The sequence below is a fragment of the Micrococcus lacusdianchii genome (assembly GCF_023155805.1).
Taxonomy (GTDB): Bacteria; Actinomycetota; Actinomycetes; order Actinomycetales; family Micrococcaceae; genus Micrococcus; species Micrococcus lacusdianchii.
This window is the reverse complement of sequence record NZ_JAKNUW010000003.1, coordinates 115344-172021: the sequence shown is the minus strand read 5'-3', so window position 1 is coordinate 172021 and position 56678 is coordinate 115344. Positions and strand designations below refer to the sequence as shown.

The following is a 56678-nucleotide window of genomic DNA, read 5'->3' as shown; positions in this document are numbered from 1 at the left end:
GCCTCGGCGCGCTGCAGATCAACGCCGGCATGAACTACGTGTTCGGCACCCCCGTGGCCGGGTGGATCCAGGCGCTGATCATGGCCGTCATCACGGCTGCCGCGATCACCTCGGTGCTCGCCGGCATGGACAAGGGCGTCAAACGCCTCTCCTACATCAACATCCTCATGGCGATCGCCCTGATGGTGTACTGCCTCATGTGGGCCGCCTCGTCGATGGACGTCGTCCGCGGCACCGTGGAGTCCGCCGGCCGCTATGTCTCCTCGCTTCCCCTGTTGAGCACCTTCAACGACACCTTCCATTCGGGTGAGTGGTCCGGTGCCTGGACCGTCTTCTACTGGGCGTGGACCGTGACGTGGGCGCCGTTCGTGGGCATGTTCGTCGCGAAGATCTCGCGGGGCCGCACCATCCGTGAGTTCGTGAGCGCCTCGATCGGGCTGCCCACCCTCTTCGTCATCATCTGGATCGGCATCTACGGCAACTCCGCGTTCGCCATGGACCGCGCCTCCGCGGGGGCCCCGCTCACCGGCGGCGCCCTGACCCGGACGATCGTGGAGGAGGGCAACGTCCAGGCGGCCCTGTTTCAGTACCTGCAGGAGCTTCCGCTCTACCTGCCGATCGCCACGCTCGCGCTGATCATCATCGTGATCTTCTTCATCACCTCGATCGACTCCGGCGCCCTGGTGATGGACGCCATGGCCAACGGCCAGGAGGACGTCGTCTCCCGTCGTCAGCGCGTGTTCTGGGCGCTGAGCGTCGGCGCGGTGTGCACCGCGATCCTGATCACGTCCGGCGACGGCGGCCTGGACGCGCTCCAGGAGGTCATCATCGTGATCGGCTTCCCGGTCATGATCCTCACCGTCCTGCAGGCGGCTCTGCTCGTGCAGGCGCTGCGCGAGGACGCCGGCGCCGCCCGCCCGATCCGCACCCGCCAGTGGAAGCGCGTGCTCCCGGCGGAGGAGTACCACCGCCGCGCCCAGGAGGAGGGCGACGTCTCGGCGTACGTCATCCGGCCCGAGTTCGAGCCGGGCACCGAGCCGGAGTTCGACACGCACACCCCCAACACGTGGCACCAGCAGAAGGCCGTGGCCCAACGGGCCCGCGTCACCGTCGGTCTCACCGGCGGCGTCGCCACCGGACGCACCGTGGTCGGCGAGGAGTTCGAGCGCCTCGGCGCCGTCGTCGTGGAGTTCGACGACGTCGCGGAGGACCTGCTCGTCCCGGGCTCGCCCCTGCTCGAGGAGCTGCGGGACGTCTTCGGCGGCGAGATCATCCGGTGGGACGGCACGGTGGACCGGCGGGCGCTCGACCGGCTGACGAACCGCTCCGAGGCGGCGCGTCAGCGCTACCTCGAGGTCGTCACCCCCGCGGTCCGGAGCGAGGCGGACCGACGGGCGAAGGCGGTCGGCGAGGACGCGGTCCTCGTGGTCGACCTGGCGGTGCTCGCCGAGACCGGCAGCCATAAGGACTTCGACCAGGTGGTCACTGTCACCGCTCCCGCGGAGCAGCGTGTGGACCGGCTCATGGGCGAACGCGGTCTGACCCGCGAACAGGCGTGGGCCGTGATCGACGACGGCGCCGCGGACGGGGCACGGACCGAGATCGCCGACACGGTGATCGCCAACGACGGCACCCGCGAGGACCTCGCGGCCGCCGTACAGGCGTACTGGGACGAGCGCATCGTCCCCGTCCTGGACCCGGACGCCGCGGGCAAGGTCGGCTGACCTCCCCGGCACCCCACGGGCGCCCCTCCTCTGCTCGAGGACGGGCGCCCGTCGCCGTCCGGACGCGCCGCTGGGGCGGGACCCGCCGGGCCGGGCATACTGGGACCCGAGAAGGTCCAGCCGGAGCTGGACGCGGCCCCGGCGGACCCCGCTGTGCGGGCCCGAACCGAGGAGGACGCCCGATGACCGTGACCGACCCGACCCTGCGCCCGCGTCTGCACGTCGGCCTCACCGGCGGCATCGCCGCCGGCAAGTCCGCCGTGGCGGCCGAGCTGGAGCGGTGCGGCGCCCTGCTCGTGGACTCCGACGCCCTCGCCCGGCTCGTCCTGGAGCCCGGCACGGAGGGGCTGGCGGCCGTCCGTGAGGCCTTCGGCGATCGGGTCATCGCCGCCGACGGCTCGCTGGACCGCGCAGCGCTGGCCTCGATCGTGTTCGCCGATGCCGGCCAGCGCGAGCGTCTCAACAGGATCGTGCACCCGCGCGTGCGGCGCATGGCCCGGGAGATCGTGGCGCAGGCGGGCCCCGACGTCGTCGTGGTGCAGGACGTCCCCCTGCTCGTGGAGACGGGCCAGGCGGAGGCGTTCGACCTGGTCCTCGTGGTCCAGGCACCCCGGGAGGAGCGCATCCGCCGCATGGTCGAGGGCCGCGGCATGAGCGTCGAGGACGCCGAGGCCCGCATCGCCGCCCAGGCCACGGACGAGCAGCGGGCGGCGGTGGCCGACGTCGTGATCGTCAACGACGGCGACCTCGAGCGCCTGCGCGAGCTCACCCGCGCCGTGTGGCGGGGGATGGCCGCATGAGCCTGGCCAAGCAGATCAACCGCGTCGTCGCCCCCTTCGAGGTCGTCTCCCCGTACCAGCCCTCCGGCGACCAGCCCAAGGCCATCGCGGAGATCACCGAACGCGTCCAGGCCGGCGAGAAGGACGTGGTCCTGCTGGGCGCCACCGGCACCGGCAAGTCCGCCACCACGGCCTGGGTGATCGAGCAGCTGCAGCGGCCCACCCTCGTGATGGTCCAGAACAAGACCCTCGCCGCGCAGCTCGCCAACGAGTTCCGCGAGCTGCTGCCGAACAACGCGGTCGAGTACTTCGTCTCCTACTACGACTACTACCAGCCCGAGGCGTACGTCCCGCAGACGGACACGTTCATCGAGAAGGACTCCTCCATCAACGAGGAGGTCGAGCGCCTCCGCCACTCCGCCACCAACGCCCTGCTCACCCGCCGGGACGTGATCGTGGTCGCCACCGTCTCCTGCATCTACGGCCTCGGCACCCCGGAGGAGTACATCGAGCAGATGGTCACCCTCCGACGCGGCCAGCAGCTCGACCGCGACGTGCTGCTGCGCCGGTTCGTGCAGATGCAGTACGTCCGCAACGACGTCGACTTCCACCGCGGCACCTTCCGCGTGCGCGGGGACACCGTGGAGATCATCCCCATGTACGAGGAGCTCGCCGTGCGCATCGAGTTCTTCGGCGACGAGGTCGACTCCATCCAGACCCTGCACCCCCTCACCGGTCAGGTGGTGCGTGAGGAGGAGGAGATGTACATCTTCCCCGCCTCCCACTACGTCGCCGGCGACACCCGCATGGGCAAGGCCATCACCACCATCGAGGACGAGCTGCGCGCCCGCCTCCAGGAGCTCGAGTCCCAGGACAAGCTCCTCGAGGCCCAGCGCCTGCGCATGCGCACCACCTACGACCTCGAGATGATGCAGGAGATGGGCTACTGCAACGGCATCGAGAACTACTCCCGCCACATCGACGGGCGCCCCGCCGGCTCCGCCCCCCACTGCCTCCTCGACTACTTCCCCGACGACTTCCTCCTCGTCGTCGACGAGTCCCACGTGACCATCCCCCAGATCGGGGCCATGTACGAGGGGGACATGTCCCGCAAGCGCACGCTCGTGGAGCACGGCTTCCGCCTGCCCTCCGCCATGGACAACCGCCCCCTCAAGTGGGACGAGTTCCTCGAGCGCATCGGCCAGACCGTGTACCTCTCCGCGACCCCGGGCGCCTACGAGCTCTCCCAGGCCGACGGGTTCGTCGAGCAGATCATCCGCCCCACCGGCCTCGTCGACCCCCAGGTCGTGGTCAAGCCCACCGAGGGCCAGATCGACGACCTCCTCGAGCAGATCCGCGTCCGCACCGCCCGCGACGAGCGCGTGCTCGTCACCACCCTCACCAAGCGCATGGCCGAGGACCTCACCGAGTACCTCCTCGACGCCGGCGTCAAGGTCGAGTACCTCCACTCCGACGTCGACACCCTCCGCCGCGTCGAACTGCTCCGCGAACTCCGCCTCGGCACCTTCGACGTCCTCGTCGGCATCAACCTCCTCCGCGAGGGCCTCGACCTGCCCGAAGTGTCCCTCGTGGCCATCCTCGACGCGGACAAGGAGGGCTTCCTGCGCTCCACCACCTCCCTCATCCAGACCATCGGCCGCGCCGCCCGCAACGTCTCCGGCGAGGTCCACATGTACGCCGACAACATCACCGACTCCATGCGCCGCGCCATCGACGAGACCGAACGTCGCCGTGCCGTGCAGATCGCCTACAACGAGGAGCACGGGATCGACCCGACACCCCTGCGCAAGAAGATCGCCGACATCACCGACCAGCTCGCCCGCGAGGACGCCGACTCCGCCGACTTCCTCAAGGGCATGGGCGGCGTGAAGGCGGGCTTCACCTACGGCATGGGCCACCGCGGACTGTCCTCCCTCGACACGCAGACGCCACACGCCGACGGCGGCCCCGGCGGCTCCGCCCTCGACCCCGCCACCCTCCCCGCCAAGGACCTCGCCGACCTCATCGGCCAGATGTCCGCCCAGATGCACCAGGCCGCCACCGACCTCCAGTTCGAGCTCGCCGCCCGCCTCCGCGACGAGATCGGCGAGCTCAAGAAGGAGCTCCGGCAGATGAACCGCGAACAGTGACCCCCACCGGCCCCACCCCCGCCGGGCTCCTCGACAGCACCCCCCGCCGCTCCGCCCAACGCCGCACCGTCCGCACCCTCGCCGCCAGCCAGGTCTTCTCCGGCCTCGGCAACGGCTCCGCGCTCGCGGTGGGCTCCGTCATGGCCGTCGAGCTCAGCGGCCACGCCGGCTGGGGTGGGACCGCCACCATGGCCATGTCCCTGGCCGGGGCGCTGAGCGCCCTGCCCCTGGCCCGCCTCGCCCTCACCCACGGCCGGCGCACGGCCCTCACCGCCGCTTACGGCCTGGCCGCCCTCGGCACCGTCGGCATGGTCTTCGCCCCGGTGCTCGGCAGCTACCCGCTCCTGCTGGCCGCGGCGCTGCTCGTCGGCCTCGGCGCCGCCGGCAACCTCCAGGCCCGCTTCGCCGCCACCGACCTCGCCGACGACGCCACCCGCGGGCGGGACCTCGGTCTCGTGGTCTGGTCCATCACCCTCGGCGCCGTCGCCGGACCCAACCTCATCGGCCCGGGCGCGGCCCTGGCCCGGCCCTGGGGGCTGCCGGACACCTCCGGCCCGTTCCTGCTGTCCCTGACGGGCATGGTCCTCGCCGTCGTCATCCTGCAGATCGGGCTCCGTCCCGACCCGCTGACCACGGCCCTGCGCCTCGGCGGCGGATCCGCGGCTCCCCGCCCCCGACTCGCCGACGGCGTCGCCGTCCTGCGTCGGGAGCCCGCGGTGGCGCTGACCGTGACGGCCGTCATCACGGCGCACGCGGTCATGGTGGCCGTCATGTCCATGACCCCGGTGCACCTGGCCCGCCTGGCCCAGGGCTCTCACTTCGCGCACGCAGGGCACGCCTCCGACCTCCACACGGGCCCGGGCACGTTCGTGGTGATCGGGCTGGTCATCTCCCTGCACATCGCGGGCATGTACGCGCTCTCGCCCGCCATGGGGCACCTGGCCGACCGGTAGGGGCGGGTGCGGCTGACGGTGGCAGGCTCGGCCCGTGTCTCCGAGCCCGTCACGGGTCCGGACCAGGTGCTGGTCCAGGGGCTCGCCGATGCCGGCATGGGCCTGGTCGGGGCCCTGGGGGCCGGGCTCGCCGGTCTCGTGCTCGGGGTCGCCGGGTACGGGGGACTTGCGGCGGCGGCCGCCGTCCGCGCGCTCGGGGTGGCCGTGGCCGTCCTGCGCGGCGTCCCCGACCTGGTCACGCGCATCAGGACCGCTGATAATCGCTGATTATCAGCATTCGTGTAACATCAGTGGTATGAGCAGACCGGACAGCAGCGCCGCCGGCCCCGAGACCCCGATCCCCGCCGTCGCGGTCATCGCCGACATCGTCGGCTCGCGGGACCTGCCGGACCGCGCGGCGGCCCAGGCGGACATCCTGGCGGCGTTCGCGGCCGCGGACCGGCAGGTCGAGCCGCTGCTGGGGGCGTGGGCCACGGTGGGAGACGAGTTCCAGGCCCTGCACCGCCACTGGGCGTCGGCCGTGCGCAGCGTCCTGCGGGTCGCGCTCGCCCTGCCGGAGGGCGTGGAGCTGCGGTTCGGCCTCGGCGCCGGCGACCACGTCGAGGTGAGGGGCGCCGTCGCGGGGGAGGGCGGGCCCATCCTGGACGGCTCGGCCTGGCATCGGGCCCGGGCCGCGCTGGAGACGGCCGAGGCCCGCGCCACCGGGGCCGCCACCGCGTTCGTCGGGGAGGACGAGGCCCTGACCCTGGCCGTCGACGGCCAGCTGCTGCTGCGCGACCATCTCCTCCGGCGTCTCCGCAGCCGCGAGCGCCGGCTGGCCGGCGCCCTCCTGACCGGGCGGACGCAGGCGGAGGCGGCCACGGCCGAGCGCATCACCCAGTCCGCGGTGTCCCAGGCGGTGTCCCGCTCGGGCGTCCGCGAGCTGCTGGCCCTGGACGCCGAGCTCGCGTCCCTCCCGTCCTCCCTCGCCGCGGGGGAGGAGGCCCAATGACGGCCCTGGTCCTCCTCGCGCTCGGCGTCCATGACCTCGCCGCCGTCACGCCGGGGCGCGCCGCGCGCCGGCCCTGGCTCCGGCTCGTGGCGGCTGTCGTCGCGGTGCTCGCGGGGATCGTCGCGCTCACCCTGTCCGCCGGGGCAGGGCCGGGGACGCTGGCCTCCGCGTCCGTGGCCCTGGGCGCCGCCTGCGGGTGGCACGGACTCGCGGCGGCAGGGCGGCCCGTCTGGCGGACGGCAGCCCTGGGAGCGGTGGTGGTCCTGGCGGTCGCCGAGCACACCGGCGGCCTGGACGTGAGCCGCGCGCCGGTGGGCCTGACCCTGCTGGCCGCCGGCCTCGTGCTCGTCGAGACCGCCAACGTCGCGACCCGTGACGTGCTCGCCCTGGCGGGGCGGCCGTCGGGCGAAGCCGACCCCGCCCCTCAGGGCGAGGACGACGCGACCGGCCTGCGCGGCGGCCGCTTCATCGGTCCGATGGAGCGACTGCTCATGGTCGTGCTGGGCCTCATGGCGGCATGGCAGGTGGTCGCGGCGATCATGGCGGCCAAGGGCATCGTCCGCTTCCCGGAGATCTCCCGGGACGCGCGCTCACACGAGCCGAAGGGCGGGCCCCCCGGCGCCAGCGCGGAGGAGTTCCTCATCGGCTCGCTCGCCAGCTGGACCCTCGCCGCGGGAGCCGGGCTGCTCGTCCACCTCGCGCTGACAGCCCGCTGAGCCTGCGCGCGGGATACGATGACGCGTCCCCCTGCGAAAGGTCCCGCCCCGATGGATGTCCTGAGTCCCGCCTTCCAGACCACCACCCTCGTGGTCCTCGGCCTGATCCTGCTCTTCGACCTGCTGTACGTGGTCAAGCGCCCGCACGAGCCCTCCATGAAGGAGGCCGGACTCTGGATCGGCTTCTACGTCACCCTGGCGCTGATCTTCGCGGGCCTGCTGTTCGTCCTGGGAGACGTCCAGCACGGCACCGAGTTCCTGGCGGGCTGGGTCACGGAGTACAGCCTCTCGGTGGACAACCTGTTCGTGTTCCTCATCATCATGGCCAAGTTCCAGGTGCCGCGCCGGTATCAGCAGGAGGTCTTGATGGTGGGCATCATCATCGCCCTCATCGCGCGGGCAGTCTTCATCGCCATCGGTGCCGTGGCCATCGAGCACCTGAGCTGGATCTTCTACATCTTCGGCGCGTTCCTCCTGTTCACCGCCTGGCATCAGCTCAAGGACGACGACGACGGCGAAGAGGCCGAGCCCGGCCTGGTCGCCAAGCTGACCCGCCGCCTCAACGTGGCGGAGGGCTACGACGGCAACAAGCTGCGCACCACGGTGAACGGCAAGCGCATGTTCACCCCCATGGTGGTCGTGTTCATCACGATCGGACTGACGGACGTCATGTTCGCCGTCGACTCCATCCCGGCGATCTTCGGCCTCACGCAGAACTGGTTCATCGTCCTGACGGCCAACATCTTCGCCCTCATGGGCCTGCGCCAGCTCTACTTCCTGCTCGGCGGGCTCATGGACCGCCTCGTGTACCTCAAGCACGGCCTCGCGTTCATCCTGGCGTTCATCGGTGTCAAGCTCATCCTGCACGCGCTGCATGAGAACGAGCTGCCGTTCATCAACGGCGGCCAGCCCGTGCCCGTGCCCGAGATCTCCACCTTCCTCTCCCTCGGCGTCATCGTCGGCACGCTCGTGGTGGCCACGGTGGCCTCCCTGCTCTGGGGCAAGGCCGCCCACGAGGGCGACGTGCCGCGCGCCGAGTCCGCGGAGCGCATGCGCCAGGTGTCCGGCGCCGCGCGCCGCGACGACCGCTGAGCGTCCGCCGACCCGACGGCTATGGGGCCGGCCGCCCGCGGGCGACCGGCCCCGATGCTGTAGAGTGATCCTGTCGTAGGGGAGTATCCAGAACACTGCGGACGTCACCACGTGGACGGCGCGGCCGGTCGCCGGCCCCGTCCGCCGGACGCAGCGGCCCGCGCCGCCGGCCATGCCGGGGCGGGGTGGAGAGACTTGCGAGCCCTGACCGAGTCCCCCTCCCGAAAGGTGCTCCCGCGTGGAGATCAACGGATTGACCTGGGGCCTGACGATCGCGCTGATCGTCGGCCTCCTCGCCTTCGACTACGTCGCCCACGTGCGCAAGGCGCACACCCCCACGATCCGCGAGGCGGCGGTCTGGTCGGGGATCTACATCGCGCTGGCCCTGGCGTTCGGCCTGGTGTTCCTGCTCTTCGGGGACAGCCAGCACGCCGTCGAGTACTACACCGGATACATCCTCGAGAAGGCGCTCAGCGTCGACAACCTCTTCGTGTTCCTGGTGATCATGGCCAGCTTCGGCGTGCCGCGCGACTACCAGCAGAAGGTGCTGCTGTTCGGCATCACCTTCGCTATCGTCTCCCGCACGGTGTTCATCCTGATCGGCGCGGCGGCCATCGCGGCGTTCTCCTGGGTCTTCTACCTCTTCGGCCTGGCGCTGATCGTGATCGCGGGCCTGCAGCTCAAGAGCGAGATGGGCGATGCGGACGAGGCGGAGGAGGAGGCGGACAACGTCATGGTCCGCCTCGTGAAGCGGTTCCTTCCCGCGTCCGAGCACTACGACGGGGACCGGCTGTTCACCACGGAGGGCGGCAAGAGGCTGATGACGCCGATGCTGCTCGTGATGATCGCGATCGGCTTGACGGACATCCTCTTCGCGTTCGACTCCATCCCGGCGATCTACGGCGTCACCCAGGAGCCGTACATCGTGTTCGCCGCCACCGCGTTCTCCCTCATGGGCCTGCGCCAGTTGTTCTTCCTGATCGACGGCCTGCTGGACCGGCTCGTGTACCTCTCCCACGGCCTCGCCGCCATCCTCGCGTTCATCGGCGTCAAGCTGGTACTGCACGCGCTGCACGAGAACACGCTCGACTTCATCAACGACGGGCAGCCCGTCCCCGTCACGGAGATCCCCACCACCCTGTCGCTGCTCGTGGTGGTCGGCATCCTGGTCCTCACCGTGATGGCCTCGCTCGCCTCGCCCAAGGGCCAGGCGCTGCGCGCCCTGCAGAACGCGGAGAAGTACTCCCACCGCTACTTCGAGCTGGACGACTCGGCCACCCCCGCGGAGCGCGAGAAGGCCGCCACCCTGATGGACGAGTGGACCCGCCGCGCCGAGCGCGTGGACGGCAAGTGGCATGACCAGCTGATCGATCACAAGGACCGGTGGTCGGCGATCATCCGCCAGGCCCACGAGGCGCGCCTGGCGGACCCGCGCGACGCGGACGCCGCCGGTGTCTCGCAGAAGATCGTGGCCCAGGACGGGCCGACGGTCTGACCCGTCTCCCGACCCCGGGACCGGACACGACGACGAGGCCCCCTCCCGCCCGGGAGGGGGCCTCGTCGTCGGCCCAGGGCGGCGGGTCGGGGCGCCCCTCAGTCCTCGCCGCGGGCGAGGCTCAGCAGGCGGCGGACGATCGTGGCGCCGTCGTCGGCGAGCCCGTCGTGGTGGAAGGCGTCCGTCTCCCACACGCGCAGGCCCCGGACCCGGTCGGCGGTCTCGAGGGAGAGGTCGCGGTCCACGTAGACGTCGTGGGCGTAGACGGCGGCGGCGACGGGGACGTCGTTCGCGGCGAGGGCGTCCAGGTCGTACAGCGGGCCCCAGTCCTCTTTCTCGGCCAGCAGGCGGGCGGTCCCGGCGAGGGGACTCAGCGCGGCCTCCGTCTCGAAGGACCACGGCATCACGTGCTCGCCGGTGGGCAGTGGCGCGGGGGAGCGGGCCGGGTCGAACTCCGGGTGCTCGGCGAGCACCCGCGCCGCCGACCAGGCGGTGGCGGCGCGGCCGTCGGCCAGCGCGGCGGGCTGGGCGTAGATCGCCTCGTGCAGCACGGCGTAGAGCGGGTTCGTGCCGCGTTCCGCCTGGGCTGCGACGGCGGCGAGGAACGGCTCGGACAGCCGCGGTGCGGCGCCGGTGCGGTCCACCGCGTCCGCGAGGGTCCAGTGGAGCTGGTCCACCCGCGTGCTCCCGCCCAGCAGCATGCCCAGCTGCTGGACCCGGCCGACCGTCAGCGCGGACCCGTCCGGGAGCCGGACCGGCGCCCCGGCGGCCTCCGCGGCGCGCACCAGGGCCGTCGCCTCGTCCCACGCGGCCCGGTCCTCGGGATGGCGGGCGAAGAACTCCTCCGCGCGCTCGCGCATCCGGGCGTACGTGGCCCGGTAGACCCGGTCCGCGTGCCCCGTGAGCGGGGCCAGCCCGCCGGTGACCAGGCACCGCTCCAGGCCCTCCGGGTGCCAGGAGAGGTAGCTCAGCGTGCAGAAGCCGCCGAAGCTCTGGCCCAGCGTGGTCCACGGGCCCGCGCCGAGCGCGAGACGGACCATCTCCGCGTCCTGCACGATCGAGGGGGCGCGCAGGTGCGTCAGGTGCGCCGCCCGCGCCTCGTCCGTGGGGTGCGCGGCCAGCGTGGCCGCGGTGGCCGGCGTCGACCCCCCGGTGCCGCGCTGGTCCAGCAGGAGCAGGCGGAAGTCCGTGGTCAGCTCCCGCTGCCAGCCGTTGAGGCGTGCCGGCCGGGGCGCTCCGGAGCCGGGGCCGCCCTGCAGGTAGAGCAGCCACGGACGCTCGCCGTCCGGGTCGTCGGCGGCACGTACCTCGCGGGCCAGGACCTCGAGGGTGCCCCGGCCGCCCGGGCCCACGCCGGTCCCGTCCGCGTCCTGCGCACGGGCCTGCTCGAGCGTCAGGGAGTGGTCGATCGGCACGCGGAAACGGTGCTCGAGCACGGGCGTGCCGTCGAAGAGCACGGTGGCCGGGCCCGGCCGGTGCTCGGCCGCGCCGACGGCGGCGAACCCGCGGGGGTCGCCGGGGACGCGTCCCGCCGTCACAGGTCCCACCCGGGCACGGGCGCCCCCACGGAGAGCACGCGCACCACGGGGTGGCCGGCCTCGTCGGAGGCGTCCAGGTCCACCACTGCGTTGATGCCGTGGTCGTGGTCGCCGTCGTGGTCCTTGAGCACCTGGCGCACCGCCCACCACCGCGCGCCCGTCAGCTCCACCGGGCAGCGGCCCTGTGGGCGCTCTGCCACACGGAAGAACTCGGGGCCGCGTGCGGCGGGCCCGTCGTCGATGTCCTCGTGGTCGTCGAAGTAGGCGTCCAGGGCGTCCGCCCAGTCGTCCGCGGAGAGGTCGCCCGAGAGCTCGGCGAGCCGGGCGTCCTGCTCGTCGCCGAACAGCCGTACGCGCTGGAACAGCGCGTTGCGGACCATCACGCGGAACACGGCGGCGTTGTCGGTCAGCCGCGGCGGCGGGGTGGGCTCGAGGGACTCCATGTCCCGGCGCAGCTCGGCGATGTCCCCGGCCACCAGGTCCTCCCACTCCTCGAGGAGGGAGGAGTCGGTCTGCTTGACCATCTCGCCCAGCCAGTCCAGGAGCACCTGCAGGTCCTCGGTGCGGTCCTCCTGCGGCACGGTCTGGCGCAGGGCCTTGACCGCGTCCGTGAGGTAGCGCAGCAGCACGCCCTCGGAGCGGGCCAGGCCGTAGAACTGCACGTAGTCGCCGAAGCCCATGGCCCGCTCGAACATGTCCCGGACCACGGATTTGGGGGAGAGCTCGAACTCGGCCAGCCACGGGGCGTCCTGGCGGTACGTCTCGAACTGCTGCTCGAGCAGCTCGGCCAGCGGCTGCGGGTGGGTGACCTCGTCCAGGGCGCGCATGCGGTCCTGGTAGTCCATGCCCTCGGCCTTCATGGCGGCGACGGCCTCGCCCTTGGCCTTCTTGACCTGGGCCGAGAGGACCTGCCGGGGTGCGTCGAGCGTCGCCTCGATCACGGAGACCACATCCAGGTGGTGGTCCGGCTCGGCCGGGTCCAGCAGGTCCAGCGCCGCGAGGGCGAACGGGGAGAGCGGCTGGTTCAGGGCGAAGTCGGGCTGCAGGTCCACCGTCAGGTCCACGGTGCGCCCCTCGGCGTCGGGCTCGGGCAGCACCTCGACGACGCCGGTGGCCAGCAGCTCGCGGAAGATGCCCAGGGCGCGGCGCATGAGCTGGGCCTGCCGGGCCGGAGTCTCGTGGGTGGCGCGCAGCAGCCGGCGCACGGCGAGGACGGGGTCTCCGGGCCGGTCCAGGATGTTCAGCAGCATCGAGTGGGTGATCTTCATCCGGGAGACCAGCGGCTCCGGCTCGGAGGCCACGAGCTTCTCGAACGTGGCCGGGCCCCAGGAGACGAACCCCTGCGGCGGGGTCTTCTTCTTGGTCCCCTTCACGGACTGCTTCATGCGCTTGGCCCGCTCGGCCTCGTCCTTGACGGAGGCGAACTTCGCCGCGGCCCTGCGCTCGGCCGCCTTGTTCTCGATCACGTGCTCGGGGGCCTGGACCACCACGGTGCCCGTGGTGTCGAACCCGGCGCGCCCGGCGCGGCCGGCGATCTGGTGGAACTCGCGGGACTGCAGGATCCGCGTCCTCTCCCCGTCGAACTTGGACAGGGCGGTGATCAGCACGGTGCGGATGGGCACGTTGATCCCCACGCCGAGGGTGTCCGTGCCGGAGATCACCTTCAGGAGGCCCTCCTGGGCGAGCTTCTCCACGAGCCGGCGGTACTTGGGGAGCATGCCCGCGTGGTGCACGCCGATCCCCGCCCGGACCAGCCGGTTGAGGGTCTTGCCGAAACCGGCGGAGAACCGGAAGCCGGCGATGCGCTCCGCGATCGCCTCCTTCTCCTCCTTCGTCGTCACCGAGACGGAGGCCAGGCCCACCGCCGTCTCCACGGCGTCCAGCTGGGAGAAGTGCACGATGTACACCGGCGCCTGGTGGGTGGAGACGAGCTCCTCCACCTTCTCCTGCAGCGGCATGTCGGACCACTCGAAGGTCAGGGGGATGGGCCGCTCGGCATGGGCGACGACGGCGACCTCGCGCCCGGTGCGCCCGGCCAGGTCCGCCTCGAGGCGGGTCGTGTCGCCGAGGGTGGCCGACATCAGCAGGAACCGGGCCTGCGGCAGCTCGAGGAGGGGGACCTGCCAGGCCCAGCCACGGGAGGGGTCCGCGTAGTAGTGGAACTCGTCCATCACCACGGTGCCGATCCGCATGCCCGAGCCCTCGCGAAGGGCCCGGTTGGCCAGGATCTCCGCGGTGCAGCAGATGATGGGCGCGTCCGCGTTCACGGACGAGTCGCCGGTGACCATGCCGACGTTCTCCGCCCCGAACACGTCCACGAGGGCGAAGAACTTCTCCGAGACGAGTGCCTTGATGGGCGCCGTGTAGTAGGACACCGTCCCGTGCGCCAGCGCGTCGGCGTGGGCGCCGAGGGCCACGAGCGACTTCCCGGAGCCGGTCGGCGTCGCGAGGATCACGTGGTTGCCGGCCACCAGCTCGAGGACGGCCTCCTCCTGCGCGGGGTAGAGGCGGATCCCGCGGACGTCCGTCCAGGCGGTGAAGGCCTCGTAGACGGCGTCGCCGTCGGGGGAGCGTCCGAGGTCGGCGAGACGCTCGGTCAGGGAGGGCGCGGCGGGCGTGGGCACGGAGGCGGGGGCGTCGGAGGTCATCGTCCCCAGCGTATCCGCGGGGCGGGTCAGGAGCGGGCCGCGAGGCCGTCCAGGAGCAGGTCGATGCCGGTGAGGAAGCGCGCCGTCGGCTCGGGGGCCACCAGCCGGCGGGCGCGGGTGCGCAGGTGCGGGAAGCGGTCCTCGGGAAGCTCGGCCACGTGCGCGGTGAAGCTCACGAGCCAGGCCGTCACCTCGGCGTCGTCCACCCGGTGGCGGCGCTGCCACTGCTCGTGGACGTCCGCCACGGTGCACAGCATCATGCGGTCGTAGGCGGTGAGCGCGAGGTCGGGGTCCACCCCCTCGCCGGCCAGCCGGGCCAGCAGCTGCTCGAGGGCCTCCAGGTCGTCCGCGGTGCTCGGCGCGACTGCGGCGAAGAAGGCGTGCTGCGCCAGGTCGGCGTGCGCCGAGAGGCGCTCGTGCACCTCGAGGACGTGCCCGCGCAGGTCGGCGCGCCAGTCGCCGGAGTCGGGGAGCGGTCCCACGCCGCGGAGCACCTCGCGCACGGCCAGGTCGATCAGCCGTTCGCGGCTGCCGACGTGCGGGTAGAGGCTCGAGGCCGCGACGCCGAGATCCTCGGCCACCCGGCGCATGGTGACGGCGGCCACCCCCTGCGCGGCCGTGATGCGCAGGGCGGCATCGACGATCGCCTTCTCTGTGAGCCGACGACGGCGCTCCCGCCGGTGGAGGTCGCGGACGGCGCCGGGCGGGGCGGGGACGTCCACGTCGCGGGGGCCGAGGGGGTCGATCGGGGCGGGCATGAAGTCACCTTAGCGGGGCTGCCGACGCGGAGGGTGTGGGAGGTGAAGCGTGTTCGTTTCTGCCGAACGCTGTTCGGACAGCGGATGTGGTCGTTGCCATCGCCCCCCGACACCCAGCCTAGACGGGAGAGGCTCACCAGCCCCGCTCGCGCCACTCCTGCAGGCGGGGACGCTCGACGCCCAGCGTGGTGAAGGCGCCGTGGCCGGGGTGGACCACGACGTCGTCGTCGAAGGCGGCGAAGAGGCGCTGCTCGACGTCGTCGAGCAGGGTGGCGAAGCGCGCGGCGTCACCCCCGGTGTTGCCCACGCCGCCGGGGAAGAGGGAGTCGCCGGTGAAGAGGACGGCCGGCTCGTCCGCCTCGGGGCGGTAGGCCAGGGCGACCGAGCCCGGGGTGTGCCCGCGCAGGGCGATGACCTCGAGGGTGATCCCGTCGACCGTGACCGTCTCCCCGTGGTGGAGGACCACGTCCGGGGCGACGCCCGTGTCCGCGGCGATCGCCTCGGCGTCGTCCGCCCCGGCGGCCGTGCGGGCGCGGGTCACCGAGGCGAGCGCGGGCAGGGCGCGGACGTGGTCCCAGTGGCGGTGGGTGGTCACGATGAGGGCCAGGTGCGGCTCGCAGGGGGTGTCCGCCGACGCCGACGCCAGGAGCTCCCGCAGCGTCTCCGGTGCGTCCGCCGCGTCGATCAGGACCTGCGCTCCCGTGGTCTTGGACGTGATCGCATACGCGTTGTTGTCCATGTCGGAGACGGAGACGGCGCGCACGGTCACGGCGGGCAGGTCGTGGAGGAGACGGATCTCGGCGGAGGCGGACATGCGGGACAGTCTACGGACGGGGCCCGGCTCCGCCAGTGGCGGATCCGGGGCCGTCCGGCCCGTACCGCGTCCGGGCGCGCGCCTAGACTGGTCCGGTGCCGAAGAACACCGCCTCCACCCTCCCCGCCGCTCACGACGACGCCGCCCAGCCCCGCCCCGACGGCCTCGCCTCGGGCCCGGGACGCGGAGCCCGTGGCGCGGCCCAGCACGAGCGGATCGTGGTCAAGGGTGCCCGCGAGCACAACCTGAAGGACGTGGACGTCTCCCTCCCACGCGACGCCATGGTGGTGTTCACCGGACTGTCCGGATCGGGCAAGTCCTCCCTGGCGTTCGACACGATCTTCGCGGAGGGCCAGCGCCGCTACGTGGAGTCCCTCTCCTCGTACGCGCGCATGTTCCTCGGGCGCGTGGACAAGCCGGACGTGGACTTCATCGAGGGCCTGTCCCCGGCGGTCTCGATCGACCAGAAGTCCACCAACCGCAACCCGCGCTCCACGGTCGGCACCATCACGGAGATCTACGACTACATGCGCCTGCTCTGGGCCCGCGTCGGCGTGGCGCACTGCCCGGAGTGCGGCGAGGTGGTCAGCCGGCAGACGCCGCAGCAGATCGTGGACCAGCTCGAGGGCCTGCCCGAGCGCACCCGCTTCCAGGTCCTGGCCCCCGTCGTGCGCGGTCGCAAGGGCGAGTTCGTGGACCTGTTCTCCTCCCTGTCCACGCAGGGCTACGCGCGCGCCCTCGTCGACGGGGAGACCGTGCAGCTCTCGGACCCGCCGGCGCTGAAGAAGCAGAACAAGCACACGATCGCCGTCGTGGTCGACCGCCTGGCCATGAAGGAGGGCATCCGCCAGCGCCTCACGGACTCCGTGGAGACCGCCCTCAAGCTCGCCGACGGCCTCGTGGCGGTCGAGTTCGTGGACGTCCAGGTGGAGGACGAGCCCGGCAAGAAGAACACCGGGGAGTTCGCCGGCCGGGACGCGGAGGGCAACCCCCGGTTCCGCACGTTCTCCGAGAAGCTGTCCTGCCCCAACGGGCACGCGCAGACCGTGGACGAGATCGAGCCGCGCTCCTTCTCCTTCAACAACCCCTTCGGCGCATGCCCGGAGTGCACCGGCATCGGCTCGCGTCTGCAGGTGGACCCGGACCTCGTGGTGCCCAACGACGAGCTCTCGATCGAGGACGGCGCGATCGTCCCCTGGTCCCTCGGCAAGTCCACCTCGGACTACTGGATGCGCGTGCTCGGCGGCCTCGCCAAGGAGGCCGGATTCTCACTGAAGACCCCGTGGAAGGACCTGGCCAAGAAGCATCGGGAGGCCGTGCTGCACGGCAAGGACTTCAAGGTGGAGGTGGAGTTCCGCAACCGCTTCGGACGCACCCGCCGCTACACCACGGGCTTCGAGGGCGTGATCCCCTACGTGGTGCGCAAGCACGAGGAGACCGAGTCGGACTCGGCGCGCGAGCGCTACGAGTCCTTCATGCGGGAGATCCCGTGCCCGGTGTGCCACGGGGCGCGCCTGAACCCCACCGTGCTCAACGTGCGTGTGGGAGGCCTGTCCATCGCCGAGGCCACCGCGCTGCCCATGCGGGACGCCCTCGCCTTCGTGGACGGGCTCGACCTCACCGCACGGGAGCGCGCGATCGCGGACCAGGTGGTCAAGGAGATCCGTGCCCGCCTGGCGTTCCTGCTGGATGTGGGGCTGGAGTACCTGAACCTCGAGCGCAACGCCGGCACGCTCTCCGGCGGTGAGGCCCAGCGCATCCGCCTGGCCACGCAGATCGGCGCCGGCCTCGTCGGTGTCCTCTACGTCCTGGACGAGCCGTCGATCGGGCTGCACCAGCGGGACAACCGCCGCCTGATCGAGACGCTGCTGCGCCTCCGGGACCTGGGCAACACCCTGATCGTGGTCGAGCACGACGAGGACACGATCGGGGAGGCCGACTGGATCGTGGACATCGGGCCCCAGGCCGGCGAGCACGGCGGCGAGGTGGTCCACTCCGGCTCGCTCGAGGAGCTCAAGGCCAACACCCGCTCCATCACGGGTGACTACCTGGCCGGTCGGCGCAGCATCGAGGTGCCCGCGCAGCGGCGCACGCTCGAGAAGGGACGGAAGCTGACCGTCCGGGGCGCCACGGAGAACAACTTGAAGAACGTGACCGTGGACATCCCGCTCGGGGTGTTCACGGCGGTCACGGGCGTGTCCGGCTCGGGCAAGTCCACGCTGATCAACGAGATCCTCTACAAGGTGCTCGCGGACCGGCTCAACGGCGCCAAGCTCGTCCCGGGACGGCACCGCACCGTGCAGGGCCTGGAGCACCTGGACAAGGTCGTGCACGTGGACCAGAGCCCCATCGGCCGCACCCCGCGCTCCAACCCGGCCACCTACACGGGCGTGTTCGACTCCATCCGCAAGCTGTTCGCTGAGACGCCCGAGGCCAAGGTCCGCGGCTACCAGCAGGGGCGGTTCTCCTTCAACATCAAGGGCGGCCGCTGCGAGGCCTGCTCGGGGGACGGCACGCTCAAGATCGAGATGAACTTCCTGCCGGACGTGTACGTCCCGTGCGAGGTCTGCCACGGGGCCCGGTACAACCGCGAGACGCTCGAGGTGACGTACAAGGGCAAGAACATCGCTGAGGTCCTCGACATGCCGATCGAGGAGGCCGCCGAGTTCTTCAGCTCCTACACGAAGATCTCCCGATACCTGCGCACGCTGGTGGACGTCGGCCTCGGCTACGTGCGCCTCGGTCAGCCGGCCACCACCCTCTCCGGCGGCGAGGCCCAGCGGGTGAAGCTGGCGGCGGAGCTGCAGAAGCGCTCCAACGGGCGCACGGTGTACGTGCTGGACGAGCCCACCACGGGGCTGCACTTCGAGGACATCCGCAAGCTGCTGCAGGTGCTGCAGTCGCTCGTGGACAAGGGCAACAGTGTGATCACCATCGAGCACAACCTGGACGTGGTGAAGTGCGCCGACCACGTGATCGACCTCGGCCCCGAGGGCGGCTCGGGAGGTGGCACGATCGTGGCCACAGGCACGCCCGAGCAGGTCGCGCGGGTGGCGGAGAGCCACACCGGCCGCTTCCTCGCCGAGCTGCTCGGCTGACCGACCGACTCCCGGCCGGCGTCGCCCCGCCGGGCGACACCGGCCCCCGACCACGAGAGGCAGGCGAGGGAACCATGGCGACCTCCGAGCCCGTCCGCCGCGCGTTCGCCGGGATGTTCCGGCTCTCGTGCCGACCCCGCATCACCGGCCTGGAAAACGTGCCAGCGTCGGGTCCGTTCATCCTGGCCTCGAACCACCTGTCCTTCCTCGACTCGGTCCTGCTGCAGGCGCTGTGCCCGCGGCCCGTGCACTTCTCCGCCAAGGCGGAGTACTTCACCGCCCCCGGCCTCACCGGTCGGCTGCAGCGCCGGTTCTTCGAGTCCGTGGGGTCCATCCCCATCCAGCGGGGGGACCAGTCGGCCTCGGTGGCGGCGCTCGAATCGCTCGTGGCCCTGCTCGAGGACGGCCAGGGCGTGGGGATCTATCCCGAGGGCACGCGCAGCCGGGACGGTCGGCTCTACCGCGGGCGCACCGGCGTGGGCTGGCTGGCCCTCACCACGGGCGCCCCGGTGGTCCCCGTGGGCCTGCGGGGCACCGAGCGGCTGCAGCCGCCAGGCGGGCGCGGCTTCCGCCCGCACCGGTTCACCCTCGCGGCGGGAGAGCCCCTGTGGTTCGGCCATCCCGGGCGCCGACACGGCCTGCCCCAGCGGCGGCAGGCCACTGCTGACGTGATGGACGCGATCGCCGCACTCTCCGGCCAGGAGCGGGTGGACGAGTACAACGCGGCTCCGGGCGCCCGTGGCTGACCCGCGCACGTACCGCCCCGCGCCCGGGGAGATCTCCACGTCCCCCGGCGTGTACCGGTTCCGTGACCCGGACGGCCGGGTCGTCTACGTGGGCAAGGCCAAGAACCTTCGGGCGCGCCTGAGCTCCTACTTCCAGGACCCGGCGCGCCTGGCCACCAAGACCCGCACCATGGTGTTCACGGCATCGGCCGTGGAGTGGACCGTGGTGGGCTCCGAGCTCGAGGCTCTCCAGCTGGAGTACACGTGGATCAAGGAGTACCGGCCCCGGTTCAACATCATGTACCGGGACGACAAGTCCTACCCGTACCTGGCCGTGACCATGAACGAGCAGTTCCCGCGCGTGCTCGTGATGCGGGGGGACCGCAAGCCCGGGGTGACGTACTTCGGCCCGTTCCATCCCGCCAAGGCCATCCGCGAGACGGTGGACCTCATGCTCCGGGTGTTCCCCGTGCGCACGTGCTCGGCGGGCGTGTTCAAGCGCGCCCGCGCCCAGGACCGCCCGTGCCTGCTCGGCTACATCGGCAAGTGCTCCGCCCCGTGCGTCGGCCGGATCTCCCCGGCGGAGCACCGCGCGCTGGCCCAGGACTTCTGCGACTTCATGGCCGGGGACGCCGAACGGTTCGTGCGCGAGCTCGAGAAGGCGATGGCGGCCGCCGTCGAGGACCTGCGCTTCGAGGACGCCGCACGTCTGCGGGACGACATCGCCGCCCTGCGCCGCGTGTTCGAGCGCAACGCCGTGGTGCTGCCCGAGAACACCGAGGCGGACGTCTTCGCCCTGCACATGGACGAGCTCGAGGTCGCGGTGCAGGTGTTCCACGTCCGTCAGGGCCGCGTCCGCGGACAGCGCGGCTGGGTCATGGAGCGCGTGGAGGACGTCGGACAGGACGTCATGGTGGAGGAGCTCCTCAAGCAGGTGTACGGCGACCTCGGCGGCACCGAGCGCATCCCGCACGAAGTGCTGGTCCCGGTGGAACCGTCGGAGGCGGAGCAGCTCACCGCGTGGCTCTCCGGCCTGCGGGGCGCCCGCGTGCAGGTGAGGGTCCCGCAGCGGGGTGCGAAGGCCGACCTCATGGAGACCGTCCGGGAGAACGCCGAGATGGCACTCAAGCTCCACAAGACCCGCCGCTCGGGGGACCTCACGACCCGCTCGGCGGCGCTGCGGGATCTGCAGGACGCCCTCGGAATCGACGACCCGCTGCTGCGGATCGAGTGCTACGACATCTCGCACTCCCAGGGCACCAACGTCGTCGGCTCCATGGTGGTCGTCGAGGACGGCCTGCCCAAGAAGAAGGACTACCGGCGGTTCAACGTGACGGGGGAGGCTGCCCGGGACGACACGGCCTCGATGCGGGACGTGCTGCGCCGGCGCTTCGCACGCATGGCGAAGGAGCGTCAGGAAGGCGTCGTGGTGAGCGGGCAGCTGGAGGCCGACGAGGCCGACGCCGGCGACCGCCGGTTCGCGTACCCGCCCTCCCTCGTGGTCGTCGACGGCGGCCCGCCCCAGGTCGCCGCGGCCGCCTCCGTGCTCGAGGAGCTCGGCCTGGACGACCTGCCCGTGGTGGGGTTGGCGAAGCGCCTCGAGGAGGTGTGGGTGCCCGGGGACGAGTTCCCGGTGGTGCTGCCCCGCGCCTCGGAGGGCCTCTATCTTCTCCAGCGCATCCGCGACGAGTCCCACCGGTTCGCGATCGCGGGCCACCGCGGGCGCAGGACCAAGGCGATGACCGCCTCGGCCCTGGACGCCGTGCCCGGCCTGGGGCCCGCGCGGCGCCAGGCGCTGCTGAACCACTTCGGGTCCGTGGAGCAGATCCGCGCCGCCGGACCGGAGCGGCTCACCGAGGTGGCGGGCATCGGCCCGACCCTCGCGGAGACCGTGCACGCGGCCCTGACGGCGTCCGGGGACGGGGATACAGTGAGCGCATGAGCCTGGACCCCCAGCTGCAGCCCGAGAAGCCCCCGTCCTCCGAAGTCCTCGTCATCACCGGCATGTCCGGGGCGGGCCGGACGACGGCAGCCCACGCCCTGCAGGACCACGGGTGGTACGTGGTGGAGAACATGCCGCCGCAGCTGTTCATCACGCTGGCGGACCTGGTGGCCCGCTCACCCGAGGCGTTCCCGCGCCTGGCGATCGTGGTGGACGTGCGCTCCCGCACCTACCTCCATGAGCTGCGCGCGGCCCTGCAGCAGCTCGAGAGCGAGGGCGTGGAGTACCGCACCCTGTTCCTCGAGGCCGCGGACGACGTCCTCGTCCGCCGGTTCGAGGCCGGCCGGCGGCCCCACCCGCTGCAGGGCAACGCCCGGCTCCTGGATGGCATCCAGGCCGAGCGGGAGATCGTCTCCGAGCTCAAGGAGGCGGCCGACGTCGTCGTGGACACGAGTGCGCTGAACGTCCACGGCCTGGCCACGGAGGTCACGGAGCTGTTCTCCGAGGACGGCCCGGTGACCCTGCGGCTGAACGTCATGAGCTTCGGGTTCAAGTACGGGCTCCCCGCGGACGCCAACTTCGTGGCGGACATGCGGTTCATCCCGAATCCGCACTGGGTGCCGGCCCTGCGCCCCCACACGGGCAAGGAGACGGAGGTCTCCGACTACGTGCTGAGCCAGCCCGGCGTCGACGCGTTCCTCACCGCCTACCTGGCGGCCCTGGACCCTGTGTTCGAGGGGTACCGGCGGGAGAACAAGCACTACGCCACGCTGGCCGTGGGCTGCACAGGGGGCAAGCACCGCTCCGTGGCCGTGGCCGAGGAGCTCGCCCGCCGGATCGCCCAGCGCCCCCGGGTGACCGTCCACGTGGAGCACCGGGACATGGGCCGCGAATGACCCACCCGTCCCACACCCCGCTGACGGGTCAGCTGCCCCTGCCGCCGGCAGCCGCCACGCGCCCCTCGGGCGGCTCCCCGGGCGCGGCCCGCGCCGACCTCCGGGTGACCGCCCTGGGTGGTGGCCACGGCCTGTCGGCCTCACTGTCCGCGCTGCGCCTGATCGCCGGCCACCTGACCGCCGTGGTCACCGTGGCCGACGACGGCGGCTCCTCCGGCACCATCCGCCGCGAGATGGACGTCCTCCCACCCGGCGACCTCCGCATGGCGCTGGCCGCCCTGTGCGACGACACCGACTGGGGACGGACGTGGGCCCAGGCCATGCAGCACCGCTTCCGCTCGACCCAGGTCCCTCCGGAGCAGGCCGCCCTTGACGGTCACGCGCTGGGGAACCTGCTGATCGTGGCCCTGTGGGAGCTCCTGGGTGACCCCGTGGACGGCCTTCGCTGGGCCGGTGCCCTGCTGCGCGCCCACGGCGAGGTGCTGCCGGTCTCCCGCGTCCCGCTGACCATCGGCGGGGAGGTGCTCTCGGAGGCGGAGGGCGGCGCCCTGGTGCGCCGGCATGTGGAGGGCCAGGTGGCCCTCGCCCTGGCCGCCCGGGAGGGGCGCGTCACGGACGTCCGCCTGAGCCCGGCCGACGCGGCGGCCGCCCCCGAGGCGCTCGAGGCCATCGGTCGCGCCGACTGGGTGGTGATCGGCCCCGGCTCCCTGTACACCTCCGTCCTGCCGCACCTGCTGCTGCCGGACGTCCGCGCGGCCCTCGAGGGCACCTCCGCCGGACGGGTCTTCGTGTTGAACACGGACACCGGCACCCAGGAGACCACGGGCATGACGCATGCCGACCACCTCAAGGCGCTGCGTGCCCACGCGCCCGGGCTGCGCCTCGACGTCGTGGTGGCGGACGCGGACGCCGTCCGGGACCGCGACGCCGTCGTCGCCGAGGCGGCGCGCCTGGGGGCCAGGACGGCCTTCAGTAGAGTGAGCAGCCCCGCTGACCCCCTCGTCCACGACCCCCTGCGCCTGGCCGTGGCGCTCGACGAGGCCATGACCGCCTGACGTCCCTCGCGGCCCGGCGCGTCTGAACGCCCGGTCCGCCCCGTCGTCCATCCCCGAAGGAGCCCGACATGGCGCTGACCATGACCCTCAAGGAGGAGCTCGCCCGCGTCCCGGTGGCGTCCACGCCCGAACGGCGCGCCGAAGCGGCTTCGATGCTCCGGTTCGCCGGCGGCCTGCACCTGGTGTCCGGCCGCGTCGTGATCGAGGCCGAGCTCGACCACGGGGCCAGCGCCCGCCGCCTGCGCGCGGCCATCACCGAGGTCTACGGCCATGCCACGGAGATCGTGGTGGTGTCCGGAGGCAACCTGCGCCGGGGCCAGCGCTACGTGATCCGCGTGGTGGCCGGGGGAGAGGACCTCGCCCGCCAGAGCGGGCTGCTCGACCAGCGAGGCCGCCCCGTCCGCGGCCTGCCCCCGGCCCTGGTGCACGGCAGTGCGGCCGACACGGCTGCGGTGTGGCGCGGGGCGTTGCTGGCGCACGGTTCCCTGACCGAGCCCGGCCGCTCCTCCTCCCTGGAGGTCACCACACCCGGCCCCCAGGCCGCCCTTGCCCTCGTGGGGGCCGCCCGACGTCTGCACGTCGCGGCGAAGGCCCGTGAGGTCCGCCAGGCGGACCGGGTGGTGGTGCGTGACGGCGAGGCCATCGCCACGCTGCTCACCGCCGTCGGGGCCACCCAGACCGCCGCCCTGTGGCAGGAACGGCGCGAGCGCAAGGAGGTCCGTGCCACCGCGAACCGCCTGGCCAACTTCGACGACGCGAACCTGCGCCGCTCCGCGCAGGCGGCGGTGGCCGCCGGCGCCCGCGTGGAGCGGGCTCTCGAGATCCTGGGGGAGGACGTCCCGGAGCACCTGCTCTATGCCGGACGTCTGCGCTTGGAGAACAAGCAGGCCTCCCTCGACGAGCTGGGGCGGCTGGCCGATCCGCCGATGACGAAGGACGCGATCGCCGGACGCATCCGCCGGCTCCTGTCCACGGCGGACCGCCGTGCCGCGGAACTCGGCGTGCCCGGCACCGCAGAGGCCGGCCGCTGATCGGAGTCCGCCTCACCCGGACCCGGGGCCGGCAGGCGGGCGTGGGCGCGCGGGCCGTCGTCCATGGCGCCCGGCGCGCCGCGCCGTCCACAATGGGACCAGGAATACCCCGCATCCGTGCAGGGTTCCCGCACACAGCACCGCCGGTCAGCATCCCGCGGCCCGGCGGTGACGACTGAAGGAGGAAGCATGACGGAATTCACTCTGCCCGAGCTGGACTACGACTACGCCGCCCTGGAGCCGCACATCTCCGCGCGCATCATGGAGCTGCACCACTCGAAGCACCACGCCACGTACGTCAAGGGCGCCAACACGGCCCTGGAGAAGCTGGCGACGGCCCGCGACGCCGAGGACTTCAGCGCCGTCAACCAGCTCTCGAAGGACCTCGCCTTCAACCTCGGCGGTCACACGAACCACTCGATCTTCTGGAAGAACCTCTCGCCCGAGGGCGGTGACAAGCCGACCGGTGAGCTGGCCGCCGCGATCGACGAGCACTTCGGCTCGTTCGACAAGTTCCAGGCCCACTTCACCGCGGCCGCCCTGGGCATCCAGGGCTCCGGCTGGGCTGTGCTCGCCTACGAGCCCATCGGCGGCAACCTCGTGATCGAGCAGTTCTACGACCAGCAGAACGGCGTCCCGGTGGCCACGATCCCGCTGTTCCAGCTGGACATGTGGGAGCACGCCTTCTACCTGGACTACCAGAACGTCAAGGCCGACTACGTCAAGGCCGTGTGGAACATCGTCAACTGGGCGGACGTCCAGCAGCGCTTCGAGGCGGCCCGCCAGGGCGCCCGGGGCCTCGTGCTGCCGGCCTGACCCTGCCCCTCACCCTCCGTGGGTCGGCCCCCGTCGGGCGGCCGACCCCCGGACCGACGCCTCGAGCGTCGACAGTGGCCCCGTCCGACGACGTGCGTGGGCATGCATTCCGACTGACCATCCGTCCATGGACGCGCCCCACGACGGGCGCCAGGAAGCGAGGCATCATGACCAAGATCGCCATCAACGGCTTCGGCCGCATCGGCCGCAACATCCTCCGCGTGCTCGCGGACGGCAGGGGCCAGGGCCTCGAGCTCGTGGCCGTGAACGACCTGGCGGACAAGGAGGACCTGTTCTGGCTCTCCAAGTACGACACCATCCTCGGCCGCTACCCGGGTGAGCTCGAGATCTCGGACAAGGGCTTCCTGGTGGACGGCCGCGAGGTCGCCCTGTTCTCGGAGACGGACCCGGCCCAGCTGCCCTGGGGCGAGCTCGGCGTCGACGTCGTGATCGACTGCACCGGCATCTTCACCGACGGGGAGAAGGCCCAGGCCCACCTGGACGCGGGCGCCAAGAAGGTGGTCATCTCCGCCCCCGGCAAGAACGTGGGCGGCACGTTCGTCATGGGCGTGAACGAGGACACGTACGACGCCGCCTCCATGCACATCGTGTCCAACGCGTCCTGCACCACCAACTGCCTGGCGCCGATGGCCAAGGTGCTGAATGACGAGTTCGGCATCGTGGACGGCATCATGACCACCATCCACGCGTACACCGGCGACCAGAACCTGCACGACAACGTGCACAAGAAGGACCGTCGCCGCGCCCGTGCCGCCGCGCAGAACATGGTGCCCACGTCCACCGGCGCCGCCAAGGCCATCGGCGAGGTCATCCCCGAGCTCAAGGGCAAGCTGGACGGCTTCGCCATGCGCGTGCCCACCATCACCGGCTCCGCCACCGACCTCACGGTCGAGCTCACCCGCCACGTGGAGATCGAGGAGGTCAACGCGGCCTTCCGCAAGGCCGCCGAATCCGGCCCGATGGCCGGGCGGCTCGTGTACTCCGAGGACCCGATCGTCTCCTCCGACATCGTCACCTCCCCGGCCGCGTGCACCTTCGACGCCCCACTGACCAAGTCCATCGGCCAGACCGTGAAGATCATCGGCTGGTACGACAATGAGTACGGCTACACCTGCCAGCTCCTGGACCTCACGAAGCACATCGGCGACCAGCTCTGACCCTGGCGCAACCCGGACGGCCCGGGCCGGTGGACCTCCGCCGGCCCGGGCCGTCTGCCTAGACTGGCTGCAGACCGTGGACGACCCCAGGAGGCACACATGACCGCCCAGACTCTGAAGGACCTGCTCGATGCCGGCGTCGCCGGACGCACCGTTCTGATCCGCTCCGACCTCAACGTCCCGCTGGACGGGCAGACCGTCACCGACGACGGCCGCATCCGTGCCTCCGCGCCGGCCATCAAGGAGCTGGCCGACGCCGGCGCCCGCGTCGTCGTCATGGCCCACCTCGGCCGCCCGCAGGGGGAGCCCGACCCGAAGTACTCCTTGGCCCCCGTTGCCGCCCGCCTCGGCGAGGTGCTGGACGCCGACGTCCAGCTGGCCGCCGACGTGACCGGCGAGGACGCCCGTGCGAAGGCCGCCGGCCTCGAGGACGGCCAGGTGCTCCTGCTGGAGAACGTCCGGTTCGACGCCCGCGAGACCTCGAAGGACGAGGCCCAGCGCGGCGAGCTCGCCCGGGAGATGGCCGCCCTGGCCGGTGAGGACGGCGCGTACGTGGGCGACGCCTTCGGCGCCGTGCACCGCGCGCACGCGTCCGTCGCGGACATCGCCGCGCTGCTCCCGGCCCACCAGGGCCCGCTCGTGGCCACCGAGCTCGAGGTCCTCACCCGCCTCACCGACTCCCCGGATCGCCCCTACGTGGTGGTCCTGGGCGGCTCGAAGGTCTCGGACAAGCTCGCCGTGATCGACAACCTCCTGGAGAAGGCGGACACGCTGCTGATCGGCGGCGGCATGCTCTTCACCTTCCTTCAGGCCCAGGGCCACGAGGTCGGCGCGTCGCTGCTCGAGGAGGACCAGCTGGACACCGTCCGCCGCTACCTCGAGCGCTCGGGCGAGGGCGCCGCCGAGATCGTGCTGCCCACGGACATCGTCATGGCGTCCGCCTTCGCCCAGGACGCCGAGCACGAGGTCCTCCCCGTGGACGCGCTGACCACCGGCGCCCACGGCGCGGACGCGATCGGCCTGGACATCGGCCCGCAGACGGCGGAGGACTTCGCCTCCCGGATCGCCGGCGCCAAGACCGTCTTCTGGAACGGCCCCATGGGCGTGTTCGAGTTCCCGGCCTTCGCCGAGGGCACCCGCACCGTCGCGCAGGCGCTCACCGAGGCCACCGCCGCGGGCGGACTCTCCGTGGTGGGCGGCGGCGACTCGGCGGCGGCCGTGCGCTCCCTCGGCTTCGAGGACGACCAGTTCGGCCACATCTCCACCGGCGGCGGCGCCTCCCTCGAGTACCTCGAGGGCAAGGAGCTGCCCGGCGTCACCGCCCTGACCGGCGGGGAGGCGTGAGCATGGGTGCCCCCCGCACCCCGCTGATCGCGGGCAACTGGAAGATGAACCTGGACCATCGCGAGGCGGTCACGCTCGTGCAGCGCCTGGCGTGGCTGCTGCAGGACGCGGACCACGATCAGGAGGACGTGGAGGTGGCAGTGTTCCCGCCCTTCACCGACCTGCGTGCGGTGCAGACCCTGGTCACGGGGGATCGCATCGACCTCGCCTACGGCGCCCAGGACCTCTCCCCGGAGGACTCCGGCGCGTACACCGGCGACATCTCCGGCGCGTTCCTCTCCGCCCTCGGCTGTTCCTACGCGATCGTGGGGCACTCTGAGCGCCGTACGATCCACGGGGAGGACGACGCCCTCGTGGCCCGCAAGACGGCGGCCGCCCTGCGCCACGGGCTGACCCCCGTGGTGTGCGTGGGCGAGGGACTCGACGTCCGCCAGGCCGGACGGCACCTGGAGCACACCGTGGCGCAGCTGCGGGGCTCGCTCGAGGGCCTGTCCGCGGAGGACGCGGGCCGCGTCGTCGTGGCCTACGAACCGGTCTGGGCGATCGGCACCGGCGAGGTCGCCAGCGCCGCGGACGCGCAGGAGATGTGCGCCGCACTGCGTGCGGACCTCGCCGGGACCCACGGCACGGACATCGCCTCCGGGATGCGCCTGCTGTACGGCGGCTCCGTGAAGTCGTCCTCGGCTCCGGAGCTGCTCGCGCAGGAGGACGTGGACGGCGCCCTCGTGGGCGGTGCCAGCCTGGACGCGGACGAATTTGCTAAGATCGTCCGGTTCGACGCGGACCGCTGAGGCCCGTCGGTCGCCGGCGCGGCGCCCCGAGGAACACACCCGACGAGGGAAGGCCCCATGGACATCCTGCCCCTGCTGCTGCAGATCGCGGTCGTGCTGCTGAGCGTGCTGATCATCCTGCTCGTGCTCCTGCACAAGGGCCGCGGCGGCGGCGTCTCGGACATGTTCGGCGGCGGCGTGACCACATCCATGAGCTCCTCCGGCTCGGCCCAGCGCCTGCTGACCCGCGTGACGGTGGCCTCCGCGCTCCTGTGGGGCGCCGCCATCGTGACCCTCGGCCTCCTGGCCCGGTTCAACGTCGACTCCTGAGTTCCAGCGCCCCCCGGGCGAGCACACCGGCCCCGCACCCTGTCACGGGTGCGGGGCCGGCGTCGTCGTGACGGGTCAGCGGTCGCTGGCGTCGACGGCAGCGAGGTCCGTGCGCGCCAGGCCGACGCGCAGGACCTCACCGTAGACCTCGTCCGGGTCCAGGCGGCGCAGCTCCTCCGCCAGGCAGTCCTGGTCCGTGCGCCGGGGCAGCGAGATGCGCTGCACCGGACGACCCTGCTGGTAGAGGCGGGCCACCTGGGACTGGGACCGGGAGAGCACCACGTCCCCGTCGGGACCGCGCAGGCGTACCGCGCGGATGCCGTGGCCGGCCTTCGAGTGCGCGATCGTCACCGGCCGCTGCAGGCCCAGGGTGAGCCAGGCGGCCAGGAGCATGGTGCTGGGGGAGTCCGGGGCCCCGTCCACGGTGACGGAGCGGACCCGGGACAGCGGCAGGTGGTCGAGGATGCCCGCCACCTGGATGCGCCACAGGGTCAGACGCGTCCACGCGAGGTCGGTGTCCCCGTCCCGATGCCCCTCGGCCAGCGAGCGCAGCGCGGCCTCGGCGTCCGGACACGTCGCCGAGTCCGTGATGCGCCGGTGAGCCAGACGGCCCAGCGGGGTGTCCGCGGGGACCTCCGGGGGCGCGCCCGGCCACCACACGACGATCGGGGCATCGGGCAGCAGCAGCGCCGCCACGAGCGGCTCGCCCGCGTGGGCGTTGGCACCCTGGCACCACAGGATCACGACGTCGGACGCACCGGCGTCGCCGCCCACGCGGATCTCGGCGTCGAGGCGGGTCGCGGCGTCCGGGTCGCCGAGGGCGAGCACCACGATGCGGCAGGGATGCTCGAGCGACGCGGCGTTGGCGGCCTCCAGGGCCGGTTCGATGCCGGCGTCGTCGGTGCTGATCACCAGGGAGAGCACACGGCCGAGAGCCGCCACGCCACCGGCCTCGCGCAGCGCGGTGAGTCGCTTCGCCACCTGGGAGGTGGTGGTGTCGTGCATGCGGATCTTCACGGTCGCCTCCAGGTCCGGCCGTCGCGGGCCATCAGGGCGTCGGCGGAGGCCGGACCCCATGAGCCCGGCGGGTACGGCTCCGGCTGCTCCGGCCGTGCGGCCCAGTGCTCCTCGAACGGGTCGACGATGCGCCAGGACAGCTCCACCTCGGCCTGCCGCGGGAACAGCGGCGGCTCGCCGAGCAGCACGTCCAGGATGAGGCGCTCGTAGGCCTCGGGGGAGTCCTCGGTGAACGCGTGCCCGTAGCCGAAGTCCATGGTCACGTCCCGGACCTCCTGCTGGGCGCCGGGCACCTTCGAGGCGAAGCGGATGGTCACGCCCTCGTCCGGCTGGACACGGATGACGATCACGTTCTCGCCGAAGCCGTCGCCGGGGTGCACGGGGAAGAGCAGGTGCGGCGGGTCCTTGAACACCACCGCGATCTCGGTGACGCGCCGTCCCAGGCGCTTGCCGGCACGCAGGTAGAACGGCACACCCTGCCAGCGGCGGGTCTGGATCCCGACCTTGAGGGCGGCGAAGGTCTCCGTGGTGGACGCGGGGTTGAAGCCCTCCTCGTCCAGGAACCCGGTGACCTCCTCGCCGCCCTGCCACCCGCCGGTGTACTGGCCGCGGGCGGAGGCGGCATCGAGGCCCTCCGGGGTATCCGGGACCCGGACGGCCTCGAGGACCTTCTCCTTCTCCGCGCGCAGGTGCGTCGCGTCGAAGGACAGGGGCTCCTCCATGGCTGTCAAGGCCAGCAGCTGGAGCAGGTGGTTCTGGATGACGTCGCGGGCCGCGCCCACGCCGTCGTAGTAGCTCGCGCGACCGCCGATCCCGATGTCCTCGGCCATGGTGATCTGCACGTGGTCCACGTGCTCGGCGTTCCAGAGCGGCTCGAAGATCCGGTTGGCGAACCGGAAGGCGAGGATGTTCTGGACCGTCTCCTTGCCGAGGTAGTGGTCGATCCGGAAGACCGCGTCGGACGGGAACACCCGTTCGATCACGGCGTTCAGCTCCTGCGCGCTGGCCAGGTCGTGGCCGAAGGGCTTCTCGATCACCACGCGCCGCCACGGGCCGTCCGCGGGCTGGTCCCGCTCGGCCAGACCCTGGTCCGCGAGGTGCCGGGAGACGGCCTCGAACCAGTCCGGCGGGATGGAGAGGTAGAACGCGGTGTTGCCGCCGGTGCCGCGGGAGCTCTCCAGCTCCGCGAGCACCTCGCCGAGGCGTTCGTAGGCGGGGGCGTCATCGAAGGCCCCGGAGACGAACCGAAGCCCGCCGCGGAACTGCTCCCAGACGGTCTCGTCGAACGGGGTGCGCGAGCCGGATTCCACGGCCCCCTGCACGTAGTCCGCGAACTCGGCGTCGGACCAGTCGCGGCGGCCGAAGCCGACGAGGGAGAACGACGGCGGCAGCAGGCCCCGGTGGGCGAGGTCGTACATGGCGGGGAGCAGCTTCTTGCGCGCGAGGTCGCCCGTGACGCCGAACAGCACGAGCGACGAGGGGCCCGCGATGCGCGTCAGCCGCCGGTCACGGGGGTCGCGCAGCGGGTTCAGCCGCGTGCCGCGGGGCTCAGACGCCACGGAGGTCAGCCCGTCGGGCGGCGGTGCGCAGGGCGGCCACGCCGGCGCCGCGGTCGCGCAGGCGCAGCGTGGTCACCGGACGGCCGAGGCGGCGCAGCACGCCGGCGTCGCCCGCCGCCTGGGCCGCGATGAGCCGGCCCAGGGAGAACGGACGGCCGGGCACCTCGACGTCGGTGCTCGCCTCTCCGGTGACCTGCAGGAAGACGCCCGTGCGGGGCCCGCCCTTGTGGTACTGGCCGGTCGAGTGCAGGAAACGTGGGGCCCAGCCGAACGTCACGGGCCGGCCGAGGGAGCGGGCCAGGTCGGCTCGGATCCCGGCGAGGTCCGCGTCCCCGTGGCGGTCCAGGTAGGCGTGCACCGCGAGGTACCCGTCCCCGGGCACCTGGGCGGCGACGGCCGCGAGCACCGCGGCGAGGTCGTCGGCGGCGACCGCCGCATCGTCACCGGAGACCTCCACGCCCTGCACCACGGCGCCGGCCTCGGTGGCCGGGGCGGGGGAGTCCAGCAGCTCCCGGGCGGCGGCCTTGGCGGCCTCCACGTCCGGCTGATCGAACGGGTTGATGCCGAGCAGACGGCCGGCCACGGCCGTGGCCACCTCCCAGGTCAGCATGAGGGCTCCCAGGGAGCCGTGCAGCTGCACGGCGTGCGGCGGCGGGACGGACTCCTCGTCCTCGGCCACCAGGCGCACCTGCAACAGGTCCGGGGCCTCCCAGCCGGTCTCCGGGTCCCCGGCGCGGACGACGACGGGCAGCAGGCCCGTGCGCTCCTTGCCCGTGGACTCCGCGATCAGCTGCTCCACCCAGTCCCCGAAGCCCTCGATCCCGGAGCCCAGGTCCTGCACCACGAGCTTGTCCCGCAGCGGGGACGTGCCGCCGATGGCCGCGCCGAGGCGCAGGCCGGGGTTGTCCTCGTCGTCCGCGGTGAGCAGGTCCAGCACCTCCTCGGCCTCGTCCAGCAGCGCGGCGACGTCCACCCCCGCGAGCGCCGCCGGGACGATCCCGAAGGCCGTGAGTGCGGAGTAGCGGCCGCCCACGGTGGGGTCGGCGGTGAACACCGCGCGGTAGCCGGCCCTGATCGAGGCGTCCTGCAGGGGGGAGCCCGGGTCCGTGACCACCACGATCCGGGAGGCGGCGTCGATCCCCTCGGCGGCGAACGCGGCCTCGACCACCCGGCGCTGCGAGTCCGTCTCCACCGTGGAGCCGGACTTGGAGGAGACCACGAGCACGGTGCGCTCGAGGTCGCGCCCGAGCACGGCGGCCACCTGCTCCGGGTCGGTGGAGTCCAGCACCTCGAAGGGCCGGCCGGCCGTCGCCGCGATGACCTCCGGGGCCAGGGAGGAGCCGCCCATGCCCGCGAGCACCACGCGGGTCAGGCCCTCCTCCCGGAGCTGGGCGGCGAGGTCCGCGACGTCCTCGGCCACGGCGCGGGAGTCGTCGAAGAGGTCGATCCAGCCCAGGCGCCGGGCGGCCTCCTCCTGGGCGGCCTCACCCCACAGCGCGGCGTCCTGGTCGGCGAGGCGGGAGGCGAACCGCTCCGCCACGAGGTCGGGGACATGGCGGTCGATCGCGTCGAGGGCGGATCCGGTGGCGGTGAGGCCGAGGGTGCTCATCTGGGGTCCTTTCAGCGGCGTGCGGCGGGTCTCAGGCGTGGGCGTCGAGGCCGGCGCGCACCGAGGCGAGCAGCTCGTCCCACGCGTCCTCGAACTTCTGCAGGCCCTCGGCCTCGAGGCGCTCCACGAGCTCGGGGTAGGAGATCCCCAGCGCGCCGATCGCGTCGAGGTCGGCATCGGCCTGGGTGTAGGCGTCGGTGACGGTGTCCCCGGTGACCTCGCCGTGGTCGGCGAACGCCTCGAGGGTCTTCTCCGGCATGGTGTTGACGGTGTCCGGCGCCACCAGGCCGGTCACGTACAGCGTGTCCGGCAGCTCCGGGTCCTTGACGCCCGTGGAGGCCCATAGGGGCCGCTGGACGTGGGCTCCGTCGGCTTCGAGCAGGCGCCAGCGCTCCGTGTCCAGGGCCTGCTCGAACGCCCGGTAGGCCAGGCGGGCGTTCGCCAGCCCGGCGCGGCCGGTCAGCTCCGCCGCCTCGGGCCGGCCGTCGGCGGCCAGGGCCCTCAGCTGCGCATCCACGTCCGTGTCCACGCGGGAGACGAAGAAGGACGCCACGGAGTGGATGCGGGACACGTCGTGGCCGTTCGCGCGGGCCTGCTCGAGCCCCGCCAGCCAGGCGTTGACCACCTCGCGGTACCGGGGCAGGGAGAAGATCAGGGTCACGTTGACGCTCAGGCCGGAGCCCAGGACCTCCGTGATGGCGGGCAGCCCCTCCACGGTGGCGGGGATCTTGACCATCAGGTTGCGGCGGTCCACTGCCGCGGCGAGCTCGCGCGCCTGGGCCACGGTGCCGGCCGTGTCCCGGGCCAGCCGCGGGTCCACCTCGATCGAGACGTAGCCGTCCCGGCCGTCCGTGGCCTCGTGGACCGGGGCCAGCAGATCGCAGGCCCGGCGGACGTCCGTGGTGGTGAGGGCGGTCACCGCGGCCTCCACGTCCGCGCCCTCCGCGGCGAGCTCGCGCAGCTGCGCCTCGTACGCGTCGGCGTGCTTCAACGCGGCCGCGAAGATGGACGGGTTCGTGGTCACGCCCGTCACCGTGTGGGTCGTGAGCAGCTTCTCGAGGCTGCCCTCGTCCAGTCGGGTGCGGGACAGGTCGTCCAGCCAGATGGACACGCCGGCCTCCGCGAGCGCGGTGGTCGCGGGGCTCTGCACGGCCGCGTCGGCGGTGCGCTGCAGGTCGGTCATGGGGTGGGTCCTCTCCTGGTGCATGCGGGCGGGCGCGTCAGAGCAGCCCGCGGGCGACGCCGGCCACGTTCTCGGGGGTGAATCCGTACTTGCGCAGCAGATGCGGGCCGTCGGCGGATTCTCCGTAGTGCTCGAGGCTCACCCGCGCGCCCCGCGAGCGCCCGGTGACGGTCAGCTCGAACCACGGCATGCCGATGCCGGCCTCCACCGAGACGCGCACGGGGGCCTCCGGCCCGTCCGGCAGCACCGAGGTCCGGTACTCCTCGTCCTGCTCGGCGAACCACTCCAGGCACGGGGCGGACACGACGCGCGTCGGCACGCCCTCGGCCTGCAGCCGCTCCCGGGCGCCCACGGCCACGGCCACCTCGGAGCCGGTGGCGATCAGCAGGACCTGCGCGTCCGCGGGGGCCCCGTCGGCGTCCGTGGCGTCCACCAGCACGTAGGCGCCGCGGGCCACGCCGGAGGCAGGGGCGAATCCGTCGGTCTCCCGCGGGAGGGTGGGGACGCCCTGACGGGTCAGCACCAGGCCCGCCGGGTGGTCCCGGCGCTTCAGGATCGTCCGCCACGCCCATGCCGTCTCGTTGGCGTCGGCCGGACGGACGACGTCGAGGCCCGGGATCGCGCGCAACGCCGCCAGGTGCTCGATCGGCTGGTGGGTGGGGCCGTCCTCGCCGAGGCCCACGGAGTCGTGGGTCCACACGTACACGCTCGGGGTGCCCATCAGGGCGGCCAGGCGCACGGCCCCGCGCATGTAGTCGGAGAACGTGAGGAAGGTGCCCATGTAGGCACGGGTGAGTCCCCCGAGGGTGATGCCGTTGACGATCGCGCCGGCCGCGAACTCGCGGATGCCGAAGTGGAGGGTGCGGCCGTACGGGTCGCCCTGCCAGGTGGCGGTGGAGCGGTGCGCGGGGATGAAGGAGGGCTCGCCCTCCATGGTGGTGTTGTTGGACCCGGCCAGGTCGGCGGAGCCGCCCCACAGCTCGGGCATGAGCGGGGCGAGCGCCGTGAGGACCGTGCCCGAGGCGGCGCGGGTGGCCAGGCCCTTCTCGTCGGCCTCCCAGGACGGGAAGGCGTCCTCGAAGCCCGCGGGCAGCTCACGGGCGCGCAGCCGGTCGAACAGGCGGGCGCGCTCCGGGTTCGCCGCGCGCCAGGACTCGAGGGCGCGCTCCCACTCGGCGCGGTAGGCGGCCGAGCGCTCGCCCACCTGTCGGGCGTGGGCCAGGAGGGCCTCGTCGACGTCGAAGTGCGCCTCGACGTCGAACCCGAGATGGGCCTTGAGCTCGCGCACCTCGTCCTCGCCGAGCTTCGAGCCGTGGATGCCGCCGGTGTTCTGCTTGCCGGGGGAGGGCCAGCCGATGACGGTGCGCAGCTTGATCAGGGACGGGCGCCCCGTCTCGGCCTTGGCGGCGGCGATCGCCTCGTACAGCCGCTCCACGTCCTCGGTGTACTCGGTGACGTCGTGGCCCTGGGACCCGTTGGTCCAGTCGACCTCCTGCACGTGCCAGCCGTAGGCCTCGTAGCGGGCGGAGACGTCCTCTGTGAAGGAGATGTCGGTGTCGTCCTCGATGGAGATCCGGTTCGCGTCGTAGAGCACCACGAGGTTCCCGAGCTCCTGGTGGCCGGCGAGCGAGCAGGCCTCAGCCGACACGCCCTCCTGGATGTCCCCGTCGGAGGCGATCACGAACACGTGGTGGTCGAAGGGCGAGGTGCCCGGGGCGGCGTCGGGGTCCAGCAGCCCGCGCACGCGGCGCTGGTCGTAGGCGAAGCCCACCGCGGAGGACAGGCCCTGGCCCAGGGGGCCGGTGGTCATCTCCACGTGCGCGGTGTGGCCGCGCTCCGGGTGGCCGGGCGTCTGGGAGCCCTCGGTCCGGAGGGCCGCGATGTCCTCGATCTCCAGGCCCGCCCCCGCCGCGAACAGCTGGAGGTAGAGCGTGAGGGAGGAGTGGCCGGCGGAGAGGATGAACCGGTCGCGGCCGGCCCACGCGTCGTCGGCCGGGTCCAGGTGCATGACGTTCTGGAAGAGCTGCCAGGCGACCGGGGCCAGGGAGATGGCCGTGCCGGGATGGCCGTGGCCGGCCTTCTCGACCGCGTCCGCGGCCAGCACCTTGAGCGTGTCCACCATGCGTCGGTCCTGCTGGTCGTACACGAACCCGCGGGCGGGGCGGACCCGGTCGAGCGGGGTGGGGGAGGTCTCGGACATGTGCGGCTCCTCTGTGCTGGTGCGCGGACGGGCGGCGGCGGCACCGGAGCCCACGGGGGTCGGCGGCGTGCCCTCGCGCCCAGCCTAGTGGGCTTGGCCGCGCGTCGCCCGGTGTGGGCTTCGTCCCCCCGCGAACAGCGCCACGGGCGGGTAGGATGGCCGGAAGGTCACCCGGCTCCCGCGCCCGGCCTCCGGGTCCGGGCGGGAGGATCGCGGGGCCGTCCCCGTCCCCTTCCCCGTGAGAAGCCGATGTCATCCTCCGTGGAGTCCACCTCCCCAGCCCGCGCCGTCAGCCCGGCCACGGACGCCGTCGCGTCCCGCCCGCCCATGACGGCGGGCCGCAAGATCCGCGCCTACGTCGAGCTGACGAAGCCCCGCGTGATCGAGCTTCTGCTGGTCACCACGCTGCCCACCATGATCTTCGCGGAGCGCGGCTTCCCGGACGTCCTCACCATGCTCGCCACCCTCGTGGGCGGCGCGCTGGCCGCGGGGGCCTCGGGCGCGTTCAACTGCTACATCGACCGGGACATCGACCGGGTCATGAAGCGCACGGAGCGCCGCCCGCTGGTCACGGGCGAGGTCACCCCGCGCGAGGCGCTGGTCTTCTCCTGGACGATCGCCGTGCTGTCCGTGCTCATCCTGGGCCTCGGCGCCAACTGGCTGGCCGCGGCCCTGGGCGTGGCGGCCATCTTCTTCTACGTGGTGGTCTACTCGCTGATCCTCAAGCGCCGCACAGAGCAGAACATCGTGTGGGGCGGGATCGCCGGCTGCTTCCCGGTGGTGATCGGCTGGGCCGCGGTGCGCGGCACCGTCGAGTGGCCCGCGATCGTGCTGTTCACCGTCATCTTCCTGTGGACCCCGCCGCACTACTGGCCGCTGTCCATGAAGTACAAGAAGGACTACCAGGAGGCCCATGTCCCCATGCTCGGGGCCGTCGCCTCCGCCCGCCTCGTGTCCAACCAGGTCGTGCTCTACGCCTGGGCCACGGTGGCCTGCTCCCTGCTCCTGGTCCCCATGGGCTGGGCCGGCATCGTCTACACCGCCGTCGCCCTCGGCGTGGGCGGCTGGTTCGTGTGGGAGTCGCACGTGCTCCAGCGGGAGGCCCAGCGGGACGACTTCGAGGACCGCAAGGCCATGAGGGTGTTCCACCTGTCCATCACCTACCTCACGCTGCTGTTCATCGCCCTCGCGGTGGACCCGTTCGTGGGCGAGCCCCTCATGCAGGTGGCCGGCGGCCGCTGACCCGCCCCGCCTCGGCCCCACGGCCCCGCACCGGAGACGGTGCGGGGCCGTCGTCGTCCCGGGACCGATGTCCCCGCCGGACCGGTGTCCGGGACGACGACGGCGCCGCCCCCCGTGCGGGGGAGCGGCGCCGTCGTGGTGGGTCGGGTCCGGGGGCGGTGCGTCAGCGGCGGCCGGCCGGGGCGGCCGCGTGGGCCGCGGTGGGGCTCTCGGCGGCGGGGGCGACCACGCCGAACGGGTCCGCCCCATGGGTGACGTAGCGGGAGCGCTGGCGGTCCCACACCGCGGTCGCCGCGGCCACGAGCAGGGCGGAGCCGAGCATGTGGAGGATGACCAGCCCCACGGGCAGGCCCGTGAAGTGCTGGGCGTAGCCGATGCCGGCCTGCAGGACCAGCACGCCCAGCAGGCGCAGGACCGCGCCGCGCTGCCGCGTGGAGGCGCCGGCCGCGCCGTGCACGGTGAACAGCAGCACCAGCGTGGCGGCCAGGATGAGATAGACGGGCAGGGCGTGCACGCGGGTGACCGTCAGGGGGTCGAAGGCGTGCCGCGGGGCGCCCGGGTCGCCGCCGTGGGGACCGGTGCCCGTGACCACGGTCCCCAGGTACACCACCACCCAGGTGAGCGCGAACACGGCCCAGGCCGCCGCGCGGGTCACGGCGGTGGTGCGGCCGTCCACCACCGGTGCCCCGGGCCCCTCGGCCCGCAGCTCGGTGCCCACCCTGATCACCAGGAGCGTGGCCACGGCCACCATCACGGCGGAGACGATGAAGTGCAGCGCCACCACCCAGGGGTTCAGCTGGGTGAGCACGGTGATGCCGCCCACCACGGCCTGCGCGGGGATGCCGGCCAGCAGGCCCACGGACATCCAGAACGGCGAGCGATGGGTGCGGCGCAGGTTCCACAGCGAGAGGAACATGGCCACCGCGATGATCACCAGGACGAACGTCAAGGTGCGGTTGCCGAACTCGATCACCCCGTGGATGCCCATCTCCGGGGTGTTGGTGAGGGACTCCGGGGTGCACCGGGGCCAGGTGGGGCAGCCCAGGCCGGACCCGGTGAGGCGCACCGCGCCGCCGGTGACGATGATGCCGATCTCGGACACGAGCGAGGCGATCGCCAGGCGGCGCGTCAGGGGGGAGATCCGCCGGGGCAGACGCGCGGCGAGGCCGCCCTCGTCGTCGGGCGTCCGCGGAGCGGGGGAGGTGGGGGACATGGCGTCCTTCCGGGTCGGTCGGGGCGAGGGGGGACTGTCGGGGCGGGTCAGGGCCGCCAGCGGAACCAGCGCAGGGCGGCGGCCGTGGCCGCCGCGGTCCAGAGGGCGAGCACCAGCAGGGCGCCGGGGGCCCAGGCGCCCTCCACGAGGGCCGCGCGCAGGGCGGCGCCCAGGGCGCCGGAGGGGGTCAGCTCGAGCCAGGCCCAGTGCGGCGGGAAGACGGTGCCGCCCACGGCGCCGATCAGCACCCACACCAGGTTGGCGACGGCGAGGGTCGCCTCGGGGCGGGCGGTGCCGGCCAGCAGCAGGCCCAGGGCGGTGAACGCGGCCGCGCCCAGCGCGAGGGCCAGGAGCGCTGGCACGAGGCCGGCCGGGTCGGGGCGCCAGCCGAGCGCGAGCCCGACGCCGCCGATCACCACGGTCTGGATGGCCAGCACGGCGATCACGGACACGGCCTTCCCGGCCACGAGCCCGAGGGTGCCCAGGGGGGTCGTCGCCAGGGCGGCCAGCACGTCGTAGCGGCGCTCGAACCCGGTGGAGATGGCGGTGGCGGTGAACGCGGAGCTCACCACGGCCAGGGCGAGCACACCCGGCACGGCGACGTCGAGGCCGGAGCGGCCGGGGGTGTCCAGCAGGCCGGTGACGTGGATGCCGACGAGCGCCAGCAGGGGCAGGATCAGGGTCACCAGGAGCTGCTCACCGTTGCGCAGGGCGGTGCCGGTCTCGTAGGCGGCCTGGCGCGTCACCCGCGCGCCCAGCGGGGCGGCGCCGGCGTGCGGGGCGGCGGTGGGGGCGGCGGTGGGGGCGGCGGTGGGGGCGGCGGTGGGGGCGGGCGTGCTCATGATCGGCTTCCGGCGGGGGTCTGGTCGGTCGGGGAGGGGGCACCGTCCGGACCGGTCTGGACGGGCTCGGTGGGGAGGCCGGTGTCCTGCAGGAGCCGCTCGAGCCGCAGGGTGGCCCGCTCGATCCGGGCGGGGAAGAGGCCGTGGGCGGTCCACGTGCCGGTCAGGCCTTCCAGCTCCGCGGGGGAGCGCACCCCGGCCACGCGGGCGGTCGGGGAGTCGTGGTCGAGCGTCACGGGGAAGGTCCCGGACACCGCGTCCGCCCACGTCGCGACGGCGGCCGGGGAGGCGTCCCCGAAGTCGACGTCCAGGACGTCGCCGTCGGCCACCCGGGTGAGTTGCTCCAGGGTGCCGGCACGCACCACGCGGCCGGCGCGCAGGATGGCGACCTCGTCCGCCAGGCGCTCGGCGTCGTCGAGCAGGTGCGTGGTGAGGAGGACGGCGGCGCCGCGGGCGGTGTGCTCTCGGATGACCTCGTGGACCACGGGGCGGGTCTCGGGGTCCAGGCCCGCGGTGGGCTCGTCGAGGAAGAGCAGGTCGGGGGCGCCGACGACGGCGGCCGCCAGGGCCGCGCGCTGGCGCTGGCCCCCGGAGAGGCGACGCAGGGGGCGGTCCGCGACGGCGCCGATGCGCAGGCGGTCCAGCAGGGCGTCCGGGTCCAGGGGCGCCCGGTAGAGCGAGGCCACGTGCCGGACGAACCGGCGGGCCGTCACCGAGGGGGGCAGCCCGCCCTCCTGCCACATGACGCCGATGCGCGCCCGCAGGTCCGCGGAGGCATGCCAGGGGTCCTCGCCGAAGACGCGGACCGTGCCTGCGTCGGGACGGTCGGAGCCGTGGCACAGGCCCAGGGTGGTGGACTTGCCCGCGCCGTTCGGGCCCAGGAGCACGGTGACGGCGCCGCCGCGCACCGTGAGGTCGACGCCGCGCAGCACCTCGGTGCGGGCGCGGCCGCGGCCCAGGGTGCGGTGCACCCCGATCAGGCGCAGGGCGGGGGCGCCGGGGCGGGAGGCGGGGGTCTGAGGCACCCGACCAGTCTAGGCGCGCGGGTCAGGTGTCCCCTCGGGAACGGCCGGGGCGGCAGGGTGGCGCGGGACACGCGCGTCATGACTTGAACGGTTCCAGACCAATACGACATAGTGTTCTTGTGTATTCCGACTCCGCAGAGACCGCCGCGCCCGCCCCGGGCACGCGCGAGCGCGTCCTGGACCGGGTGCTCACCCGCGGGCCCGTCTCCGCGGCGGAGGTCGGGCGCGTCCTCGGGCTCACCGCCGCCGCCGTGCGCCGCCACCTCGACGCCCTCGAGGAGGAGGGCCTGGTGGAGGTCAAGGCCGTCTCCGCGGCCCGCGGCGCCGGCCGCCCCTCCCGCCGCTACGTGGTCACCCAGCGTGCCCAGCGCCGCCTGGGCGGCGACCACCTCGGTGTGGCCCTGTCCTCCCTCGACCGGCTCGTGGAGCTCGGCGGGGAGGAGGAGCTGCGCCGCCAGGCCCGGCACGCGTTCGCGCCCGTCGAGGACGCCTATGGGGCCGCCGTCGCCGGCCGCTCCCTGGACCTGGCCGAGCGAGCCCGCGTGCTGACCCAGGTTCTCGACGAGGCCGGCTTCGCCGCCAGCGTGCGGCGGGTGCGGGCCGGACTGGCGCCCACCCTGCGCGCCGAGCAGGTCTGCCAGGGCCACTGCCCCCTCCAGGGGCTGCCGGCCCGTCACCCCGAGTTCTGCGAGGAGGAGACCGCGCTGTTCGCCCGCCTGCTGGGCGTGGACGTGCGCCGCCTCTCCACCCTCGCCGCCGGCGGGCACGTGTGCACCACGCACGTCCCGCTCGGGCGGGCCTGACGCCCGCCCCCATCGACCGCCCACCGTCCACCCCGACCGAGAGAGAGGCTGAGATGACCGACCAGATCATCCAGCAGGACAGCTCGCCGACCGCCGATCCCGGCGTCATCAACGAGATCCTCGAGAAGAACCCCGAGCTCAACGCCATCGGCGCCTACCAGTACGGCTGGGCCGACTCCGACGTCGCCGGTCAGACCGCGCGCCGCGGCCTGAACGAGGACGTCGTCAAGGACATCTCCGCCAAGAAGGACGAGCCGGAGTGGATGACCAAGCTCCGCCTCAAGGCGCTGAAGTACTTCGAGCGCAAGCCGATGCCGGCATGGGGCCCGGACCTCTCCGGGATCCACTTCGACAACATCAAGTACTTCGTGCGCTCCACCGAAGGCCAGGCCAAGACCTGGGAGGACCTGCCGGAGGACATCCGCAACACGTACGAGCGCCTCGGCATCCCCGAGGCCGAGCGTGAGCGCCTCGTCTCCGGCGTGGCCGCCCAGTACGAGTCCGAGGTCGTCTACCACCAGATCCGCGAGGACCTGGAGGAGCAGGGCGTCATCTTCCTCGACACCGACACCGCGCTGAAGGAGCACCCCGAGCTGTTCGAGGAGTACTTCGGCACCGTCATCCCGGTGGGCGACAACAAGTTCGCCTCGCTGAACACCTCCGTGTGGTCCGGCGGCTCCTTCGTGTACGTCCCCAAGGGCGTCCACGTGGACATCCCGCTGCAGGCCTACTTCCGCATCAACACGGAGAACATGGGCCAGTTCGAGCGGACGCTGATCATCGCGGACGAGGACTCGTACGTGCACTACATCGAGGGCTGCACCGCCCCGATGTACAAGTCGGACTCACTGCACTCCGCCGTGGTGGAGATCGTGGTGAAGAAGAACGCCCGCGTGCGCTACACCACCATCCAGAACTGGTCCACCAACGTGTACAACCTGGTGACCAAGCGTGCCGTGGTCGAGGCCGGCGGCACCATGGAGTGGGTCGACGGCAACATCGGCTCCAAGGTCACCATGAAGTACCCGGCCGTGTACCTCACGGGCGAGCGCGCCACCGGCGAGACCCTCTCCGTGGCCTTCGCAGGCAAGGACCAGCACCAGGACACCGGCTCCAAGATGGTGCACATGGCCCCGAACACGTCGAGCTCGATCGTCTCCAAGTCCGTGGCGCGCAACGGCGGCCGCGCCGCCTACCGCGGCCTCGTGCAGGTGAGCGAGGGCGCCAAGGGCTCGGCGAACTCCGTGGTGTGCGACGCCCTCCTGGTGGACACGGTGTCCCGTTCGGACACCTACCCGTACATCGACATCCGCGAGGACGACGTGACCCTCGGCCACGAGGCCACCGTGTCCCGCGTCTCCGAGGAGCAGCTGTTCTACCTCATGAGCCGCGGCCTGTCCGAGGACGAGGCGATGGCCATGATCGTGCGCGGCTTCATCGAGCCGATCGCCCGCGAGCTGCCGATGGAGTACGCCCTCGAGCTGAACAAGCTGATCGAACTGCAGATGGAAGGATCGGTGGGCTGAGTTGACCGACATCGTGGAGAACACCGCAGAGCGCAACCTGATCCCCGGGATGGGGGACGAGGGCGAGCAGCTGGCCCGCGGCCAGAACGCCGAGGTCCAGCGCGCTCCGCGCGCGGCCGGGCAGTCCCGCGCCGACCGCGTGGCGTCCAAGGACCTCGCCGACTTCCCGACCCTCACCGGCCGGGAGGAGGACTGGCGCTTCACCCCGCTGGACCGCCTGGCGGGGCTGCACCTGCCCGGCGGCGACGACGCGCGTCTGACCGGCCCGGCCCCGGTCGTCACCGTGTCTGAGCACGCGGGCGTGACCGTGGAGACCGTGGGCCGTGACGACGCCCGCGTCGGCTCCGTCGTGACCCCCGACGACCGCGTCTCGGCCGCCGCCTGGGCCTCGTTCGAGCAGGCCACGGTCGTCACCGTGGCCGCCGGCGCGGAGGTCCCGGCCCCCGTGCGCATCGACGTCACCGGGGCCGGGTCCGCGCCTGCGGCCCACCACCTGACCGTGGTGGTCGAGGAGAACGCCGCCGCCGACGTCGTGATCACCCATCGGGGCACCGCCGTGGTGGCCCAGAACGTCGAGCTCGACGTGCGCCGGGACGCCCGCCTCAACGTGGTGTCCGTCCAGGCGTGGGAGGACGACGCCGTGCACGTGGGCGCCCATCAGGCGTCCGTCGGGCAGAACGCGCACCTCAAGCACGTCACCGTGTCCCACGGTGGCTCGCTGGTGCGCCTGACCCCGACCTCCCGCTTCGCGGGCGAGCGGGGCGAGGCCGAGATGTACGGCCTGTACTTCGCCGACGCCGGCCAGCACCTGGAGAACCGCCTGTTCGTGGACCACAACCGCCCGAACTGCGTGTCCAACGTGCTCTACAAGGGCGCCCTGCAGGGCCAGGACGCGCGCACCGTGTGGGTGGGCGACGTGCTGATCCGCGCCGAGGCCGAGGGCACGGACTCGTACGAGAAGAACGAGAACCTGCTCCTCACGGACGGCGCCCGCGCCGACTCCGTCCCGAACCTGGAGATCGAGACCGGCGTGATCGAGGGTGCGGGCCACGCGTCCGCCACCGGCCGGTTCGACGAGACCCAGCTCTTCTACCTCATGGCCCGCGGCATCCCGGAGACCGAGGCGCGCCAGCTGATCGTGCGCGGCTTCCTCAACGAGATCATCCAGAAGATCCGGATCCCCGACGTCGAGCGCGAGCTCACCGAGGTCATGGAGGCGGAGCTGCAGGTCACGCCGCTCTGAGCCCCGCCCGCCCCCACCCCCCACGCTTCCCCCAAGGAGAACCGCCCATGGCAACCCTGCAGATCACCGACCTGCACGTGCAGATCGAGACCGAGAACGGCCCCAAGGAGATCCTCAAGGGCCTGTCGCTGACCATCGAGACGGGCCAGACCCACGCCATCATGGGGCCCAACGGCTCCGGCAAGTCCACGCTGGCCTCCACCATCGCCGGCCACCCCCGCTACGATGTGACCTCCGGGTCCATCACCCTCGACGGCGAGGACGTCCTCGAGATGTCCGTGGACGAGCGCGCCCAGGCCGGCCTGTTCCTGGCCATGCAGTACCCCGTGGAGATCCCGGGCGTCACCATGACCAACTTCCTGCGCACCGCGAAGACCGCGATCGACGGCGAGGCCCCCTCGCTGCGCACGTGGACCAAGGACGTCAAGGGCGCCTTCGAGGCGCTGCAGATCGACCCGGCGTTCATGAACCGCAACGTCAACGAGGGCTTCTCCGGCGGTGAGAAGAAGCGCGCCGAGATCCTCCAGCTCGAGCTGTTCAAGCCGACCTTCGCGATCCTCGACGAGACCGACTCCGGCCTCGACGTGGACGCCCTGCGCATCGTCTCCGAGGGCGTCAACCGCGCCGCGCAGGCCAACGAGATGGGCACCCTGCTCATCACCCATTACACGCGCATCCTCAACTACATCAAGCCCGACCACGTGCACGTGCTGGTGGACGGCCGCGTGGCCGAGTCCGGCGGCCCCGAGCTGGCCGACCAGCTCGAGGCCGAGGGCTACGAGCGCTTCGTGAAGGCCTCGGCGGGGGTCTGAGCATGGTCGACACCGCTGCACAGACGCCGGTCGAGGACGTCCGCGAGGCCCTCAAGGACGTCATCGACCCAGAGCTGGGCGTGAACGTCGTGGACCTGGGCCTGCTCTACGGGCTGCACTACGCCGAGGACGGCGCGCTGCTCGTGGACATGACCCTCACCACGGCCGCCTGCCCGCTCACCGACGAGATCGAGGACCAGGTCTCCCGCGCCATCGGCACGCTGGTGGACGAGTGGCGCCTGAACTGGGTCTGGATGCCGCCGTGGGGTCCCGAGCGGATCACCGAGGACGGCAAGGACCAGATGCGCGCCCTGGGCTTCAACATCTGACCCCGCGGGGTCTCCGCGCCCCGGACGACGACGCCGGCCCGCATCTCCCCGAGGGGTGCGGGCCGGCGTCGTCGTGGAGGGTGCCGGCGCGCACGCACGGCCCCCTGCGCAGCCGCCCATCCGGACATCCGGACCGGAATGGGCATCGAATTCCGGCCCTAACGTCCGGATGAGGGCGGGAGGACGAGGGTGGGAAGGTGGCTCCTCGACATGCCGGGGGCATGGCGCCGTCTGGGAGAATCGGGGCACAGGCCCCTCACCGGGAGGGGTCCGTCCACGACAGGGGGTGACCCCATGGTTCCCAGCACCCGCACCGCAGTCCCCGCGACCGCCCTCGCGGCGGCCCTGGCGCTCGCCCTGATCGGATGCGCCGGCGAGGCGCCCCGGCCGACGGGCGACGGACCCGCCGCCGCACCGCCGACGTCGGCGGGTCCGTCCTCCACGGCTCCGACGTCCACGCAGGCCCGGGAGGACTTCTGGGCCGGCTACAGCGCGATCATGATCAGCGAGGTGGACCCGGCGATGAGCCTGGAGGACCTGACGGAGAAGTCGACCGTGGTCGTGCGCGGCCGCATCGAGGGCGTGACCGGCGCCCGGGAGGTGGACGGGCGCGTCGTCCCGGCCCCGGACGGCAGTGCGCTGGAGACCTCGCTGCTCACGGTGCGGGTGGAGGACGTGCTCACCGGCGAGCCGGGGGACACCGTCCGGGTGTGGGTCTACGGGGCGGCCCCGGAGACCGCCCCGCCTGCCGAGTCGTTCCTCTGGTACCTGATGTCCTCGGACACTCCGGACGCCCTGTTCATGACCAACCGGTCCGGCGTGATCGGACCCGACGCCGCGGGGACGCTGTCCACCGTGATGGTGCCCGGGGACGCGGAGTTCATCCTGCCGGACGCGGCCGAGTCGCTCCAGGACGTGCAGCGCCGGACCGAGGAGCTGCTCGCGGGCTGACGGGATCCGGCCTCTCCGCGCCCGGGACAGACGACGGCGCCCGCACCTTCCGGAGGAGGTGCGGGCGCCGTCGTGGTCCGGTGGAGCGGCTCAGATGTCGAGCGTCTCCGCCTGGAAGGTGTTGCACTGGTTGATGTCCGGGGACTGCCGCGCCGTCTCGTAGCCGCGCATGAACCAGGCCTGGCGCTGCTCGGAGGAGCCGTGCGTGAAGGCCTCCGGGTTGACGCGTCCCTGGTACTGCTCCTGGATGCGGTCGTCGCCCACGGCGCCGGCGGCGTCGATGGCCTGGGCCAGCTGGTCCTGGGTGATGGGCTTGAGGAAGGGCTCACCGGACTCGGGGTCGATGGTCTGGGTGGCCTGCCCGGCCCACATGCCCGCGAGACAGTCGGCCTGCAGCTCGGAGCGCACGATGTTGGACTCCACGCCGGTCTGCCCGTCCTGGGCGTACCGCAGCCAGCCGACCACGTTCTGCACGTGGTGCGCGTACTCGTGGGCCACGATGTACTGCTCGGCGAGCGGGCCGCCCTGCGCGCCGAAGTCCGAGCTCAGGGTGGCGAAGAAGTCCGTGTCGAAGTACATCGACTCGTCCGCGGGGCAGTAGAACGGGCCCGTGGCGGAGGTCGCCGAACCGCAGCCGCCCGTGGTGACGCTGCCGTTGAAGAGGGTGAGGTCCGGCTGGCGCCAGTCGATCGTGTCGAACTGGCCCATGTACTCGCCCCAGAACGCGTCGGCGGACTCGGTGGTGGCGATCACGCGGCAGTCGGTGCTGCGGTTGGCGTCCGCACCCGTGGAGCACTCGGCGTCCGAGACCGGCTGGGAGCCGCTGCCTGGGATCTGCTGCTGGTACTGGCCGTAGGTGGAGCCGGTGTCCGTGCCCGCCCCGCCGATGCCGAGGTCGTCGGCGTACTGGGGGAAGAACACGGCGATGAGCAGGGCGAGCAGACCGCCGCCGCCGCCGATCGCGGCACCGCGGCCACCCAGGCCGCCGCCTCCGCCGCGGGCACGGCCGGCGTTGATCTGCACGTTCTCGTTGAAGCTCATGCGCCAGAGTGTAGACGGACTAGACTGGCCCGGCGCCGCAGTCGGCGCATCCCCCCACCTGCAGGAGCCCTCCCTTCCCATGCTCACCGTCACCGATCTCGAACTGCGCGTCGGCGCCCGGCTCCTCATGGACGAGGTGAGCTTCCGCGTGGACCGGGGGGACAAGGTGGGCCTGGTGGGCCGCAACGGCGCCGGCAAGACCACCCTGACCAAGGTGCTCGCCGGCCGCACCCAGCCCACCGCGGGCACCGTGACCGCCTCGGGCCGCATCGGCTACCTGCCCCAGGACCCGAAGGTGGACGACATGGAGCAGTCCGGCCGGGACCGCATCCTCTCCGCCCGCGACCTCGACCAGACGATCCGCCGCATGCGGGCCGCGGAGGAGGGCATGGCCTCCGACGACGACGCGCAGCGCCAGAAGGCGATGGACCGGTACTCGCGGCTCGGGGCGGAGTTCGAGGCCCGCGGCGGGTATGCCGCGGAGTCCGAGGCCGCGCGGATCACCTCGAACCTCGGCCTGCCGGACCGCGTGCTGGACCAGCCGCTGCACACCCTCTCCGGCGGCCAGCGCCGCCGCGTGGAGCTCGCCCGCATCCTCTTCTCCGACGCGGACACCATGCTGCTCGACGAGCCCACGAACCACCTGGACCACGACTCGATCGTGTGGCTGCGCGAGTACCTGCGCACCTACTCCGGCGGGCTGCTGATGATCAGCCACGACGTCGAGCTCATGGAGATGACCGTCAACAAGGTCCTCTACCTGGACGCGAACCGTCAGACGATCGACGTCTACAACATGAGCTGGAAGAACTACCAGGCCCAGCGCCAGCAGGACGAGGCGCGCCGCCGCCGGGAGTTCGCCAACGCGGAGAAGAAGGCCTCCGCCCTCATGGCGCAGGCCGAGAAGATGCGCGCGAAGGCCACGAAGGCCGTGGCCGCGCAGAACATGATCAAGCGCGCCGAGCGCATGATGCGCGGCGTCGAGGGGGAGCGCGCCACGGACCGCGTGGCCGCGATCCGGTTCCCCACGCCGCAGGCCTCCGGCAGGACGCCGCTCAGTGCGCAGAACCTGTCCAAGTCCTACGGGTCCCTCGAGATCTTCACGGGCGTGGACCTCGCGATCGACCGCGGCTCCCGCGTGGTGATCCTCGGCTACAACGGCGCGGGCAAGACGACGCTGCTGCGCATGCTCGCCGGCACCGAGACCCCGGACACGGGCGAGGTGATCGCCGGCCACGGCCTCAAGCTCGGGTACTTCGCCCAGGAGCACGACACCCTGGACCAGGACGCCTCCGTCCTGGACAACATGCGCCACGCCGCGCCCCAGCTGGGGGACACCCAGTGCCGGACGCTGCTGGGCAGCTTCCTCTTCCAGGGCGACGACGTCGACAAGCCCGCCCGCGTGCTCTCCGGCGGCGAGAAGACCCGCCTGGCGCTGGCCACGCTCGTCGCTTCGAGCGCCAACGTCCTGCTGCTCGACGAGCCCACCAACAACCTCGACCCCGCCAGCCGCGAGGAGATCCTCAACGCGCTGCGCCAGTACGAGGGGGCCGTGGTCCTCGTGACGCACGACGAGGGCGCCGTCGAGGCCCTCGACCCCGAGCGCGTGGTGCTCCTGCCCGACGGCGACGAGGACCTCTGGAGCGAGGACTACCTGGACCTCATCTCCCTGGCCTGAGCCCCGGGCGCACGAGGGCCCCGACTCCGCTCGGAGTCGGGGCCCTCGTGCGTCGGCTCAGCCGCGGCGGGCGGTGACGTCCTGGAGCGCGTCCTCGACCTCCTCGTCGGACGGCCGGCCCCCGCGGCGGCGGCGCTGCGGCTTCGGCCGGGGGGCGCGGCGGGCGGCCGTCATGCCGTCGTCCTCGGCGTCCTCGAGGGCGTCGGCGCGGTCGTTGCGGGCGCGCATCCAGGCGGAGTAGCCCCACACGCCGAAGCCCATGGCGGCGAAGATGTACCACTGGATGGCGTAGGACAGGTGCGGGCCCTCGTCCAGGGTGGGCTCCACGAGCGCGCTCGGCGCGGTGGCCGCGGCGGGGGTCTCCTCGACCATGAGGCCGTAGGCGGTGTCCGCCAGGGGCCCGTCCACCAGCCCGGCGATCTGCGCCAGGTCGATCGAGGGCACCTGCCCCTCCGGGGCGTCGCGCTCCAGGGCGGGCTCGCCGGGCTTCACGCGCACCACCACCTCGCGGACGTCCGGGTGCGGGGCGGGGATCGTGTCCGGCCGCCCCGGCTGGGAGCCGATGGGCAGCCAGCCGCGATCCACGACCACCACGGGCCCCTCCTCGGTGCGGAAGGGCACGAGCACCTCATAGCCGGGTCGGCCGGCGCGCGGCCGGTTGCGCACCACGAGAGTCTCCTCCTCGAGGTACTCGCCCCGCAGGGTGACGGGTGTCCACTCGTCCTCGGTGTCGAAGGCGGTGAGCATCCGGGACGCCTGCGCGAAGGGGACCGGCTCGTCGTCGTAGTTCTCCAGGACCCGGTTGACCTGGTGCATCACCTCCACGCGCCGGTCCCACTGCCACTGCGCGAGCCCGTGGCAGAGGAGGGCGAAGAGGATGCACACCACGAACCCGAAGATCCAGCCGGGGCTCAGCACGAAGCCGAAGCGCAGCGGCGGCAGGTCCGCGCGGGCGTCCTCGACGGCGGGCGTGGGGGCGGGGCTCATGCGGGGTCCTCCCGGGAGGTCGGGGCGGTCAGGCCGGTGACGTCCTGCAGGAAGCCCCGCGAGGCGAGGAAGTCGTCCAGGTGCGCGCGGTGCTCCTCGCATGCGGTCCAGGTCTTCACCCGGTCCGGGGCGTGCACGCGCGGGTTGTTCCAGTGCAGGGCCCACACGGCCGGCGCGGTGCAGCCGCGGCGCGAGCAGACGGGGGAGCCGTCCGGCGCGGCGGCCTCCGCGCCGGTCCGGGAGGCGGGTGCGGCGAGGGCGGCCGGGTCGTGGCCGGCGGCCAGGGCGCCCAGCAGGTCGGGGCCTGTCACGCCGCGCCCCCGGTCCGGCCGGCGGGCAGGGCGCGACGCGCGGCGGGGTCGTCCTCGTCCACCACCTCGCCCACCAGCACCACGGGCTCGGCCGGGGTGTCGGCGGGACGGGAGGGCTCGGCCGCGAGCGCCGGCCGGGCCGGCGCGGTGGGGCGGATCCGCCCGGCGGTGTGGGGGCCGGCGTTGTTCACGCGCACCACGGCGACGTAGGGCAGGATCACGGCGCCGGCGATGAACAGCAGCTGCCACCAGCCGTGGGTGAACAGGGCGGCCACGAAGCACGCGGTGCGGACGGCCATCTGCACCACGTAGACGCGCATGCGGGCCTCGCGGTCTTGGCTGCGCGGGGCGGCCGCGGTGGTCACGCCCTGGACGTCCGGCGCGCGGCGTGCGGCGCGGCCCGTGGGCGTCCCGGGGTCGGCGGTGGTCATGGGAGTGCTCCTCACCGGGGTGTCGGATGCCCTGCACGGCGCGAGGCCGTGCGTAGAGTGGTGCTGCGTCGGCGGGCGCAGGAGAGGGGATCCGCAGAGGATCGCCGCCGTCGCCCGCTGACCTGCCAGTCTAGTCCCGAGCAGCGAAGGTGGTCGTCATGGCCGAGCAGTCCGCGTCCGAGTCCCAGGGCCGCAGCGTCCTCGTCACGGGAGGCAACCGCGGCATCGGCCTGGCGATCGCCGAGGCCTTCCTCGCCGCGGGGGACCGGGTGGCCGTGACCTCGCGTTCCGGGGAGGGCGGGCCCGAGGGCGCGCTCACCGTGGCCGCGGACGTCACCGACGCCGGCTCCGTGGACGCCGCCTTCCGTCAGGTGGAGGAGGCGCACGGCCCGGTGGAGGTGCTCGTGGCCAACGCCGGCATCACCCACGACCAGCTGCTGCTGCGCATGTCGGAGGAGGACTTCACCTCCGTGGTGGACACCAACCTCACCGGCTCCTTCCGCGTGGTGCAGCGCGCCACGAAGGGCATGATGCGCCTCAAGCGGGGGCGGATCGTCCTGGTGTCCTCCGTGGTGGGCCTGCTGGGCTCGCCCGGCCAGGTCAACTACGCGGCCTCCAAGTCCGGCCTCGTGGGCATGGCCCGCTCGATCACCCGGGAGCTCGGCGCGCGCGGCGTGACCGCCAATGTGGTGGCCCCCGGCTATATCGACACCGAGATGACCCAGGCCCTCGACGACGACCTCAAGGTCCAGTACAAGAAGTCCATCCCGGCCGGCCGCTTCGCCGAGCCGGCGGAGGTGGCCGGCGTCGTTCGATGGCTCGCCTCGGACGAGGCCGCGTACGTCTCCGGGGCCGTGATCCCCGTGGACGGCGGCCTCGGCATGGGCCACTGAATCCACACTTCCGCACCCCGCACCCCGCACCCCGACCAGCAGACTCCGCCGCAGGAGGCACCCATGACCGAGAACACCACCCAGGACCTGGCCGGACGCGGCGTCGTCGTCACCGGCTCCTCCCGCGGCATCGGAGCCGCCACCGCCGAGCTGCTGGCCGCCCGCGGCGCGGACGTCGTGGTGAACTACCGCCAGAAGGCGCCGCGCGCGAACAGGGTGGTGCAGAGGATCGAGGACGCCGGCGGCCGCGCCGTGGCCGTGGGCGGGGACGTGACGAGGGCCGAGGATCGCGCCGCGCTGCTCGACGCCGCCGTGGAGCACTTCGGCTCCCTGGACGTGCTGGTGCTCAACGCCTCCGGGGGCATGGAGTCCCAGTTCGGCGAGGACTACGCCATGAAGCTCAACCGTGACGCCCAGGCCGCGCTGGCCGACGCCGCGCTCGAGCGCATGTCGGCCGGCGGGCAGATCGTGTTCGTGACCTCCCACCAGGCGCACTTCATCGACGAGGTCGCCACGATGGACTCCTACGAGCCCGTGGCCCGCTCCAAGCGCGCCGGCGAGGACGCCCTGCGCGAGCGCATCCCCGCGTTCACCGAGAAGGGCGTGGGCTTCGTGGTGGTCTCCGGCGACATGATCGAGGGCACCATCACCGCCACCCTGCTCGACCGCGCCGAGCCGGGGGCCATCGAGGCCCGCCGCGAGGCCGCCGGCAAGCTCTACTCCGTGGAGGAGTTCGCGTCCGAGGTGGCCTCGATCGTGGGCCGCACCGACCTCGAGGTGGGCCACACCGAGCTCGTCGGCGGCGCGCAGGACTTCCTGGCCCGCCAGCAGGGCTGATCCCGGCTGCGGCCGACGGGTCCGGCCCTGTCTGCCGGGTGCCGTCCGCTGCCGCCTGGTCCACCTGCGTTCCGGGGGCAGAAGCGGTGACCGTCAGGGGGTTCCATGGGCAGAGGTGTGGACGCTTCTGCCCACGGAACGGGCGGGGTGCGGGTTCCGCCCACGGAGCAGGTGGCAGGAGGGGGAGCCGTCCGGACCGGGACCGACGGTCGGCGCCCCTGCGCTGCTCAGATGCCCAGCAGCCAGCGCACCGGCGCCAGGGAGGGCACGTCCAGCTGCACGTCCGCGTGCTCCCGCAGCGCCGGCTTGGCGCACAGGGCGATGCCGCAGCCTGCCGCGGCCAGCAGGTCGATGTCGTTGGCGCCGTCGCCCACGGCCACGGCGAGCTCCGGGGAGGCCCCGGCCTCGACGGCCCAGTGCCGCAGCATCCGCGCCTTGGCCGCCCGGTCCACCACGGGGCCGAGGATCCTCCCGGTGAGGCGTCCGTCGATCACCTCGAGCGTGTTGGCCGCCGAGGCGTGCAGGCCCCACCGCTCCGCCAGCGGCTCGAGCACCTGCGTGAACCCGCCCGAGACCGCGCAGACCTGCCCGCCCGCGGCGGTCACCGCCGCCACCAGCTCCACGGCTCCGTGGGTCGGCTCCACCCGCGCGACGACGTCGTCCACCACCGACGCCGGCAGGCCCGCCAGGGTCTCCACGCGCGCGTGCAGGGACTGGGCGAAGTCGAGCTCGCCGCGCATCGCCCGCTCGGTGACGGCCGCGACCTCCGTCTCCCGCCCGGCGTGGGCGGCCAGCAGCTCGATGACCTCCTGACGGATCAGGGTCGAGTCCACGTCCGTGACCACGAGGGGCCGCTCGGCGTCGGCGAGCGCCGCGGGCAGCACCGCTGTGGCCCAGCCCTCCGGCGGGGGGGCCTCCTCCGCCCCGCGCCAGCGCCACCCCTGGAGCACGGTGCCGTCCGGGCCCTCCGCCTGCAGGGCCTCGGCCCCGGCGGGCACCCCGGCGGGGCGCTCCTGGGGCGCCGCGGCGGCGTCGGCGGGGGAGAGGGCGCGGTGGATCAGTCGGCGGGGTTCGCTCATGCCCCGATGGTAGGGGCAGGCGGGCCCGTTGCCGGGTCCACGGCGCGGGTGCACGGGCCACCGCCCGGCACTAGGCTGGCCGCCATGACCGCGCCCCACGATGCCGCCCGTCCCTCGCCCGCCGTGTTCGAGGACCCTTTCACGCCCGACGAGGACGCGGTCCTGCAGCTGCGCGGCGTCACGGTGCGCCGCGGCGGCAGGGACATCCTGGCCGGCGTCGACTGGACGGTGCGCGCGGGCGAGCGGTGGATCGTGATGGGCCCGAACGGGGCCGGCAAGTCCACGCTCCTGCAGATCGCGTCCTCGCGGATGTTCCCGACCTCCGGCGAGGTGGGGATCCTCGATGAGGTGCTCGGCGCCGTCGACGTGTTCGAGCTGCGCCCGCGCATCGGCCTGTCCTCCGCGCTGCTGGCGAACCAGGTGCGCGAGGAGGAGACGGTGCAGGACGCCGTGATCACCGCCTCCTACGGGATGACAGGACGCTGGCGTGAGGAGTACGAGCTGGAGGACCGTGCCCGCGCGCTCGGCCTGGTCTCCGAGTGGGGCCTGGCCCGCCTGGCGCACCGCCGGTTCGGGACCCTCTCCGAGGGCGAGCGCAAGCGCGTTCTGATCGCCCGCGCCCTCATGACGGACCCCGAGCTGCTGCTGCTGGACGAGCCCGCCGCAGGCCTGGACCTGGCCGGCCGCGAGGCGCTCGTGGCGCAGCTGAGCGCCCTGGCCGAGGACGACGCCGCCCCCGGCACCGTGCTGGTCACCCACCACGTGGAGGAGGTCCCCCCGGGCTTCACCCATGCCCTCCTCCTGAGCGAGGGCGCCGTGGTCTCCGCCGGCCCGCTCGAGGAGACCCTGACCTCCGAGCGGCTGTCCGAGGCGTTCGGCGTCGCCCTGAAGGCGACCCGCACGGACGGCCGCTACACCGCCGTCGCCGCGTGAGCGCGCTGCTCACGTCCCAGGTCCTGGGCATGGACCTGTGGCAGGTCCTGCTGGTCCTGATCGCCGGGTTCTGGGCGGGGACGATCAACTCGATCATCGGCTCCGGCACGCTGGTGACCTTCCCGACCCTCGTGGCCGTGGGCTTCCCACCCGTCACCGCACAGGTCTCCAACGCGATGGGCCTGGTGGCCTCCGGGTTCTCCGGCACGTACGGCTACCGCCGCGAGCTCGGCCAGTCCCGGGCCCTGCTGCCCCGGCTGACGCTCGCCTCCTTCCTGGGCGCGGTCATCGGGGCGGGCCTGCTCACCGTCCTGCCGCCTGCGGTGTTCGGGTACGCGGCGCCGGTGCTGCTGGTGATGGCCCTGACCATCGTGGTGCTGCAGCCTCGCATCCAGGCCTGGGTACGCCGCCGCTCGGCCGACGGCGGTCGGGTCCGCGGCGCCGACTCGCCCGTCCCCGTGGGACCGGCGTCCCCGGCGCTGTGGGCGCTCGTGTTCCTCACCGGCATCTACGGCGGGTACTTCGTCGCCGCGCAGGGCGTGATGCTCATGGCGATCTTCGGCGTGATGCTGGTGGGCGGCACGCTCGTGCACGCCAACGCGGTGAAGACCTGGCTCTCCCTCGTGGTGAACCTGACCGCCGCCGTGTTCTACCTGCTCTTCGCGTTCGACCGGATCGACTGGCGGGCCGTGGCCCTGATCGCCGTGTCCTCCCTGGTGGGCGGCTCGGTGGGCGCGCGGATCGGACGGCGGATCTCCCCGACCGCGCTGCGCGTGACCATCGTGCTCGTGGGCCTCGCCGGGCTGGCCGTGATGGTTGCCCGCCAGGTCGGCGCGTGAGCGGGACCGCTCGGGGCCCGGCGGGGGAGCCCGCCCCGTTCCCCGGGGAGGTGCGGCTGCACACGACGGCGGACCTCGCCGACCCGCGTCTGGCCCCCTACACCACGCTCACCGACGCGGCCCTGCGCCGGGACGCGGACGCGGCCCACGGCATCTTCCTCGCCGAGTCCTCGCCCGTGGTGCGCCGCGCTCTCGACGCCGGCCACACGCCGCGCTCCTTCCTGCTGGGGGACCGGTACCGCGAGTCCTTCGCGGACGTGCCGGCCGCGCACCCCTCCGTGCCCGTGTTCACCGGCCCGGACGAGGTGCTCACCGCCCTGACCGGGTTCCATCTGCACCGCGGGGCCCTGGCCGCGATGGACCGTCCCGCCCCGCGCTCCGTGGCCGACGTCCTCGCCGGCGCCCGGCGCGTCCTGATCGCCGAGGACGTTGTGGACCACACCAACCTCGGGGCGGTGGTGCGCTCCGCCGTCGCGCTCGGCTGGGACGCCCTGCTGCTGACCCCGCGCGCCGCGGACCCGCTGTACCGGCGGGCGATCCGCGTGTCGATGGGCACCGTGTTCCGCCTGCCCTGGGCGCGCACCGCGGGGCCGTTCGAGGACGTGGTCCCGGTCCTGCGGGAGGCCGGGTTCGCGACGGCCGCACTGGAGGTGACGGACCGCGCCGTGGGCCTGGACGCCCCCGAGCTGGAGCCGATCCGCAGCGCGGACCGCCTCGCCCTCGTGCTGGGCCAGGAGGGACCGGGCGTGCGGCCGGAGACGCTGGCCGCCGTCGACTCCCACGTGGTGATCCCCATGCCGGAGGGCGTGGACTCGCTCAACGTGGCGGCGGCCGCGGCCGTGGCCCTGTGGGAGCTGCGGGCCCGCCGCGCCGATCGGTGACGGGCAGGGCCCATGCGGTAGAGTGGGCCGCTGGCCCGCCCGACGGCGGCGCCTCCCAGACCACCTCTCGCGCCCCTGGTCCCAATCAGGCGGCTGGAACGAAGGACACACCATGAAGACCGAGATCCACCCGGACTACCGCTACGTCATCTTCAACGACCTCGCCTCCGGTGAGAAGATCCTCACCCGCACCACCGCGAACTCCTCGAAGACCGCCACGTGGGAGGACGGGAACGAGTACCCGATCATCGACGTCGAGATCTCGGCCGCCTCGCACCCGTTCTACACGGGCAAGCAGCGCATCATGGACACCGCCGGCCGCGTCGAGCGCTTCAACGCCCGCTTCAAGGGCTTCGGCGGCAAGAAGTGAT

General features: G+C 72.9%; 51 protein-coding genes (1 of these 51 only partly in view). 34 read left to right on the top strand and 17 right to left on the bottom strand.

Annotated features, from left to right (window positions below; translation table 11 throughout):
* The 9 genes from coaE (MA879_RS03190) to MA879_RS03150 form a co-directional block, all read left to right on the top strand.
* Window positions 1–1724 carry the 3' portion of a dephospho-CoA kinase gene (coaE, locus tag MA879_RS03190; RefSeq protein WP_248123434.1) on the top strand. Its footprint begins 646 nt before the window's first position, so 1724 of the gene's 2370 nt are visible here — the last part of the coding sequence; its start codon lies beyond the left edge, outside the window; its stop codon occupies window positions 1722–1724.
* Window positions 1725–1906: 182 nt separating this feature from the next.
* Window positions 1907–2524: a dephospho-CoA kinase gene (gene coaE / locus MA879_RS03185; protein WP_248123433.1), complete on the top strand. Its 618-nt coding sequence runs from the start codon at window positions 1907–1909 to the stop codon at window positions 2522–2524.
* On the top strand, window positions 2521–4653 hold the full coding sequence (gene uvrB, locus MA879_RS03180) for an excinuclease ABC subunit UvrB (RefSeq protein WP_248123432.1): 2133 nt from the start codon (window positions 2521–2523) through the stop codon (window positions 4651–4653). Before coaE (MA879_RS03185) ends, uvrB begins: the two co-directional genes overlap by 4 nt.
* On the top strand, window positions 4650–5606 hold the full coding sequence (locus MA879_RS03175) for an MFS transporter (RefSeq protein ID WP_248123431.1): 957 nt from the start codon (window positions 4650–4652) through the stop codon (window positions 5604–5606). Before uvrB ends, MA879_RS03175 begins: the two co-directional genes overlap by 4 nt.
* A gap of 18 nt (window positions 5607–5624) precedes the next feature.
* Entirely contained in the window at window positions 5625–5873 is a 249-nt protein-coding gene (locus MA879_RS03170; RefSeq protein WP_248123430.1) for a hypothetical protein, read from the top strand.
* Between the two features lie 28 nt (window positions 5874–5901).
* Window positions 5902–6597 carry a SatD family protein gene (locus MA879_RS03165; protein ID WP_248123429.1) on the top strand — a complete coding sequence of 232 codons (696 nt, stop codon included), beginning with the start codon at window positions 5902–5904 and terminating at the stop codon, window positions 6595–6597.
* Window positions 6594–7313, top strand: a complete 720-nt coding sequence (locus MA879_RS03160; protein ID WP_248123428.1) for a hypothetical protein — start codon at window positions 6594–6596, stop codon at window positions 7311–7313. The genes MA879_RS03165 and MA879_RS03160 overlap by 4 nt, the downstream gene beginning before the upstream one ends.
* A gap of 51 nt (window positions 7314–7364) precedes the next feature.
* The gene (locus MA879_RS03155; RefSeq protein ID WP_248123427.1) at window positions 7365–8405 is read left to right on the top strand and encodes a TerC family protein; all 1041 of its coding nucleotides are present in this window, start codon (window positions 7365–7367) and stop codon (window positions 8403–8405) included.
* 238 nt (window positions 8406–8643) lie between these two features.
* Window positions 8644–9900, top strand: a complete 1257-nt coding sequence (locus MA879_RS03150; protein ID WP_248123426.1) for a TerC/Alx family metal homeostasis membrane protein — start codon at window positions 8644–8646, stop codon at window positions 9898–9900.
* A gap of 98 nt (window positions 9901–9998) precedes the next feature.
* On the opposite strand, the gene MA879_RS03145 is transcribed toward MA879_RS03150, so the two are convergent.
* The 4 genes from MA879_RS03145 to MA879_RS03130 all read right to left on the bottom strand — a co-directional run bounded on the left by MA879_RS03145 (window position 9999) and on the right by MA879_RS03130 (window position 15658).
* Window positions 9999–11438 carry an alpha/beta fold hydrolase gene (locus MA879_RS03145; RefSeq protein WP_248123420.1) on the bottom strand — a complete coding sequence of 480 codons (1440 nt, stop codon included), beginning with the start codon at window positions 11436–11438 and terminating at the stop codon, window positions 9999–10001.
* Window positions 11435–14086, bottom strand: a complete 2652-nt coding sequence (locus MA879_RS03140; RefSeq protein ID WP_248123418.1) for a DEAD/DEAH box helicase — start codon at window positions 14084–14086, stop codon at window positions 11435–11437. The genes MA879_RS03145 and MA879_RS03140 overlap by 4 nt, the downstream gene beginning before the upstream one ends.
* A gap of 26 nt (window positions 14087–14112) precedes the next feature.
* Complete coding sequence (locus MA879_RS03135) at window positions 14113–14844, bottom strand: TetR/AcrR family transcriptional regulator (RefSeq protein ID WP_248123416.1); 732 nt, start codon at window positions 14842–14844, stop codon at window positions 14113–14115.
* A gap of 133 nt (window positions 14845–14977) precedes the next feature.
* A complete protein-coding gene (locus MA879_RS03130; protein ID WP_248123414.1) occupies window positions 14978–15658 on the bottom strand; it encodes an MBL fold metallo-hydrolase in 681 nt (226 codons plus the stop codon).
* 215 nt (window positions 15659–15873) lie between these two features.
* Between MA879_RS03130 and uvrA the strand changes: the two genes are divergently transcribed.
* The 11 genes from uvrA to secG all read left to right on the top strand — a co-directional run bounded on the left by uvrA (window position 15874) and on the right by secG (window position 28843).
* Window positions 15874–18756, top strand: a complete 2883-nt coding sequence (uvrA, locus tag MA879_RS03125; protein WP_418001210.1) for an excinuclease ABC subunit UvrA — start codon at window positions 15874–15876, stop codon at window positions 18754–18756.
* 74 nt (window positions 18757–18830) lie between these two features.
* Window positions 18831–19502 carry a lysophospholipid acyltransferase family protein gene (locus MA879_RS03120; protein ID WP_248123409.1) on the top strand — a complete coding sequence of 224 codons (672 nt, stop codon included), beginning with the start codon at window positions 18831–18833 and terminating at the stop codon, window positions 19500–19502.
* Entirely contained in the window at window positions 19495–21423 is a 1929-nt protein-coding gene (gene uvrC / locus MA879_RS03115) for an excinuclease ABC subunit UvrC (RefSeq protein WP_248123407.1), read from the top strand. Before MA879_RS03120 ends, uvrC begins: the two co-directional genes overlap by 8 nt.
* The gene (rapZ, locus tag MA879_RS03110; RefSeq protein ID WP_248123405.1) at window positions 21420–22319 is read left to right on the top strand and encodes an RNase adapter RapZ; all 900 of its coding nucleotides are present in this window, start codon (window positions 21420–21422) and stop codon (window positions 22317–22319) included. The genes uvrC and rapZ overlap by 4 nt, the downstream gene beginning before the upstream one ends.
* On the top strand, window positions 22316–23374 hold the full coding sequence (locus MA879_RS03105; protein ID WP_248123403.1) for a gluconeogenesis factor YvcK family protein: 1059 nt from the start codon (window positions 22316–22318) through the stop codon (window positions 23372–23374). Before rapZ ends, MA879_RS03105 begins: the two co-directional genes overlap by 4 nt.
* A gap of 68 nt (window positions 23375–23442) precedes the next feature.
* Complete coding sequence (whiA, locus tag MA879_RS03100; protein ID WP_248123401.1) at window positions 23443–24405, top strand: DNA-binding protein WhiA; 963 nt, start codon at window positions 23443–23445, stop codon at window positions 24403–24405.
* 189 nt (window positions 24406–24594) lie between these two features.
* Window positions 24595–25221 carry a superoxide dismutase gene (locus MA879_RS03095; protein WP_248123399.1) on the top strand — a complete coding sequence of 209 codons (627 nt, stop codon included), beginning with the start codon at window positions 24595–24597 and terminating at the stop codon, window positions 25219–25221.
* A gap of 167 nt (window positions 25222–25388) precedes the next feature.
* Entirely contained in the window at window positions 25389–26399 is a 1011-nt protein-coding gene (gap, locus tag MA879_RS03090) for a type I glyceraldehyde-3-phosphate dehydrogenase (RefSeq protein ID WP_248123397.1), read from the top strand.
* A 99-nt stretch (window positions 26400–26498) separates the two neighbouring features.
* Window positions 26499–27743: a phosphoglycerate kinase gene (locus MA879_RS03085; protein WP_248123395.1), complete on the top strand. Its 1245-nt coding sequence runs from the start codon at window positions 26499–26501 to the stop codon at window positions 27741–27743.
* A gap of 2 nt (window positions 27744–27745) precedes the next feature.
* Window positions 27746–28534, top strand: coding sequence for a triose-phosphate isomerase (gene tpiA, locus MA879_RS03080; protein ID WP_248123393.1), 789 nt, complete (start codon window positions 27746–27748; stop codon window positions 28532–28534).
* A gap of 57 nt (window positions 28535–28591) precedes the next feature.
* On the top strand, window positions 28592–28843 hold the full coding sequence (gene secG / locus MA879_RS03075; RefSeq protein WP_248123391.1) for a preprotein translocase subunit SecG: 252 nt from the start codon (window positions 28592–28594) through the stop codon (window positions 28841–28843).
* 75 nt (window positions 28844–28918) lie between these two features.
* Here the strand turns inward: secG and MA879_RS03070 are convergent, their stop codons facing one another.
* The 5 genes from MA879_RS03070 to tkt are packed head-to-tail and all read right to left on the bottom strand — an operon-like array spanning window position 28919 to window position 36411.
* Window positions 28919–29860: a glucose-6-phosphate dehydrogenase assembly protein OpcA gene (locus tag MA879_RS03070; protein WP_248123389.1), complete on the bottom strand. Its 942-nt coding sequence runs from the start codon at window positions 29858–29860 to the stop codon at window positions 28919–28921.
* The gene (gene zwf, locus MA879_RS03065) at window positions 29857–31419 is read right to left on the bottom strand and encodes a glucose-6-phosphate dehydrogenase (protein WP_248123387.1); all 1563 of its coding nucleotides are present in this window, start codon (window positions 31417–31419) and stop codon (window positions 29857–29859) included. Before zwf ends, MA879_RS03070 begins: the two co-directional genes overlap by 4 nt.
* Entirely contained in the window at window positions 31409–33028 is a 1620-nt protein-coding gene (locus tag MA879_RS03060; protein ID WP_248123386.1) for a glucose-6-phosphate isomerase, read from the bottom strand. Before MA879_RS03060 ends, zwf begins: the two co-directional genes overlap by 11 nt.
* A gap of 31 nt (window positions 33029–33059) precedes the next feature.
* Window positions 33060–34211 carry a transaldolase gene (gene tal, locus MA879_RS03055; protein ID WP_248123384.1) on the bottom strand — a complete coding sequence of 384 codons (1152 nt, stop codon included), beginning with the start codon at window positions 34209–34211 and terminating at the stop codon, window positions 33060–33062.
* Window positions 34212–34248: 37 nt separating this feature from the next.
* The gene (gene tkt, locus MA879_RS03050) at window positions 34249–36411 is read right to left on the bottom strand and encodes a transketolase (RefSeq protein ID WP_248123383.1); all 2163 of its coding nucleotides are present in this window, start codon (window positions 36409–36411) and stop codon (window positions 34249–34251) included.
* A gap of 249 nt (window positions 36412–36660) precedes the next feature.
* Here tkt and MA879_RS03045 point away from each other — a divergent pair, with 249 nt between their 5' ends.
* Window positions 36661–37653, top strand: a complete 993-nt coding sequence (locus tag MA879_RS03045) for a heme o synthase (RefSeq protein WP_282447534.1) — start codon at window positions 36661–36663, stop codon at window positions 37651–37653.
* Between the two features lie 163 nt (window positions 37654–37816).
* On the opposite strand, the gene MA879_RS03040 is transcribed toward MA879_RS03045, so the two are convergent.
* From MA879_RS03040 to MA879_RS03030, 3 genes are read right to left on the bottom strand one after another with little or no spacing between them, the layout of a single operon-like run.
* Window positions 37817–38866 (bottom strand): COX15/CtaA family protein, encoded by a 1050-nt coding sequence (locus MA879_RS03040; protein ID WP_248123381.1) that lies wholly within the window; start codon window positions 38864–38866, stop codon window positions 37817–37819.
* Window positions 38867–38913: 47 nt separating this feature from the next.
* Window positions 38914–39708 (bottom strand): ABC transporter permease, encoded by a 795-nt coding sequence (locus tag MA879_RS03035; protein WP_248123379.1) that lies wholly within the window; start codon window positions 39706–39708, stop codon window positions 38914–38916.
* Entirely contained in the window at window positions 39705–40733 is a 1029-nt protein-coding gene (locus tag MA879_RS03030) for an ABC transporter ATP-binding protein (protein ID WP_248123377.1), read from the bottom strand. The genes MA879_RS03035 and MA879_RS03030 overlap by 4 nt, the downstream gene beginning before the upstream one ends.
* Before the next feature lie 119 nt (window positions 40734–40852).
* On the opposite strand from MA879_RS03030, the gene MA879_RS03025 reads away from it, so the two are divergent.
* The 6 genes from MA879_RS03025 (at window position 40853) to MA879_RS03000 (ending at window position 46397) form a co-directional block, all read left to right on the top strand.
* Entirely contained in the window at window positions 40853–41536 is a 684-nt protein-coding gene (locus MA879_RS03025; RefSeq protein ID WP_248123376.1) for a helix-turn-helix transcriptional regulator, read from the top strand.
* Between the two features lie 53 nt (window positions 41537–41589).
* Window positions 41590–43062 carry a Fe-S cluster assembly protein SufB gene (sufB, locus tag MA879_RS03020; RefSeq protein ID WP_248123374.1) on the top strand — a complete coding sequence of 491 codons (1473 nt, stop codon included), beginning with the start codon at window positions 41590–41592 and terminating at the stop codon, window positions 43060–43062.
* 1 nt (window position 43063) lies between these two features.
* Complete coding sequence (sufD, locus tag MA879_RS03015; protein ID WP_248123372.1) at window positions 43064–44305, top strand: Fe-S cluster assembly protein SufD; 1242 nt, start codon at window positions 43064–43066, stop codon at window positions 44303–44305.
* Between the two features lie 47 nt (window positions 44306–44352).
* Window positions 44353–45117, top strand: coding sequence for a Fe-S cluster assembly ATPase SufC (sufC, locus tag MA879_RS03010; RefSeq protein WP_248123370.1), 765 nt, complete (start codon window positions 44353–44355; stop codon window positions 45115–45117).
* Window positions 45118–45119: 2 nt separating this feature from the next.
* Window positions 45120–45446 (top strand): metal-sulfur cluster assembly factor, encoded by a 327-nt coding sequence (locus MA879_RS03005; protein ID WP_418001209.1) that lies wholly within the window; start codon window positions 45120–45122, stop codon window positions 45444–45446.
* A 294-nt stretch (window positions 45447–45740) separates the two neighbouring features.
* Window positions 45741–46397: a hypothetical protein gene (locus tag MA879_RS03000; protein ID WP_248123368.1), complete on the top strand. Its 657-nt coding sequence runs from the start codon at window positions 45741–45743 to the stop codon at window positions 46395–46397.
* Between the two features lie 90 nt (window positions 46398–46487).
* Here the strand turns inward: MA879_RS03000 and ypfJ are convergent, their stop codons facing one another.
* A complete protein-coding gene (ypfJ, locus tag MA879_RS02995; RefSeq protein WP_248123366.1) occupies window positions 46488–47438 on the bottom strand; it encodes a KPN_02809 family neutral zinc metallopeptidase in 951 nt (316 codons plus the stop codon).
* Between the two features lie 79 nt (window positions 47439–47517).
* Here ypfJ and MA879_RS02990 point away from each other — a divergent pair, with 79 nt between their 5' ends.
* The gene (locus MA879_RS02990; RefSeq protein ID WP_248123364.1) at window positions 47518–49116 is read left to right on the top strand and encodes an ABC-F family ATP-binding cassette domain-containing protein; all 1599 of its coding nucleotides are present in this window, start codon (window positions 47518–47520) and stop codon (window positions 49114–49116) included.
* A 57-nt stretch (window positions 49117–49173) separates the two neighbouring features.
* On the opposite strand, the gene MA879_RS02985 is transcribed toward MA879_RS02990, so the two are convergent.
* From MA879_RS02985 to MA879_RS02975, 3 genes are read right to left on the bottom strand one after another with little or no spacing between them, the layout of a single operon-like run.
* Window positions 49174–50103 carry an SURF1 family cytochrome oxidase biogenesis protein gene (locus MA879_RS02985; protein ID WP_248123362.1) on the bottom strand — a complete coding sequence of 310 codons (930 nt, stop codon included), beginning with the start codon at window positions 50101–50103 and terminating at the stop codon, window positions 49174–49176.
* The gene (locus MA879_RS02980; protein WP_248123360.1) at window positions 50100–50414 is read right to left on the bottom strand and encodes a hypothetical protein; all 315 of its coding nucleotides are present in this window, start codon (window positions 50412–50414) and stop codon (window positions 50100–50102) included. Before MA879_RS02980 ends, MA879_RS02985 begins: the two co-directional genes overlap by 4 nt.
* On the bottom strand, window positions 50411–50845 hold the full coding sequence (locus MA879_RS02975) for a DUF3099 domain-containing protein (RefSeq protein ID WP_248123358.1): 435 nt from the start codon (window positions 50843–50845) through the stop codon (window positions 50411–50413). Before MA879_RS02975 ends, MA879_RS02980 begins: the two co-directional genes overlap by 4 nt.
* Window positions 50846–51003: 158 nt before the next feature.
* Here MA879_RS02975 and fabG point away from each other — a divergent pair, with 158 nt between their 5' ends.
* Together fabG and MA879_RS02965 are read left to right on the top strand one after the other, a co-directional pair.
* Window positions 51004–51738 carry a 3-oxoacyl-ACP reductase FabG gene (fabG, locus tag MA879_RS02970; protein ID WP_248123356.1) on the top strand — a complete coding sequence of 245 codons (735 nt, stop codon included), beginning with the start codon at window positions 51004–51006 and terminating at the stop codon, window positions 51736–51738.
* A gap of 63 nt (window positions 51739–51801) precedes the next feature.
* Entirely contained in the window at window positions 51802–52575 is a 774-nt protein-coding gene (locus tag MA879_RS02965; RefSeq protein WP_248123354.1) for an SDR family oxidoreductase, read from the top strand.
* A 227-nt stretch (window positions 52576–52802) separates the two neighbouring features.
* Here MA879_RS02965 and serB read toward each other — a convergent pair whose 3' ends face one another.
* Window positions 52803–53654 (bottom strand): phosphoserine phosphatase SerB, encoded by an 852-nt coding sequence (gene serB, locus MA879_RS02960; protein ID WP_248123352.1) that lies wholly within the window; start codon window positions 53652–53654, stop codon window positions 52803–52805.
* A gap of 84 nt (window positions 53655–53738) precedes the next feature.
* On the opposite strand from serB, the gene MA879_RS02955 reads away from it, so the two are divergent.
* From MA879_RS02955 to MA879_RS02940, 4 genes are all read left to right on the top strand, one after another.
* The gene (locus tag MA879_RS02955) at window positions 53739–54587 is read left to right on the top strand and encodes an ABC transporter ATP-binding protein (RefSeq protein WP_248123350.1); all 849 of its coding nucleotides are present in this window, start codon (window positions 53739–53741) and stop codon (window positions 54585–54587) included.
* Entirely contained in the window at window positions 54584–55426 is an 843-nt protein-coding gene (locus MA879_RS02950; protein ID WP_248123348.1) for a sulfite exporter TauE/SafE family protein, read from the top strand. The genes MA879_RS02955 and MA879_RS02950 overlap by 4 nt, the downstream gene beginning before the upstream one ends.
* A 50-nt stretch (window positions 55427–55476) precedes the next feature.
* Window positions 55477–56307 (top strand): TrmH family RNA methyltransferase, encoded by an 831-nt coding sequence (locus MA879_RS02945; RefSeq protein WP_248123478.1) that lies wholly within the window; start codon window positions 55477–55479, stop codon window positions 56305–56307.
* 112 nt (window positions 56308–56419) lie between these two features.
* Window positions 56420–56677 carry a type B 50S ribosomal protein L31 gene (locus MA879_RS02940; RefSeq protein ID WP_248123346.1) on the top strand — a complete coding sequence of 86 codons (258 nt, stop codon included), beginning with the start codon at window positions 56420–56422 and terminating at the stop codon, window positions 56675–56677.
* The last annotated feature ends 1 nt before the right edge of the window (window position 56678 follow it).

Bases quoted from the DNA above. Each gene is read 5' to 3' on its own strand.
- MA879_RS03045 (WP_282447534.1), top strand. From the start codon at position 36,661: ATGTCATCCTCCGTGGAGTCCACCTCCCCAGCCCGCGCCGTCAGCCCG.
- MA879_RS03040 (WP_248123381.1), bottom strand. From the start codon at position 38,866: ATGTCCCCCACCTCCCCCGCTCCGCGGACGCCCGACGACGAGGGCGGC.
- MA879_RS03130 (WP_248123414.1), bottom strand. From the start codon at position 15,658: ATGTCCGCCTCCGCCGAGATCCGTCTCCTCCACGACCTGCCCGCCGTG.
- MA879_RS03005 (WP_418001209.1), top strand. From the start codon at position 45,120: ATGGTCGACACCGCTGCACAGACGCCGGTCGAGGACGTCCGCGAGGCC.
- MA879_RS03160 (WP_248123428.1), top strand. From the start codon at position 6,594: ATGACGGCCCTGGTCCTCCTCGCGCTCGGCGTCCATGACCTCGCCGCC.
- tpiA (WP_248123393.1), top strand. From the start codon at position 27,746: ATGGGTGCCCCCCGCACCCCGCTGATCGCGGGCAACTGGAAGATGAAC.
- MA879_RS03000 (WP_248123368.1), top strand. From the start codon at position 45,741: ATGGTTCCCAGCACCCGCACCGCAGTCCCCGCGACCGCCCTCGCGGCG.
- MA879_RS03155 (WP_248123427.1), top strand. From the start codon at position 7,365: ATGGATGTCCTGAGTCCCGCCTTCCAGACCACCACCCTCGTGGTCCTC.
- MA879_RS03085 (WP_248123395.1), top strand. From the start codon at position 26,499: ATGACCGCCCAGACTCTGAAGGACCTGCTCGATGCCGGCGTCGCCGGA.
- MA879_RS03060 (WP_248123386.1), bottom strand. From the start codon at position 33,028: ATGAGCACCCTCGGCCTCACCGCCACCGGATCCGCCCTCGACGCGATC.
- secG (WP_248123391.1), top strand. From the start codon at position 28,592: ATGGACATCCTGCCCCTGCTGCTGCAGATCGCGGTCGTGCTGCTGAGC.
- whiA (WP_248123401.1), top strand. From the start codon at position 23,443: ATGGCGCTGACCATGACCCTCAAGGAGGAGCTCGCCCGCGTCCCGGTG.
- MA879_RS02985 (WP_248123362.1), bottom strand. From the start codon at position 50,103: ATGAGCCCCGCCCCCACGCCCGCCGTCGAGGACGCCCGCGCGGACCTG.
- MA879_RS02955 (WP_248123350.1), top strand. From the start codon at position 53,739: ATGACCGCGCCCCACGATGCCGCCCGTCCCTCGCCCGCCGTGTTCGAG.
- MA879_RS02940 (WP_248123346.1), top strand. From the start codon at position 56,420: ATGAAGACCGAGATCCACCCGGACTACCGCTACGTCATCTTCAACGAC.
- MA879_RS03095 (WP_248123399.1), top strand. From the start codon at position 24,595: ATGACGGAATTCACTCTGCCCGAGCTGGACTACGACTACGCCGCCCTG.
- ypfJ (WP_248123366.1), bottom strand. From the start codon at position 47,438: ATGAGCTTCAACGAGAACGTGCAGATCAACGCCGGCCGTGCCCGCGGC.
- MA879_RS03120 (WP_248123409.1), top strand. From the start codon at position 18,831: ATGGCGACCTCCGAGCCCGTCCGCCGCGCGTTCGCCGGGATGTTCCGG.
- tkt (WP_248123383.1), bottom strand. From the start codon at position 36,411: ATGTCCGAGACCTCCCCCACCCCGCTCGACCGGGTCCGCCCCGCCCGC.
- MA879_RS03035 (WP_248123379.1), bottom strand. From the start codon at position 39,708: ATGAGCACGCCCGCCCCCACCGCCGCCCCCACCGCCGCCCCCACCGCC.
- uvrB (WP_248123432.1), top strand. From the start codon at position 2,521: ATGAGCCTGGCCAAGCAGATCAACCGCGTCGTCGCCCCCTTCGAGGTC.
- fabG (WP_248123356.1), top strand. From the start codon at position 51,004: ATGGCCGAGCAGTCCGCGTCCGAGTCCCAGGGCCGCAGCGTCCTCGTC.
- coaE (WP_248123433.1), top strand. From the start codon at position 1,907: ATGACCGTGACCGACCCGACCCTGCGCCCGCGTCTGCACGTCGGCCTC.
- MA879_RS03135 (WP_248123416.1), bottom strand. From the start codon at position 14,844: ATGCCCGCCCCGATCGACCCCCTCGGCCCCCGCGACGTGGACGTCCCC.
- MA879_RS03165 (WP_248123429.1), top strand. From the start codon at position 5,902: ATGAGCAGACCGGACAGCAGCGCCGCCGGCCCCGAGACCCCGATCCCC.
- sufB (WP_248123374.1), top strand. From the start codon at position 41,590: ATGACCGACCAGATCATCCAGCAGGACAGCTCGCCGACCGCCGATCCC.
- MA879_RS02975 (WP_248123358.1), bottom strand. From the start codon at position 50,845: ATGACCACCGCCGACCCCGGGACGCCCACGGGCCGCGCCGCACGCCGC.
- MA879_RS03105 (WP_248123403.1), top strand. From the start codon at position 22,316: ATGACCCACCCGTCCCACACCCCGCTGACGGGTCAGCTGCCCCTGCCG.
- MA879_RS02965 (WP_248123354.1), top strand. From the start codon at position 51,802: ATGACCGAGAACACCACCCAGGACCTGGCCGGACGCGGCGTCGTCGTC.
- serB (WP_248123352.1), bottom strand. From the start codon at position 53,654: ATGAGCGAACCCCGCCGACTGATCCACCGCGCCCTCTCCCCCGCCGAC.
- gap (WP_248123397.1), top strand. From the start codon at position 25,389: ATGACCAAGATCGCCATCAACGGCTTCGGCCGCATCGGCCGCAACATC.
- tal (WP_248123384.1), bottom strand. From the start codon at position 34,211: ATGACCGACCTGCAGCGCACCGCCGACGCGGCCGTGCAGAGCCCCGCG.
- MA879_RS03140 (WP_248123418.1), bottom strand. From the start codon at position 14,086: ATGACCTCCGACGCCCCCGCCTCCGTGCCCACGCCCGCCGCGCCCTCC.
- MA879_RS02990 (WP_248123364.1), top strand. From the start codon at position 47,518: ATGCTCACCGTCACCGATCTCGAACTGCGCGTCGGCGCCCGGCTCCTC.
- sufC (WP_248123370.1), top strand. From the start codon at position 44,353: ATGGCAACCCTGCAGATCACCGACCTGCACGTGCAGATCGAGACCGAG.
- rapZ (WP_248123405.1), top strand. From the start codon at position 21,420: ATGAGCCTGGACCCCCAGCTGCAGCCCGAGAAGCCCCCGTCCTCCGAA.